Raw genomic sequence first — 57443 nt, 5'->3', positions numbered from 1 at the left:
GGCTGTCTCCAAAAGTGCCAGGGGTCAGAACGCGGCCTGGGCCGACAGGTAATAACCCGTCTGGCGCCGGCCCTGGGTCACGCCGGGAACGATGCGGCCCAGGTCCACGTAGGCCAGGGTGAGCGACAGGTGCTTGCTCGGGGCCCAGGCCACGAAGAGATCCTTCCAGTCGTCCTCGCGCAGCCCTGCACCCAGGCCGGCAGCAGCGCCCAGCGCCTGCAGGTTGTTCGGCTTGAAGCGGTATTCAGCCCCTACGGCGACGTTCTTGCTCACCAGGTACGCCACCGAAAACTCGGGCTGCAGACTGCGGCCGTTCTTTCCGGGCGCGGCAGAGCCGAAGCCCAAAAGCCCGTTCTGGTTGGCATTGGTGGAGCGCAGCGTGGCATTGACCAGCAGGCTCTGGGCCAGGAACAGCTTGGTGGCGCTCACGTACAGATCGGTGCCTCTGTCTTTCACGCCCAGGAAGTTGTAGACCGACTGGATGGAGCCGGGGCTGGCCCGCTTGTGCTCGATGCCCACCGCGATCTGCGGCATCCAGGTATCGGCGTCGAGCACGGCGTCGCCGGCAACCTTGACCTTCAGGCCCACCACGTCCATCTTGATGTGCTGGCCCGGCATGACGCCGAAGGCGGCGACCCCATTGAGCGCGAGTGCTGGCGAGGCATCGAAATCCTGCCGTGCCAGTGAGAGTTCGACCCGGTCGTACAAGCCTATCGCCACGCCGTAGCCGGTCAGCCCATAGTCCTGTGTGCCGGCGCGCGTGGCGTAGCCGCTGAAACCGACCTCGCCCTCGGTGGCGTTGCTGCCGATCACGGCCCAGGGGGTGAGGCCACCACCGGCCGAGCCGGCGATGGTGTTGACGCCACCGGTGAGCAGCAGCTTGCCGGTATCGGCATGTGCCAGCCCGGCCGCCATGGCCAAGGCCGCGAACACGGTGAAAGGACGCCTGTGGTTCATCGGGGGCTCCAGTACGAAAGCAATGTAAGAGGATGTTGCACCCTACTTACGCAAACGGGTGCGCTACGGATTCAAAAACCACAGATATTTTTTCCGCCTCCGAAAAGGGACAGGCGCGGTTTCAGAGCATGCGCTGGATCAGCTCGCCCTTGAACAGCACAGGCCCTGTGGGGCCGCCCGCGCTGGGCACGCCTCCGCGCGGCTCCAGGCTGATGGCCAGGGCCGGCACCTGGCGCACGTCGGCTTCGCCTGCCGTCAGGTTGAGCAGCTTTTCCTGACCCAGCACACCCAGCGAGCGCGGGCCACCCGCTGGCGGCAGCGCCCACAGCTGCAGCGACTTGTCCGACCCCTCCTGGAAGCCGCCCACGCGCTGCAGCACCAGTTGGTTGTTCTTGGGGTCGAAGGTCACCAGCATGGAGGCGGCGGCCTTGTCATCGGCCAGCACGGCCACGTACTGGATCTGCGGCGCGGCCTGCAGTTGCTGGCGCAGCTCGGCAATCTGGGTACCGCTGCTGGCACGCAGCCCGCCATTGACCTGCACGCCGACCACCACGGCCGCCAGCGTGGCAAGAGCCCCCGCTGCTGCGGCGCCCCGCCACAGCAAGAGGCTGCGCAGCCAGCCGCCGGGCGCAGCAGCTCCAGGCAGGGCCGGCTCCTGGCCCGCCAGGCGCGCGGCCTGCATGGCCTGGGCCTGCCGGTCGGCCTGCACCAGGTTGTCGATGCGTTTCCAGACGGCTGCATCGGGCTGGGCCAGCTCCTGCAGTTCGGCCAGGCCCGACCAATGGGTCTGCCACACCAGGGCGGCGGCACGCACCGCCGCGTGCTCGCGGGCCAGGGTTTCGAAGCGGCGGCGTGCGCCGCCGCGCAGGGTGCCGAGAGCGTAGCTGGCCGCCAGGCGGTCGAGCAGTTCGGGGTGTTGGGTAATGTTCATGGTGCCCCCTCAGATGTAACGGGACATGCACTGGCGCAACTGCTCCAGGCCACGCCGGATCCAGCTCTTCACAGTGCCCAGGGGCAGTTGCAGCTGCTCGGCCAGTTCGCTGTGGCTCTGGTCGCGCAGATAGGCCAGGCTCACCACCTCGCGCTGCTTGTGTTCGAGCTTGCCCAGGCACTGGTGCAGTGCAAAGGCTTGCTCGCTGGCCTGAGTCACGTCCATGGGGTTGGGCGAATCGCCTTCCAGGGTCTGCTCCATCTCGTCGTCGAACTCATTGGTGAGGTCGCTGCGCTCGGAGCTGCGCTTGCGCAGGGCGTCCAGGGCCCGGCTGCGCACGATCAGCCCCATCCAGGCCATGGGCGGGCTCAGCGATGCGCGGTAGTTGCCCGCCCCGCGCCAGATGCTCAAAAATGCTTCCTGCAGCACATCTTCCGCCACGTCGCGGTGGCGCACGATGCGCAACGCCAGGCCGAACAGCTTGGACGAGGTGCTCTCGTACAAGGCTTTCAGCGCGGAGTCGTCCTGCGCGGCGATGCGGTCAAGGAGGTACATCAGTTCACTGTCTGGGGTGAGGGTGCTCATGCGCCGATTGTGTGGGAAAGGCCCGAAGTCACGGAGGAAGTTCCAGGTGGTCTGCTGTGGATACGCCACAAACCGGCGTCTGGATGCACTGGCGGGCCTTTGCGCCCCCGCAAAAGCGCCACCATGCGAACAGCGCACTCTGGCTGCATCCAAAGGGAGGCCTGTTGCGTATAGAGCGGGCAAGGCAAAGGGCGGAGCCTTGCAGCCGCCGCCCCCTTCTCTCCATTCGATCCGCTTGGCCTCATGAACAACAGCATCCCACCGAACTCCCACGCCCCCATCACGCCATACCCCGGCATCTGGCAGGGACGCAGCCATGCGGCGTGATGCGAAAGGGGTGATCGCGGCTTTGGCCGCCAGCGTGCTGTGGATGGCCAGCGCCAGCGCATCCGCCCAATCGGTGGAGCGCGGGCGGGCAGTCTACAGGGAGCACTGCGCGGGCTGCCACAGCGTGGACGCGCACCGCGAGGGCCCGGCCCACCGGGGCGTGGTGGGACGCCGGGCCGGTGCCCTCAAGGACTACGAGTATTCACCCGCCCTGCAGAGCAGCAAGCTGCTGTGGACGCGGGCCACACTCAAGGCCTGGCTCACCGACCCCGAGGCCCTGATCCCGGGCCAGGCCATGGACTACAGCCTGGACGACGCGCAGGAGCGCGAAGATGTGGTGGCCTACCTCGCCACGCTCAGGCGGCTGACGGCCGCGCCTGCCCCCTGATACGGCGCCCTGCTACCACTGGGCGCAGATGCCCACCAACCCCGCCAGCACCAGGGCCAGGCCGATGCCTTCGCTGCGCGACAGGCTTTCGCGGAACATGCGGCGCGACACCAGGTAGCTGAACAGCACCTCGACGAGGCCCAGCGTGCGCACGTCCGACGCCAGGCGCATGGCGTAGGCCGTGAACCAGGCAATGGAGGCCAACGCCCCCATGGAGCCCGCCACCACCGACAACCGCCAGGCGCGCGCAATCGCCCCGGCCACGCCGGGCTGGCGCACCAGCAGCCAGCCGCCCAGCACCACGCTTTGCAGCAGCTGCGCCCAGAACACGCCCCAGGCCCCAGCCACCCAGGGTGCCACGCCCTCGCCCAGCGCCAGTGACGCCCCGCGAAAGCCCACGCTGGCGAGCGCAAAGCATGCGCCCGAGGCCAGGCCGTAGACGACCAGCTTGCTGCTGCCGCCCTCACCGGCGCGCAGCGTGCGCCAGCCGCCCGCAGGCAGCGAGAGCAGCACCACGCCCAGCGTGGCGACGGCCATGGCGCCAAAGGCCAGCGGGCCCGGCAACTCCTGCAACAGCACGGCCGAGAACAGCGCGACCTGCAGCACCTCGGTCTTGGAATAGGCTACGGCGAGCACGAAATTGCGCTCCTTCATCGCCAGCAGCAGGAAGGCCGTGGCCCCCACCTGCGTGAGCGCGCCCATGGCCAGCCAGGCTGCATAGGGCAGTGAAAAATGGGGAACCGGGTAGCCTTCGCCTACCAAGGTAAGCCCCGCCACCCAGGCCGTGGCCAGCGGCAGCCCATAGAGAAAGCGCACCAGCGTGGCGGCCAGCGTGCCCAGCTCGGCAGTGACCGAGCGCTGGGCCGCGTTGCGCGCCGTCTGCGCGAGCGCAGCCCAGAGGGTGAGGGGAATCCAGGCCCAGGCCATCCATGAAAGAGTCATCGATGGGTTATAGCGCCCTGGCGTGGTGTCCCGCCCACTTCAACCGGCAAGGCGGCCATCCAGGCAGGAGAAGGCCCGGACTGCCTGCCCAGCACCTACACGGGGTAGGTACCCGGCAGCAGGATGGACCGGTCCACGGTGTTGATGTTGGTATGGCCGCAGAAGGCCATGGTGATATCGAGCTCCTTCTGGATGATCAGCAGCGCGCGGGTCACGCCGGCCTCGCCGAAGGCACCCAGGCCGTAGAGGAAGCTGCGGCCGATCAGCGTGCCTTGCGCGCCCAGGGCGCGGGCCTTGAGCACGTCCTGCCCGCTGCGGATGCCGCCGTCCATCCAGACCTCGATGTCCTTGCCGACCGCCTGGGCGATGGCCGGCAGCGCGGCGATGGATGAAGGCGCACCGTCGAGCTGGCGCCCGCCGTGGTTGCTGACGATGAGCGCATCGGCCCCGCTGTCCACGGCCAAGCGCGCGTCCTCGGCGTCCATGATGCCCTTGAGCACCAGTTTGCCACCCCAGCGCTTCTTGATCCACTCCACGTCGCCCCAGTTGAGTTGGGGATCAAACTGCTCGGCCGTCCACGAGGACAGCGAGGACAGGTCGCCCACGCCCTTGGCATGGCCGACGATGTTGCCGAAGGTGCGCCGCTTGGTGCCCAGCATGCCCATGCACCACTGCGGCTTGGTGGCCAGGTTGATGAGGTTGCGCAGGGTTGGCTTGGGCGGGGTGGACAGTCCGTTCTTGATGTCCTTGTGGCGCTGGCCCAGGATCTGCAGGTCGAGCGTGAGCTGCAGCGCCGAGCAGTTGGCGGCCTTGGCACGATCGATCAGGCGCTCGATGAAGTCGCGGTCGCGCATCACGTAGACCTGGAACCAGAAGGGGTGGCGGCCGGTGTTCTCGGCAATGTCTTCGAGCGAGCAGATGCTCATGGTGGACAGCGTGAACGGGATGCCGAAGGCCTTGGCCGCGCGCGCACCCAGGATCTCGCCATCGGCATGCTGCATGCCCGTGAGGCCCGTGGGCGCGATGGCCACGGGCATGGCCACGTCCTGGCCGAGCAGGGTGGTGCGGGTGCTGCGCCCTTCCATGTTGACGGCCACGCGCTGGCGCAGCTTGATGCCCTGGAAGTCGGCCGTGTTGGCGCGGTAGGTGCCTTCGGTGTACGAACCTGAATCGGCATAGTCATAGAACATGCGCGGCACGCGGCGCTGGGCGACCACGCGCAGGTCTTCGATGCAGGTGATTTTGGACAGGTCAGGCACGGGGTCCCCTTGTTATGGATGCAGCGCATCGTAGCCCCGCCGCGGCCGGGGCGGCATGAAGGCTTTTGCGCGTGCATTGAAATTTTTGCATGGCGGCTCACCGCCGCGCGAGTGCCACGCCAGCAATGGCCACCACAAAGCCCACGAGCTGGATGGCCGAGAGCGTCTCGCCGAAGATGAGCCAGGCCTGCAGCGCCGACAGCGGCGGCACGGCCAGCAGCAGCGCGGTGGTGCGCGTGGCCTCGCCCCGGCGCATGAGCCAGATGAGCAGCGTGGCCCCGCCGATGGACAGCACCAGCACCGAGAACGCCAGGTAGCCCCAAAGCGCGGTCGAATTGTCCCAGTGCGGCTGGCCCACGCTGAAGGCCATGGCCAGCAGCACCGCCACGGCACCGATGTTCTGCACGGCACTGGCACTGCGCAGGTCGTCGCCCGCAGCCAGGGGTGATTTCTGTACCATGGAGCCCACGGTGAGCGAGAAGATGCTGCCCGCCGCGACCAGCGCCACGGGCAGCGACAAGGCGCTGGAGTCGGCCGCCTGCAGGCGCGGCAGCAGCACCATACCCACACCGCCAAAACCCAGCGCCAACCCGGCCCAGGTGGTGAGCGACAGGCGCTTGCCGAGCACCGCCACGGCCAGCAGCGCAGTGAACAGCGGCTGCAGCGCACCGATGAGCGACATGATGCCGGCCGCCATGCCTTGCGACATGGCCCACCAACTGGGCCCCAGATACAGCCCGCTCATGAGCGCGCCGGCCAGCAGGTGCATGGCGATACGCCGCGCCCCCTTGGGCCAGGCGGCTCGCACCCAGAGTGCCGCACCGATGAAGGCAACGGCCACACAGGCAAAGCGCAATGCCAGGAACCAGAAAGGGTCTGCATGGCTTGCCACGCCGCGCCCTGCAAGAAAGCCCGTGGACCAGATCAGGACGAACAACACCGGGGCGAGCGCATGCATGGGAGGCGAGGAAAAAGCGGACAGAACCGCCGAGCATAGACGCAGGGCGCCCGCTGCGCTGCGCAGGCCCCGGCAACGCGCGAGCGCGTCAACCCGGCTCGGACACCAGTGGCTTGATCACCCGCGGTGCGGCCCCGGGGCCCGCGTACAGCATGAACTGCAGGCGCCCGCTGCGCTTGGCGGCGTACATGGCGGCGTCGGCGTGCTGCGTGAGCTCTTCGAAAGTGTTGCCATGCGCTGGAAACACGGCGATGCCGCCACTCAGTCCGATGGACAGAGGCTCGCCTGCGAGGTCGAATGGGGTGGCCGCCGTCGCCAGGATCTTGCGCGCTACGCTGCAGGCGCCCTCCAGATCCTCCAGGCCCGGCAGCAGTACCACAAACTCATCGCCGCCTTGGCGGCATACCGTGTCCGACTCGCGCACCGCGCCTTTGAGGCGCTGGGCGAACTGGACCAGCAGCCGGTCGCCCATGTCATGCCCCAGGCGGTCGTTGACGCCCTTGAAGCCGTCGAGGTCGATGTACATCACGGCCAGGCTGCGGCCGTCGCGCCGCGCGTGCGCAATCGCCAACTGGGCCCGGTCCTGCAACAGCAGGCGGTTGGGCAGGTCGGTCAGTGCATCGTACTGCGCCAGGTGGGCCATGCGCGCCTGCATGGCCACCGCCTCGGTCACGTCCCGCAGCACGGCCACCGCACCGGTCACCGCGCCGTGGCGGTCGGTGATGGGACTGGCGGTTTCCTGCACGTCGAAACGCTGGCTCGAAGTGCGGTGGTGCACCACGCCGCGCACCGACACCTCCTGAGCCACGCCCTGGATGGCCTGGCGCAGCGGACTGGGCATGGGCATGCCGGTGGCGGGATCGTGCAGGCAGACCACGGCGTCGACCTGGCTGCCGGCGGCGTCAAAGGCCTGCCAGCCGGTGAGCCGCTCGGCCACGGGGTTCAGGTAGGTGATAGAGCCCTGCGCGTCGGTGCAGATCACTGCGTCGCCAATGGACTGCAGCGTCAGGCGGATGCGTTCCTTCTCCTCGAACAGCTGCTCCTCCATGCGCTTGCGGTCGGTGATGTCGGTGGTCTGCGAGAAAACGCCGCGCACGACGCCGCCGTCCATGTCGGGCACGTAGGAGACGATGGCATGGCGCAGCACCGCGGCCTTGTCGACCATGGTGCACTCGAAAAGCTGGCGCTCGCCGCGCAGCGCGCTGCGCAGGAAGGGTTCGCACATGGCGTACAGAGAAGGACCCAGCACCTCGCGGCAGTGCCTGCCGCGCAACTGTTCGGCGGGCATGCCGAACCAGGTGTCATAGGCGCTGTTGGCAAAGCGGTTGTTCAGGTCTGCATCCCAATAGCTCACCAGCGAGGGCAGATTATCGAGGATGGTCTGGCGGTCGCGTTCGGCCAGGCGCAGCTCGGCGCTCACGGCCTGGCGGCGCAGCAGTTCGCGCACGAAGAGCATGGCCAGCCCCACGCAGCCGGCCATCAGCAGTGCCGTGAACACCCCGATCACCCAGGCGCTGCGGTGCCATTTGGCCAGGACGGTGTCGCTCGACTGCGCCACGTTCACGATCAGCGGGTAGGCCCCTGCATGCTTCCAGGCGTGCAGCTGGCGCGTTCCGTCGGCGCCCGCCGCATCGACCGCGTCGATGCCCACCGCCGCAGCCTGCAGCCGTGCCAGGGCGGCCGTGCCAGCAATGGAGGTATTCACGTCGGCCTGGTCCGGCGGAAAACGCGAGATCAGCAGCCCATCGGTTCGGTACAGGTCCACCCGGCTGCCGGCCCCCAGGTCAAGCGAGCCGAACAACCCGTCGAAGTAGCTCAGGCGGATGGCTCCGACCACCACCCCTGCGAAGGAACCGTCTGGGCGGTGGTAGGCCCTTGTCAACGGAAGAATGTACAAGCCGGTGATGCGCGAGGGCACGGGGCGGCCCACGTGCAACCCCTGATGGCTGCCTTTGGAGAATGCGAGGAAATAGTCCCGGTCGGCAAAATTGGCCTGGCGTGGCCTCAGGGTGGAAGAGTCAAGCACCACGTCGCCCCGGTCATCGACCACCAGTACCGATCCCGAGCCCGGCACCTGCAGAGAGTTGTCGAACAGCACACCGTTGCGTATCTCCGGCGGCAGGGACATCACCTCCGAGCGCTCCAGCCCTGCCACCACGCCCTTGAGCGACTCGTCGAGCGATCTGAGAGTGCCGCCAATGCTGCGCTCCAGCGTGCTGGCCAGGTTGGCATTGGTGCGACTTGCATAGTCCCAGCCGTCTTCCCGCATGGTCGAGATCGTGCGGGCAAACAGCAGGCCGATGCCCAGGGACACCAGCAGCGCCAGCCAGATCAGCCTATGGGAGAAAAACTGGCGGGAAAAATGCATGGACAAGCGTGCGTTGCGGGGCGAGCATCATGCAGACCCGGTTATTTGCAACACAGTGTAACGTCGCCCCCCCTTTGGCAATGGCATGAAAGAGGCGGCTTTGTAGGCACTTATCTGCAGGTTCCTACCGCTGTGCCGCACGCACCCCCGCCCCGCGCACTTCGAACTGCAGTGTGTCATGCACCTTGCCCTGGGCGTCCACCAGTTCAAGCTGGTGGCGACCAGGCCAGGGCAGCCATGCCCAGACGGCACCGCGCGCCCTTTCGCGCCCGTCGATGCGCCAGCGCAGATCCCGCCCTCCGCTGGCCACAAAGCGCAGGCGCTGGCGTTCAGGCGGGATGTCGGGGTCGAGCGCGATGATGGTGCCCGGGGCAGGTGCCGTGATGCGCGCTAGGGGGGTGTCCGAAGCGGCATCCTGCATGGGCACGGGGCCTGCCTTGCGCGGCTTCGCGCCGGGCCGGCTGGCCACCGCGTCGTCGCCGGCCGCAGAATCGATGGCGAAAAGCGCCTGCTGCGTGCCCGGCACGAACCATTCCTCGCGCGCCGCCTCCAGGGGCGTGGGTACGCCAGCTGTCTGCGGCAGAGCGCCAAAGCGCACCGGCTGGTGCACCAGGCCCTTGGGCGCAGTGGGCGCGCGGCTGGGCTCGCGCGCATGCAGAAAACCCATCACCGCAGCCCAGATGGGTGCCGCGCCGCTGGTGCCGCTCACGTCGTGCATGGCTGCGCCGCTGGCGTTGCCGACCCAAACGCCCACGGTGTAGCGCTCGGACCAGCCCACGGCCCAGTTGTCGCGCATGTCCTTGCTGGTGCCGGTCTTCACGGCCGACCAGAAGCGGGTGGCAAGCACGCTGTCGGTGCCGAAGGTGCGCGAGCGCGCATTGCCATCGGACAGGATGTCGCCCACGATGAAGGCTGCGCCCGCATCGATGGCCCGCACCGGCGCCGCGCCGGGCTGAGCGGGCCAGGCGCGCACGGAGCCCCGGCTGCCGCCATTGGCCAGGGTGCGAAACGCATTGGTCAGGTGCAAGAGCGGCACCTCGGGACTGCCCAGGGCCAGGCTGTAGCCGAAGTAGTCGCCGCTTTCGCGCAGCGGCAGGCCCAGGGCGCCGAGCTGGCGGTGGAAGGCATCGGGCGTGACCATGACCAGGGTGCGCACGGCCGGCACGTTGAGCGAGGCCGCCAGCGCTGTGCGCGCCGAGACCCAGCCCTTGAACTGGCGGTCGTAGTTCTGGGGGATGTAGAGGCCACCGGCCGTGGCGATGTGGGCCGGCGAATCGTCCACTAACGACGCAGCCGTTAGCCGCCGCTCGGCAATGGCCTGGGCGTACAGGAAGGGCTTGAGCGTGGAGCCAGGCTGGCGCAGGGCCTGCACGCCATCGACCTCGCCGGCTTGGCTGAGCTGGCCCGATGAGCCCACCCACGCAAGCACCGCGCCCGTGGCGTTGTCGAGCACCAGCACCGCGCCGTCTTCGACGTTGCGGCCCTGCAGCTCGCGCAGGTGCTGCGCCAGTGTCTGCACCGCAAAGCGCTGCAGCGGCGCGCGCAGCGTGCTGGCGACCCGCTCGGGCACGGCGGCTGGTTTGTCGCCAGCGGCCTGCTGCTGGCGCAGCAGGTAGCGGGCGAAATGGGGCGCAATGCCCTCGCTGGCGTCGAAGGCCCGGCGCTGCAGGGCGGCGGTGACGAACAGGTCCAGCGCATCGCAATCCACGCGCACCGCCGCCTGGCCGGGGCGCTGCTGCAGGTCGCGCAGCACGCCGCAGGCACGCTGCGACACCAGTGCAGGCCGGGCATTGGGGGCCCGCACCAGCGCCGCCGCCAAGGCCGCCTCGCGGTCATCGAGCCCGTGGGGGGCCTTGCCGAACAGGGTGCGGCTCAGCGCATCGATGCCCACCAGCTCGCTGCGAAACGGCACCAGGTTGAGGTAGGCCTCCAGCACCTGGTCCTTGCGCCAGCGGCGGTCCAGTACCTGGGCAGCCACAGTCTGGCCGAGCTTTTGCACCACGCTGCGCCCGCCCGGCCCCTGGCGCCAGTCGCCGTCGAGCAGGCCGGCCAGCTGCATGGTGATGGTGCTGGCACCGCGCGTGCGCTGGTTCCACAGGTTGCCCCAGGCCGCCGCCGATGCCGCGCGCCAGTCCACCCCGCTGTGTTCGTAAAAACGCTTGTCCTCGCTGAGCACCAGGGCCGCGCGCAACGCAGGCGATACATCGGCCAGCGGCACCCACTGGCCGCGGCGCACCGTGGCATCGGTGCGCAGGCGCTGCACGATCTCGCCTTCCTGCGAGAGGACGAGGGTGTCGGAGGGTTTGAAGTCCTGGCGCACCTCGGTGAAGGTGGGGATGGCGTGGGCAGGCAGCGCCACTGCGGCCGCCAAGGCCAGCGCCAGACGGCGCCACCACAGGCATGCTTCACGCACCGGGATGCTCCCGCTCAAAACGCTTTTCCGCCTCGGTCAGGTGGTGCAGCAGCACGTGCGAGATGAGGTTCACGCCGATCCCCCCAAACACCACGGGGAGCACATACAGGGCAATCGAGAGTTCGGAGAGAAACACCGCATCGTCGGCCAGTGAAGGCGTATGCCGCGCCAAAGCCGCAAGGCTTTGCAGCAGGTAGACGTCGACCCCGGCGATCAGCACCAGTGCAATGCCAAAGCCCAGCACCGCCAGGCGCGAGATGGCGCGGGTGCGCAGCAGCGCTGCATAGATGCCCGCAGGCAGAACCAGCGAGAAGGCCACCAGCACCCAGAACCGCAGCTCCACGAAGACGCTGGCGTTCATGGCCCGGGCCTGCGTGGTAGCGCTGCGGTACGAAGTGTCACTTGGCTGCCTCCACCTTCACGCGGGCGTTGGGGAACTCGCCGAACATCTCGGGCGCGTACATGGCCTCCACGCGGCTCGGGGGCAGCGCGAAGTCGCCCACATTGTTCAGGCGCACCGTGTACTCCATCTTCACCGTGCCCTTGGGCAGGTACTGGTAGTAGCTGCGGAAGGACTCGAAGCTGCGCTCCTCGAACGCCGGCCAGCCGCTGCCGCTGCGCTTTTCGCCCTGCGTGGCGATCTCGGAGTCGCGGCCCAGGCCGCTGCCCAGGATGGTGGCGCCGCCGGGCACCGGGTCGGTGATGGCGACCCAGGTCATGTCGGCGCTGGCGTTGACCTCCAGCGTCACGCGCAGCACGTCGCCGCGCGTGTACTGGCCGGCGGGCAGCGACTTGTTGGCCTGCTCCACCGGGGTGATGGTCTTCTTGATGGCGTAGCCGGCGGCAAATGGGGCCTTCAATTGAATGGCCGCCACCGATTGCAGCGTGAGCCAGGGCTTGCCCGTGCCCTGGTGGGCCACGGAGAGATTCTCCTTGCCGCCCGCGGCCGCCCAGGGCAGGAACATGCCGTTGTTGCGCAGGTTGCCGGGTGCCGCCGGTGCACCGAACCAGGTGGTCTGATGCGCCGCGCCGCTGGCGTCAGCGGTCTTGATGCGCTCGACCTTGCTCCAATCCACACTGGCGCTGTTGGCACCCAGGCTGGCCTTGGTGCTGCCCGCGACCGGCGTAGCCTCGAATTTGGCCGAGAACTTCTCCAGCGCAAGGCCGCCCCAGAGGTTGGCCGTGGTGGTGTGCCAGGCACCGCCCTGCTGGCGGCTGATGAAGCCGTTGGCCAGGCGGCCCATGTCGTCCTTCCAGGCCGGGTCGTCCATCACGGCCAGCATCAGGCGGGCGGTATTCACGTCGCCGTTCTGCATCAGCCACCACCAGTAGTCGTCCTGCTCGGTGCTGAAGATCAGCTTGGTGCCCTGGAAGGACAGCCGGCTGCGCAGCACCTGCATGGCCTCGGCCAGGCGCTTGTCGCGCTCGGGCACGTCGGCCACGCGGCGCAGAACGTTGACCCAGTCGATCACCGAGTGCGTGGGCCACTGGTTGGGCGCCACGGTGATGCTGCTGACCATGCGGCCCTGGGCCTTGCCATAGCGCGACAGGGCCTCGATGGCGGCCAGCTTGCGCATGTCCAGGTCCTTGCGCGGGCTCCAGAACTCGCGCTGGATGCGGCCTTCGATGAAGGCGATCAGGCCGCGCTCCATGGGCGCGCGCGCCTCGTCGGGCAGCGCGAAGGCCGGGTCGATGCTGCTGGCCTCGTGCGTGGCCGCCAGCAGGTAGGCCGTGAGGGTGTCGCTGCCGCGGTTGGTGTCGCCGTCGCGCGGCGGGAAGTAGTTGGCCAGGCCATCGCTGTCCAGGTAGGTCGGCAGCTGGGCCACCACGGTCTGCCAAAGCTTGCCGTCGCGCATGCCCACGGCCTTGCTGGTCTTTTGCTCCAGGCAGATGAAGGGGTAGTTGGCCCACCAGTCGCGCACGCCGGGCAGGCCTTCGGCCAGCTTGGGCTGCAGCGACATCTTCAGGCCGCCGCGGCCGGGCAGCGCGTCGGCCGGCGGGTTCACGTCGAGGCTGAAGCTGCCGTCCACCTGCACCAGCGTGGCCTGCTGCACCGTGAGCGGTATGGCCGGGATGATGCGCTGGCGCGCCTTGAGCGCATCGCGCGCGCCACTCACCGTGTCCTTGGCATCGATCTCCCAGAGGATGGCCTCGAAGCGTGTCTGCGCCAGCTGCGCCGGCGCCGTCACGTTCCAGGCCACCTCGCGCGACTCGCCAGCGGGGATGTCGATGGTCTGGGGCTTCAGGTCCAGCAGCGTGGCCCGGGGCGAGACCTCGACCTTCATCGCCGCCTTGGTGGTGTTGCGCAGCGTGAGCTGGGCGCGGAACTGGTCGTCCTCGCGCACCAGCGGCGGCAGGCCGCTGATGATCTGCAGGTCCTGCGTGGCGCGGATGCTGGTGCTGCCGGTGCCGAACAGGCCCACCGAGGCGTCGGCCACGGCGACGATCTTGAAGGTGGTGAGCGCGTCGTTCAGGGGCACCGTCACCTTGGCCTGGCCATTGGCGTCGAGCTTGAGCGCGGGCTCCCACAGCAGCAGGGTCTCGAGCAGCTCGCGCGTCTGCGCACGGCCGCCGCCGCCGCCGGCGGGCACGGCCTTCTTGCCGTAGTGGCGCCGGCCGATGATCTCCATCTGCGCGGTGGAGGTCTGCACACCCCAGCTGCGCCGCTGCAGCATGGCTTCGAGCACGTTCCAGCTGCTGTTGGGCATCAGCTCCAGCAGCGCCTGGTCCACGGCGGCCAGGGCCACCTCGGCGTTGGCCGCAGGCTTGCCATTGGGCAAGGTGGCGGTGATGGTGACCTGCGCCTTGCCGCGCACAGGGTAGCTCTCCTTGTCGGCCACGACCTTCACGTCGATCTGGTGGGCCTTGGTGCCCACGCGGATCTCGGCCAGGCCCAGGCGGAAGGCGGGCTTGGACAGGTCGACCATGGCCGTGGGGGCCTGGTATTCCTTGCCCTCGTACCAGAACGAGTTCCACCACTCGCGTGGCGACTTGAAGCCCCAGGTGAAGAAGCTGTACCAGGGCACGTCGCGCAGGCGCCCGCGCAGTGCCAGCACGCTCACGTAGACATTCGGGCCCCAGCCCTCTTCGATCTTCAATTCGATGGTCGGGTCCTGCCCGTTGAGCTGCACCACGCGGGTGTCGATGATGCCTTCGCGCTCCACGGCCACCAGGGCCGTGGCAAAGCGAAACGGCATGCGCACCTGGAACTTGGCGGTGTCACCCGGCTGGTAGCTTTTCTTCTCGGGCAGCAGGTCGATGCGGTCGTGGTCTTCACCGCCGAACCACAGTTCGCCCTGGCGCGTGACCCAGACCGAGGACGCGGCCTCGCTGGTATTGCCGTCGCGGTCGCTGGCAATTGCCACCAGCTCCACCTCGCCAGCCTCGTCGAGCTTGGATTCGCACAGCAGCAGGCCGCGGCTGTCGCTCTTGCCGCTGCAGACCGTGCCCAGGTCCTTGGTCTCGGTCTGGTTGTCATAGCTGTAGAAGCCGCCCACCATGCGCTTGCGCGTGGTGGTGGTGATGCGCGCCATGGCCTTGACCTGCAGGGGCACGTCGGCCGCGGCCGACCCGTTGTGCTGCAGCGCCAGTGCCTGGAAGCGGATCTTCTGCTGGGCAGAGACCCAGCCTTCGGTCTTGATGCCGGCCACCACGCCTGCAGGCCACACGGTCTGCGTGCTGCGCAGCGTCTGCACCTCGCCATTGGGGTCGGCGTAGGTGGCCTCCATCACCAGGTCCTGCGGCTGGCGCCCCTGGGGCACGTTGTCGATGGTGACCTTGCCGGCGCCGTTGCGGTCCAGCGTCACGGGCAGCTTGTCGGCGATCACGCGGCTGTCCTGGCTGGCAGCGGCCTCTTCATCGTCGCTGTTGCCGTTGCTCGACTGGCCGCGTTTGCGCGGCGGGTTGAAGCTGAAGGCGTCGTAGTCGTTGTACTGCAGGGACTTGCCGCGCACCATGGCCGACACTCGCACCGGCAGGTTGGCTGCACCGCCGCCGGCCACGTAGTTGATCTGCACCTCGGTGGGCACGGAGCGCACGCGCACCAGGGCCTTCTTGTCGGCGGGGGCAATGCGGCCTTCCAGCACCGGCAGGCGGAATTCCTCCACCCGGAACTGGCCGGTGGAAAGGCTGCGTTCATTGCCGGCGTCGGAGCGCAACTCCACCGAGTACACGCCGAGCTTGGCGGCCGGTGGCACAGCAAAGGTGTTCTGCGCGCTCAGGCCGCCCGTGGCCGTGCTGCGCCAGACCAGTGCTTGCGTGTACTGCTGGCCGCTGCCCACATGGGTGATCACCAGCGTCTCGGGCCGGCTATCGGACACGGCAAAGCCCTTGCGCGTTTCGCTGCGCAGCAGGTGCTTCATCGACACCGTCTCGCCGGCGCGCAACAGCGTGCGGTCGAAGATGGTATGGGCGCGCTCGTTGGGGTTGGCTTCGCTGCTGGTGGGCACGTTGAAGCGCCAGGGCTCGATGCCGCGCTGCCAGTCGGTCCAGGTGAAGGCCATGTCCTCGACGTTGTCGGCGCCCTTGCTGCGCGCGCTGACGAAATAGGCGCGCTCGCCCTCCTCGCCGCACATTTCCGGCTCTGAGGACAGGCCTTCGATGCTGGCCACGCCCTGGGCGTTGGTGGTGCCGGTGGCCAGCTCACGGCCGGTGCAGTCGGACACGCGCACCGTGGCGCCCGCCACGGGCTGGCCCTTGTCCAGGCTGGTCACCCAGGCCAGCGCGTTCTCGCGGCCGAGCTTGAAGTGCACGCCCAGGTTGGTCACCAGTGCCGAGGTGCGCACGTACATCGTGCGGGCGTCGCCATGGCGCTCGTCCAGCAGCGAGGTGCCGAGCTTTTGCGAGGCGATCTCCACCACATGGAAGCCGGGCGTGAGCGGAATGCCCACCACTTCGAAGGGGCGCGGGTCGTTGCTCGCGGGCTTGGGCAGGTCCAGCGTCTTCACACCGCCCTGGCCGCCGAGCAGCGAGACCATGCGCGACTGCACGTAGTCGCGCTCGTTGTCGATCACCTTGGGCAACGGGCCCTTGGTGTCGCGGCGCGCTTCCTTGCGGTCGACATGGTAGTTGTCGTAGCGCTTGACCTTGCGGAACCAGGCAATGATGTCCGAGTCGCTGGTGGGCCGCAGGGTGCTGACCTTGCCGGCAGGGGCCGCAGGCGTGCCGCTGCCCGCCTGCAGGCCCTGCACCTTGAGGGCTGCTTCGACATTGCGCAAGGTGACTGGCAGCAATGCCGGGCCCTCGGGGCCTTCGGCAAAGCGCTCGACGATGCCGAAGGGCGCGGCCGCGAACTTGGCCAGCGGCGGCATGCCGCCCGTGGCCACCTTGAGCGGGAAGCTGTCGGCATTGCGCAGCGTGCGGCCCGAGGCATCCTTGAGGTCCTTGGGCAACTCGATGGTGAAGCCGGTGTTCTCGGCCAGCGGGGCGGCGAACTGCACGCTGTTGACCAGGGCATCGGGGTTCTTGTCCTCGTCGGCGCCGCCTTCCAGTTGGGGCTTGATGGTCTCCTTGGCCGATTTCAGGCGGATCGCGGCCGCCAGCTTGCGTGGCAGCGGGGCGTTGAACGTCAGGGACAACGGGCGGATCGGCAGGCACGCGGCCTGCGCGTTCTCGCGCTCGCAGTTGAATTCGGCCGAGAAGGGCTCGCGCACCTTGTAGTCGAAGCGCTTTTCCACCGCATTGGCAACGCCGCTCGGCGTGGCCACGCCCTTGCCAAAGACGAACTGCACGCGAGAGCCCGAGGTGAGGCGACGGTTGCAGGCCAGGCTCACATACTGCAGCGGCTGCTGCGCGGCACGCTTGTCCAGGCCCAGGGACTTGAGAATCTCGTCGCGCTGGCTGCCTTCGATGAGGCGCACGGGCACCTTCTCGCCCACCCCTTCGAGCGAGCACCAGGTGTTGGCCCTGATGCTTTCGAGGGTGGCCGGGCCATTGAGCTGCAACACGAAGGCCTGCTCTTCATCGAGCTCCTGGTAGGTGCCGGGGCGCATGTTCTGCACGAACGGCCCACCGGTGTTGAACTGGAAGCTGGTGGGCCCGGTCAGCGCCGTGCCGGAAGCCGACTTGAAGCCCGCCTTGACCGCAGCGGTGCAGCGCACGCCGGGGGGCAGGTCGTTCTCGAAGTCGAAAACCCACTCCTTCTCACCTGTCCAGCGGCCGTTGCCCTTGGTGGCGGCGGCGTCGCTGCAGCTGAGGGTCAGCGGGGCCGGGGCCTTGGGGTCGCCGAAATTCACGGCGGCCGCGTCGAACTTGGCCACCATCTGGCGCACACGGGCGACTTCACCCTGGGGGGACAGGCTCGTGATCTGCAGGGCATGGGCCGACCCCATTGCAGCCACGGTAGCCAGCAGCAGGCCGGCGGCAAACATCCAGTTCTTGGCTTTCACGCGATCCCCTCCAAAGGAACTGGCAAGCGTAACAAAACCGCATGGCATGCAGCCCTGCGTTGCAAGCACTTACGTATCCAGAGCGTGCGCCACTTCACGCAACCGCCACTTTTTGCACTGCCGACAGGAGGACGGCTCGTGGTCCTACCTCCACCTGCGGGCCCCTCGGGAAAGATGCCTTTTGATCCCAACCCCCATTTCTGGAGCATCCATGGCCAAGTCCCCAGCCATCCGCAACACTGCGGATAAGCCACGTTCGACCCCTACCACCACCCATGCCCCCGACACCCAGCGCGGCAATGGTGACGAATTGCAACAGCAAGCCGGCGGCGATCACCCGGTGATGACAACCCAGCAGGGCATTCCGATCGCCGACAACCAGAACTCGCTGCGCGACACGCCACGCGGCCCCACGCTGCTCGAAGACTTCATCCTGCGCGAGAAGATCACGCACTTCGACCACGAGCGCATTCCCGAGCGCATCGTGCATGCGCGCGGCACGGCGGCGCATGGCTACTTCGAGCTGACCGAGTCGCTGGCCGAGTTCACCACGGCCCGCGTGCTGACCGAAGTGGGCGTGCAGACGCCCGTGTTCACGCGCTTTTCCACCGTGGCCGGCGGCGCCGGATCGGTGGACACGCCGCGCGACGTGCGCGGCTTTGCCGTCAAGCTGTACACGCAGGAGGGCAACTGGGACATCGTGGGCAACAACATCCCGGTGTTCTTCATCCAGGACGCGATGAAGTTCCCCGACCTGGTGCACGCCGTGAAGATGGAGCCTGACCGCGGCTACCCGCAGGCGGGCAGCGCGCACGACACCTTCTGGGACTTCGTCTCGCTGATGCCCGAAACATTGCACATGGTGATGTGGGCCATGAGCGACCGCACCATCCCGCGCAGCCTGCGCATGATCGAGGGCTTTGGCGTGCATTCCTTCCGCCTGGTCAACGCCGAGGGCAAAAGCACCTTCGTGAAGTTCCACTGGCGACCCAAGCTCGGCATCCAGTCCACCGTGTGGGACGAGGCTGTGAAGCTGCAAGCGGCAGACAACGATTACCACCGCCGCGACCTGTTCGAAGCCATCGAAGCCGGCAACTACCCCGAGTGGGACTTTGCCGTGCAGCTGTTCACCGAGGAAGACGCGGCGAAGTTCCCGTTCGACCACCTGGACGCGACCAAGCTGATCCCCGAAGAACTGGTGCCCCTCAAGACCATCGGCCGCATGGTGCTCAACCGCTGGCCCGACAACTTCTTTGCCGAGACCGAGCAGGTGGCCTACTGCCCCGCCAACGTGCCACCGGGCGTGGATTTCTCCAACGACCCGCTGCTGCAGGGCCGGCTGTTCTCGTACCTGGACACGCAGCTGTCGCGCCTGGGCGGCCCGAATTTCGCGCAGATCCCGGTCAACGCGCCCAAGTGCCCGTTCCACAACATGCAGCGCGATGGCCACATGCAGATGCAGGTGCCCAAGGGCCGCGTGAACTACGAGCCCAGCAGCCTGCAGGGCGATACGCCGCGCGCCTCGCTGGCCCAGGGCTTCAAACACTTTGCTGAACGCCCCGCCGACGACGGTGCCAAGGGCCGGGTGCGTGCCGAGAGCTTTGCCGACCACTACAGCCAGGCGCGCATGTTCTTTCGCAGCCAGAGCGAGGTGGAGCAGGCGCACATGGCCTCGGCCATCGTGTTCGAGCTCTCCAAGGTGGCCACGGTGCATGTGCGCGAAGCGGTGGTGGGCCACCTGCAGCATGTGGACGCAGCCCTCGCCCAGCGCGTGGCCGACGGCCTGGGCATGGACGCCCTGCCGCCGGCTCCCGCCACTGCGGTGCAGCCACAGGACCTGCCGCTGTCGCCCGCGCTGCGCATCATCGACCGCATGAAGCCTACGCTGGAAGGCCGCTGCGTGGGCCTGCTGGTGGACGATGGATCCAACGCCAAATCGGTGGCCGCCTTCAAGAAGGCCGTGGAGAAGGCCGGTGCCACGGTGAAGATCGTCGCACCCAAGGTGGGCGGTGCCAAGATGGACGATGGCAGCCGCCTGCCCGCCGATGGACAACTGGCCGGCACGCCGTCCACCGTGTTCGATGCAGTGGCCTCCATCCTCTCGACCGAGATGGGCAACAAGCTTTCTCGCGAGGCTGCAGCCGTGGACTGGTTTCGCGATGCCTTCGGCCACCTCAAGGCCATCGGCGCCTGCCCAGGATCGCAGGCCATCGTGCAGGCCGCCGGCATAGAGCCCGATGCCGGCGTGGTGGACCCCAAGGACAGCAAGGCCTTCATCGCCGCCGCGCAGACACGGCAGTGGGACAGAGAGCCGAAAGTACGCACCCTCGCCTGAGCAACAACCGCCATGCCCCCCGCGCCCGCCCCGTCCCCACGCAGTTGGGAAATCGATGCAGCCCGGGGGCTGATGCTGCTGCTGATGACGGTGACGCACTTGCCCACGCGGTTTACCTCGCCGCTGGGCCAGCCCTTCGGCTTCGTTTCGGCGGCGGAGGGCTTCGTGCTGCTGTCGGCCTACATGGCCGGCATGGTTTACGGCCGGGTGGCCTGGCGCAAGAGCGTGGCCGAGATGCACCACGCCTTCTGGCGCCGGGCCCTCAAGATCTACGCCTGCCATGCGGCGCTGCTGCTGTTCCTGTTCACCGTCATTGCCTTCATCGGCATCCGCATCGAGCAGCCTGCCGTGGTGGACCTGCTGAACTTCTACATCAAGCAGCCGTTCACCGCACTGGTGGGTGGGCTGCTGCTGCTTTATGAGCCGCCGCTCCTGGATATCCTGCCCCTGTACGTGCTGTTCATGCTGGCCAGCCCCTGGGTGATGGTGCTGGCCTTTGTCTGGGGCTGGCGCCCAGTGATGGTGGTGAGCGGGCTGGTCTGGCTGGCGGCTCAGTTCGGGCTGTCGCACTGGGTGTACGACGGTATCAACGCCATCGTGCCGCTGCCCGTGCCCTTCAACGAGATGGGGGCGTTCGTGATGTGGAGCTGGCAGTTCCTGTGGATGCTGGGGCTGTGGATGGGCGCCACGCGCAATGACCCGAATGCGCCGGCGTTCACGTTTCCGCGCTGGTCAGTGCTGCTGGCCCTGGCACTGGCCATTTTCCTGATGGGCTGGCGCCATCTGGTCGGGCAAGTACCGTTCCATCCCGAGGGTCCGTACGCCGGGTTCAACCCCTGGTTCGACAAATGGGCGCTGGGGCCCATGCGCATGATCAACCTGTTTGCGCTGGTGGTTCTTGCCATCCACTACGGCCCTCGGCTGGCCGCCCGCATGCCACGCCAGCGTTGGCTGGAGACGCTGGGATCGGCCTCGCTGCCGGTGTTCTGCGCGCACCTGGTACTGGTGCTCGTGGTGCTGGCGGGGCTGGGGGCGAAGTACGACCGTCCCTGGGGAATGGACCTGGCCCTGCTGGCCGCAGCCTTCGCCGTGCTCTATGCGGTGGCACGCGCCACCTTGTGGCTGGAAAAGAAACCCGGGGAGGACACCACCCCGCCGGCGGTCCTGGCACCCGGACAGAAACGCCCACCCATGTACCCCCCTGCGTCCGCCCGCCAGAGGGCGCAGCCCAAGCCGCGCGACCCGCCGAAGGCCAAGGTCGCGCCCGGTTAAGACAGCTGCGGGGAGCTCAGCGGCCGGTGCTGACCTGGGTGGCCGCCGCGGCTGGTACGGCGACCACCGCAGCCGCAGCGGTTTCTTGGCCCGCCTTGCCACGTGCAGCCTGCAGCGCGGGCTGGCCACTGCCCACATAGTCCGCGATCACCGAGCGCCACAGCCGGTAGCCGGCATCGCTCATGTGAAGGCGGTCCGGTCCGAAGAGCTCGGCACGGGGCGCGCCCTGCGGGTCGAGCATGGGCGTGAAGATATCGATGTAATCGCTGTTGGGCAAGCTGCGCACATAGCCTGCAAGCAGGGCATTGGCCTCGCGGGCCTTGGGCATCAGCTCGGCGCGCAAGGGGCTCGGTTTGATGGAAATATAGGCAATGCGCGTCTCGGGCAGTTCGGCGCGCACGGCGGCCACGAAGCCCTCGAAGCTCTCGAGCACCTGCTGGGGCGAGCGGCCTTCGGCCAGGTCGTTGTCCCCTGCGTAGACGAACACCTGGCGCGGGCGGTACTGCAGCACCAGCTGCTTCACGAAATACTGGCAGTCGGCCATGGTGGAACCGCCGAAGCCGCGGTTGATGACCACCGGCACGTCGCGAAAATCCTGCGGCAGCTGCGTCCAGAATCGGATGGTGGAACTGCCCACGAAGAGCACGCCATCCTCGGCAGGGGCCTGGGCCTTGTCGGCCGAGGCAAACGCATCCATGCTGGCTTGCCACCGCGCATAGTGGGAGGCGGACGACGACTGCGTCGTCTTGGACCCGGGCGCCGAACCCGCGGCTCCCACGGGCGCAGGGTGCACCGCAGCAGTGCTCGACAGCAGCACCCCCGACAGCGCAAGGCGCCGGGCGAGTTTGGAAAGGCGGGGAAATCGCTTCATGGCATGGATTCCAGGAAGTGGGACATCGTTATCAGATGGGGCCATTTTCGGCAATTTCACCGCAGCCACCCCATGTTTTACAACTTCGGCTGGCCCGTCATGCCAATCCAGCCATGGGCACTGCCACAGCCATCCGGATGGATGGTTCACGGCATGGTGGAGCTGTTCTGCGGCTGCGTCGCATAGGTGTGCAGCTCGGCCGGAGCGGCCAGCGTGGCCTTGCCCTTGCCGGTGCGCTTGCTGGCATACAGCGCCTGGTCGGCCCGGTCGATCAGCGCCGGGAGAGCCTCGGCCGCGTCGCCCTGGAACACAGCCACACCGATGCTGACACCGATGCGCACATGCTCGCCGTTGTCCAGGCCGATGGGTGCCAACATGTCCAGGATGACCCGCTGGGCGATTTCCATCGCGGCCTGCGGCGAAGTCACCGCATTCAACACCAGTGCGAACTCGTCGCCCCCCAGCCGTGCAGCCGTGTCATTGCCACGGGCCAAGCCCGCCAGGCGCTGGCCTACCCGCACCAGCACCTGGTCGCCGCTGCCGTGGCCCATGCTGTCGTTGATGGCCTTGAAGCCGTCGAGGTCCACCAGCAGCAGCGCGCCGGCGCGGCGATCGCGGTAGGCGGCCAGCACGGCCTGGGACAGGCGGTCATCGAACAGGCGCCGGTTGGGCAGCCCCGTAAGGCGATCGTGGCTGGCCAGCGCCAGCACGAGCTGGTGGGCCCGCACCAGCCAGGCACTGAGCAGGCCCAGAAGCAGCGCGAAGACATACGACAGCGTCACCACAAGGGCGGGCGCGCTGCCGGCGGACTTCCAGCCACCCACCGGCACGGCACCCAGGATCCAGTTGCCCCCTCCGGGCAGGGGCACGTCGAGCGTGACCGGGTTTTCGTCAAACAGACCGGCGCGGCCCACGAACACTGCCCCCTGGGCGCCCATGGCGTCAAGACCGCGCGCAGCGACCTGAAAGCCCATCTGTTCGGTGTTGAGCCCCACGTCGGTGAACAGGGTGTCGGCATTAACGGCCAGCGACACAATGCCCCAGAAACGCGGCTCGGCCACAGAGGCGGTGCCGGGCACGCTGGACAGGTACACCGGCGTGCGGCTCACGATGCCCAGCCCGCCCTGCACCAGCGGGATCGGCCCGGCCACCACCGTGCGGCGGGTCTGGATGGCGCGCTCCACCGCGCCGCGCTGCTGCGGGTTCTCCAGGTAGCGCAGGCCCAGGGCCTTCTCGTTGCCCAGGCGCGGGTAGATGTCGCTGATGACGTTGTCCGGCGCCAGCGCCAGGTTGCGGATGTTGCGCTGGCTCTCCAGCAGCCGCCCCACCACCGAGGCGAAGATCTCGGGCGACATATGGCCCTGGGCGGCCACGAAGGCGGCCACGGTCTCGGGTACCGACAGCGTGCTCTGCAACTGGCGGTCCAGCCGGTCGCGGATCTCGAGCAGATGGGTCTGCCCGCGGGCCACGATCTCGGTGCGCGCCTTGGTGTGCGAGATGTCGATCACCACCCAGGCCAGCAGCATGGCCAATGCACAGCTGCCCAGGCCAACGATCAAGGGCAGGTAGCGGGACCGGAGCCAGTGGGCGGGCAGGCGGGCGGCAGGCATGGAGGGGTGGAGGCGGTGCCTACCTGCTCAGGCAGGACGGATTACTGGGCCACAAAGCCGGTGTCCTTGATGATCTTGGTCCAGGCGGCGGTATAGGCCTTTTCGCGCGTGGCGAACTGCGTGGGCGACATATGGCCCACGGTCAGGCCCATGGCCGTGAGGTGGTCGCGCACCTCGGGCATGGCGATCACCTTGGCCACGGCGTTGGAGAAATCCGTGACGAACTTCTGCGGCGTGCCGGTGGGGGCATAGATGCCGTAGTAGGGCAGGTCCTCGAAGCCCTTGAGGCCCAGTTCGTCGAAGGTGGGCACATCGGGCATGGCGGCCTGGCGGGCCTTGCCCAGCACGGCCACCACGCGCACCTTGCCAGCCTTGTGGTTCTCGATGAAATCGGGGATGGAGGCCACGCCGGCACCGATCTGGTTGCCCAGCATGTCGGCCATCATGGGCGCACTGCCGCGGTAGGGTGCCGACACCAGGTCGATGCCGAACTTGCCGCCCACCAGCTTCACCAGGAATTCCGGGGTAGATGCCGGGGCAGGGATACCCACGGCGCCCTTGCCGCCACCGGCGCTCTTGACCCAGCTGACGTACTCGGCAAACGACTTGGCGGGCGTGCCACCCGAGACGGCGAAGGCATTGACGAAGGTGGCGATGCCGACCACTGGGATGAAATCACGCGCGGGATCGAAGCCGGCGTTCTTCACCACCTGGGGCAGGATGGAGATGGTGTGGTCGTGGGTAAGAAACAACACCGTGCCATCCGCCGGGCCGGCCTTGAGGGTCTGGGCGGCGATCTGCCCGCCTGCGCCGGGCTTGTTCTCGACCACCACCGAGGTGCCGAGCTCGTCCTTGAGCTTTTCGGCCAGGGTGCGCGCGATGGCATCGGTACCACCGCCAGCAGGGAAACCCACCAGCAACCGGATCGGCTTGGGCTGGGCCGATGCCAGGCCTGCAGCCGCAAGGCCCAGGAGCAGCGCACCGGTGCGCAGGGTATTGACGAGAAGGCGGCGGCGAGGCGAGGTCATGCGAGGGCTCCAGCGGATAGGTAATTAGAACGTGTTTACGATCTTTATGGGGCCGCGCATGAGCCTTGCCGGGATGGGGTGCAAGGCGCGGTGCGCAGTTGATAGCTCGGCTATCAACAAGCGCCGCAAGGCAGCAGACCGCCCGGCAAGGCACTTGCCCGAAGGGTTGGGGCGAAATCGGGCGATTGGACGCTCCGGCTGCTTGCATGGGCATGAGCCCATGCGGCGCACCCGAAGCATCCACTCATCCCGATTGCGCCCCAACGCGGCCCCATAAAGATCGTAAACACGTTCTTAGATGCAACAGGCGAGGATCGTAGCCCCACGCTGCTGCGCTGTCATGCACCGCCGGTAGGCGGTTACCTCACCATGCAAGAAATACACCCAGCCAGGAGTTACGCCAGCCGTGCGCGATGGCGCGCCAACTGCGCGCGCACCTGTGCAGGCGCGGTGCCGCCCAGGGTGTTGCGCGCATTGAGCGAGCCGCGCAGGCTCAGCGCGTCGAACACGTCCTTCTCGATCTGCGGGTGAAAGCCCTGCAGCACGGCCAGCGGCAGCTCGGACAGGTCCACCTGGTGCGAGACGGCGGCCTTCACGGCATGGGCCACGGTTTCGTGGGCGTCGCGGAACGGCAGGCCCTTCTTGACCAGGTAGTCGGCCAGGTCGGTGGCGGTGGCGTAGCCCTTGAGCGCGGCCTGCTCCATCGCAGGCGCGTTGACGGTGATGCCGCCCTCTTTCTTGCCCGTGGCGGGGTTGAGTTGGCCGCCGACCATCTCGGCGAAGATGCGCAGCGTGTCCTTGAGCGTGTCCACCGTGTCGAACAGCGGCTCCTTGTCTTCCTGGTTGTCCTTGTTGTAGGCCAGGGGCTGGCCCTTCATCAGGGTGATCAGGCCCATCAGGTGGCCCACCACGCGGCCGGTCTTGCCGCGCGCCAGTTCGGGCACGTCGGGGTTCTTCTTCTGCGGCATGATGGAGCTGCCGGTGGTGAAGCGGTCGGCGATCTTGATGAAGCCGAAGTTCTGGCTCATCCAGATGATGAGCTCTTCGCTCAGGCGGCTCACGTGCACCATGCACAGGCTGGCGGCGGCGGTGAACTCGATGGCGAAGTCGCGGTCGCTCACGGCGTCCAGGCTGTTCTGGCACACGCCCTGCATGCCCAGGGTGCGCGCCACGCGCTCGCGGTCCAGCGGGTAGGTGGTGCCGGCCAGCGCGGCGGCGCCCAGGGGCAGCACGTTGACGCGGCGGCGCACGTCGGCCATGCGCTCGGCATCGCGCGCGAACATCTCCACATAGGCCAGCATGTGGTGGCCAAAGCTCACGGGCTGGGCCACCTGCAGGTGGGTGAAGCCCGGCAGGATGACTTCCACGTTCTGCTCGGCCACGTCCACCAGGGACACCTGCAGTTCCTTGAGCAGGTCGGCGATCAGGTCGATCTCGCCGCGCAGCCACAGGCGCACGTCGGTGGCCACCTGGTCGTTGCGGCTGCGGCCGGTGTGCAGGCGCTTGCCGGCATCGCCCACGAGCTGGGTCAGGCGCGCCTCGATGTTCAGGTGCACGTCTTCGAGGTCGAGCTTCCATTCGAAGCCGCCGGATTCGATTTCCGTGCTGATCTGCGCCATGCCGCGCTCTATCGATGCATGGTCCTCGGAGCTGATGATGCCCTGCGCGGCCAGCATGTCGGCATGCGCCAGGCTGCCCGCGATGTCGGCCTGCCACAGGCGCTTGTCGAAGAAGACGCTGGAGGTGTAGCGCTTGACCAGGTCGCTCATGGGCTCGGAAAACAGCGCCGACCAGGCCTGTGCCTTGGTGTCGAGCTGGTTGTGGGAGGGCGCGGACGGCGCGCTATTGGCTTGGCTGTTGGACATGGGAGGGCAATAATCCGGTAGTTCTGACACCCGGAACACCCGGATGCCGCAATGCAAAACACCCAAATTTTATCGACCCCGCCTCCCGACGCCGAATCGGACCCGTCCAGAGGCCCTTCGCGCAGTGGCCAGCCCCCTGCCGGAAGGGCGCTGGTGTTCGACGCCTGCCAGGTTGGCGTGGTGCTGCGGGCCGTGCTGTTCGTCGAGGTCGTGGTGGGCGTGGGCACCCTGTTCGGCGCCCAGAACCCGGCACAGTGGCTGGCCAGCATGGCCCTGGTTACGGGCGGCGCCCTGCCGGCCACGCTGGCCTGGCTGATCACGGCCTGCAGCTTGAAGACGGTGCTGCAGAACCTGCGCACCGGCCCGCAGTATGCGGCCGGCGTGGCCCTGGGGGCACTGGCCGGCCTGTACGCCTGCGCCATGCTCACGCTGGCCGGCGTGGCCGAGCGCTCGCCCTGGGTGGCCAGTGCCGCCACGGGGGCCCTGCTCGCGGCCCTGCTGGTTGCGGCCCTGGTCCTGCGTGCGCGCGGGCGCACCCCGGCGGCCACCACGGCACGCCTGACCGAGCTGCAGTCGCGCATTCGCCCGCACTTTCTGTTCAACACGCTCAACAGCGCGATCGCGCTGGTGCGCAAGGAGCCCGCCAAGGCCGAATCGCTGCTGGAAGACCTGAGCGACCTGTTCCGCGTGGCGCTCGTCGAGCAGGGCGAATCGACCACGCTGGCCGAGGAGATCACCCTGGCGCGCCGCTACCTGGGCATCGAGGAGGTGCGCTTTGGCAAGCGCCTGCAGGTGCAGTGGAGCCTGGACCCGCGCACCGACAGCGCCCGCCTGCCGCCCCTGCTGCTGCAGCCGCTGGTGGAGAATGCCGTCAAGCACGGCGTGGAACCCAGCCCGCGCGGCGGCAAGCTCAAGGTGATGACCGAGCTGCGCGGCAACCGCGTGGTGGTACGCATCACCAACACCCTGCCCGCCAGCGACATCCGCTACCACGACGTGCCGCGCGGCCACGGCATCGCCCTGGCCAATGTGCGCGCGCGCCTGGCCCTGCTGCATGATGTGCAGGGTGAATTCAGCGCCGGGGTGCTCGATGGCCTCTACCAGGTGCGCATCTCCCTGCCCGTGCAGGGTGCACCGGCCCGCGTATCCCGGCGCCCGAGGCGGCATGGCCGGCCCGCGACGTCCCCCTCCTCTACCCCGCCTCCTTCCGCTCCTACCCGCAATGCCGCGCCATGAACATTCTCATCGTTGACGACGAAGCCTTGGCCCGCAGCCGCCTGCGCACCCTGCTGGGCGACTGCGCCGAGACACTGCACACCACCGTGTCCGAAGCCGGTAATGCCGGCGAAGCCATGGCGTTGCTGGGGCCCACCGGGGGCAGCGCCTTCGACCTGGTGCTGCTGGACATCCACATGCCAGGACAGGACGGCCTGGGCCTGGCGCACGCCCTGCAGGCGCTGGCGCGCCCACCGGCCGTGGTGTTTGTGACCGCGCATGCCGACCATGCGGTGAATGCCTTCGAGCTCGATGCGGTGGACTACCTGACCAAGCCGGTGCGGCGCGAGCGCCTGCAGCAGGCCCTGGCCAAGGTGCAGCGCACCACCCGCCCCACGCACAGCCCGGTGGCCCCTTCGGCCGCCGATGGCGAGGCGCTGGTGATTCAGGACCGGGGCCGCACCGAACGCCTGCCGCTGGCCGAGGTGCTGTATTTCAAGGCCGAGCAGAAGTACGTGACGGTGCGCACCGCCACGCGCAGCTACATCATGGACGGCGCGCTGAGCGAGCTGGAGGCGCGCTACCCCACGCGCTTCCTGCGCATCCACCGCAATGCGCTGGTGGCCCGGCGCGCCGTGCGCGCCCTCGAAAAGCACTACGACCCCGAGGAAGGCGACGGCTGGGCCGTGCGCCTGCAGGGCATGACGGAGGTGCTCACCGTCTCGCGCCGGCAGGTGGCGGCCGTGCGCGAGGAATTGGCGCGGTAGCCCGCTCAGGCTTCTCTAATGCGCATGGGCCGCGCCGCTGACGAGGGTAACGATGACCATGCCGGCAATCAGCCAGGCGATCTGCGCCACGGTTTCGCGCGCGGACAGGCGCTTTTGCAACTGGGGAATCAGGTCGGCCAGGGCGACGTAGATGAAACTGCTCGATGCCACGGCCAGGAAGTAGGGCAGCAGGTCCTGCAACTGCCCCACGAGGTAGTAGCCGACGATGCCGCCCAGCGCTGTGACGGCGCCCGCCAGCGACACCTTGACCAGCGCCATGCGCCGGTTGGGGCTGGTCTGGCGCAGCACCACGAGGTCGCCCATGTGGTGCGGCACCTCGTGCGCGAGCACCGAGACGGCGGCGATCATGCCCAGCCGGATGTCGGCCATGAAGGCCGATGCGATCAGGATGCCGTCACCAAAACAGTGCACGCTGTCGCCCGTGAGCACGGCCCAGCCGCCCGTGCGCGGGGCGTGGTGGTGATCATGCCCATGGGCATGGTCGTGTTCTGCGTGCAGGGTCGGGTCCGGCGCCGCGTGGCTGTGCTCATGCCCGTGGTGCCAGAGCTCCGCCTTGTCCAGCAGGAAGAAGAAGACCACGCCGATCAGCAGCGTGGCGAACAGGTCATGCGCTCCGGCCTGGCTCTCGAAGGCCTCGGGCAAGAGGTGCATGAAGGCGGTGGCCAGCAGCGCGCCGGCCGCCAGGCTCAAGAGGTGCTGGGGCCCCACGCTGTCCGTGCGGCCGCCAAGGCCCATGCGCATGAGCAGCGCGGCCAGCCACACGCTGCCGATGCCGGCAGCCAGGGTGGCCAAAATGATTGCTATCAGAGTCATGGCTTTACGTGCCCGTCCATTGAGCGAGAGGGATTGATTTTTGTGTCAATCGGGTGGCACCACGGGCTCAAAAAAAGCCGCCCCTTGAATGCAGGGGCGGCTGATTGTAGGAGAGCGGCCGGTCAGACGACGCCGTTCGCCTTGAACCAGGCCAGCGCACGCTTCCAGCCATCATCGGCCGCTTCCTTGCGGTAGCTGGGGCGGTAGTCGGCGTGGAAGGCATGCGGCGCGTCAGGGTACACCACGAATTCCGAAGCCTTGGCGGCGGCAGTGCCACCTGCCAAGGCGGCTTTCATCTTATCAATCGTGTCAAGGGGGATGCCGGTGTCTTTTTCACCGTACAGGCCGAGCACCGGCGCCTTGAGGATGGGCGCGATCTCCACGGGGTGCTTGGGCGTGAGGTCGCTGGCCTGGCCCACCAGGCGTCCGTACCATGCCACCCCGGCCTTGACCGGGCCATGCGCTGCATACAGCCAGGTGATGCGGCCACCCCAGCAAAAGCCGGTGATGCCGATGCGTGCAGCGTCGCCGCCGTTGGCGGTGGCCCAGGCAACGGCACCGTCAAGGTCGGCCATCACCTGCGCATCGGGCACCTTGGAGACAATCTCGGCCATGAGCTTGGCAGCCTCGGTGTACTTGGAGGCATCGCCCTGGCGCGCATAGAGCTGTGGAGCGATGGCCAGGTAGCCGGCCTTGGCGAAGCGGCGGCAGGTGTCGGCGATGTACTCGTGCACGCCGAAGATCTCCTGGATCACCAGCACCACGGGCAGGCCGGTCTTGCCCGCAGGCGCCGCGCGGTAGGCGGGCACCTTGAAGCCGCCCACGGTGAAGCTGACCTCACCCGCCGTCAGGCCGTCGGCAGGGGTGGCGATGGCTGTCTGCGCCATCAGCGGCGCGGCGGCGGCGGCATAGCCCAGGCCGATGGCCGTCTGCAGGGCCAGGCGGCGCGTGGCGCCGGCTTCGGTGGTACGGCCGGGCAGCAGGGCCTCGGTATCCTGTCGGTGGTCGTCGCTCAGCATCGTTGATCTCCAATGGGTAAATGGGACAAGGCGAGCGCGCAGTCTAGGCGGTTTGCGCGGCGGCTGCCACCGCCCAGGCCTACTGGGGGACGTAGTCGGTCGGGTACTTGAGCGAATCCACGAGCAGGTGCGGCATGCGCATGCCCAGGTTGATGCCGCGCGGCGGGATGGGCGCGGTGAACCATTTGCCGTAGAGGCGGTGCAGCTCCCGCGTCTGGATGAGGCGTCGCAGTTCCGCATCCACCACCGCCTTGAGCTCGGGGTTGTTCTTCTCGAAGGCAATGGCATAGGGCTCGATGGTCATGGGCTTGCCGATCACCTTGAGGTCCTCGGGCCGGCCGTGGCTGGCGCGCAGGCCGAACAGCAGCACGTCGTCCATGGCAAAGGCTTGCACCTTGCCTTGCACCACCCAGGCAAAGCCCTGCGCGTGGTCCGCTGCCGGCTCGATGCGGATGCGCACGGACTTGGCCAACGCCTCCTTCGCCAGCGAGTCGATGTTGGTGGTGCCGGTGGTCGACGCCACGACCTTGCCATCCAGGTCCTCGATGCGCTCATAGGGTTGGCTGCTGAGCACCACCATGCGCGAGGACGCGACAAAGTGCGGGATGGTGAAGGCCACGCGCTGGCGGCGTGCCGCAGTGTTGGTGGTGGAGCCGCATTCGAGATCGACCTCGCCCCTTTCGATGGCGTCGAAGCGGGTGCTGGACGTGACCTGGCGGTAATCCACCCGGGTCTCGCGCAAGTGGAGATGCCGGCCCAGTGCCTGCGCAATGCTGCGGCAGACATCGACGCTGTAGCCCATGGGCACGCCGTCTGCCACATAGGACAGGGGCACGGACGATTCGCGGTGCCCGATGACCACGCTGCCGCGCGCCTGGATGCGTTGCAGGGCGCCAGCGGGCGGCTTGGCGGTGGCAGGGAGCGGGATCTGCGCCAGCACGCTTCCTGCCGATGCGGCCAGCAGGTACAGGGCCGATGCCGCAGGCAGGCGGACACGCCGGCGGCTCCACAAGGACTGGGATGCAGAAGTCATGTCGCGATCACCTTGAAAAATACAGCCGGCCTGCGAAGCGCGGGCTTGCGAGTGCAACGGCAGCCGCACTGCCGAGGGAGGGAAGGCTCGGTATCAGGCGGCGGTCGGCACCGTGTCCACCAGGTAGGCCTGGCGCGCCAGCGCAGCCGCCAGCACGGCCGAGGGATTGACCAGCGACAAGCCTGGCAGCGCCGGGCTTTCCTCCAGTGCCAGCGGTATCTCCGTGCAACCCATGACGAGGGTGCCGATGCCATGGCGCTGCTGCAGCGCCAGGGCCACCGACCCGAAGCGCTCACGCGCCAGGGCATAGTCGCCCGCCTTCACCCCGTCGTAGATGCCCTGCATGAGCTCTTCGCGTTCGGCCAGGGTGGGCAGGCAGCAGGCGATGCCCGCCCGCTCCAGCTCGCCCTGGTACAGCCCGGCGTCATAGGCGCCGCGCGTGGCCAGCAGGCCCACGCCGCGCACCTGGCGCGCCGCCAGGCCGGCCACCACCTCCTGCACGCCATGCAGCACCACCAGCTGCGGAAAGCGCTGCTGCAGCAAACCATGCCAGGCATGAGCGGTGTTGCAGGCAATGGCCACCGCGCGCGCGCCCAGCGCAGCCAGCCGGCCGGTGGCCTGCAGCATGGGCTCGGCGGGCTGGTGCGCGCCCTGGCGCGTATCCCCCAGGGCATTCGTGCGGTCGGGGATGGGCACCTGCGCCAGCCAGTGCTCGGGGTAGGCCTGGTCGTGCACGGGAATGCCCAGCTGCGCCATGCGCTCCCCGCAGGCCTGCACGAACAGGCGCGCGAAATCAGCGCCCGCTGCCGGCCCCATGCCGCCCAGGATGCCCACCGTCTGCGTGGCGGGGCGATGGCTTGCCAACATGCTCGGGGGCTCCTTCAGATGGCCGGCTTGTCGCTCTGGGTCGTGAGGTTGTCGCGCAGCTCCTTGCCCATGGGCAGCTTGAGGTTCTGGCCGCGCGGCGCGATCGGCGACATGAACCACTTGGTGTAGAGCTTCTCGAACTCGCCGGACTTCATCAGGCCGCCGATGACGCCGTTGACCAGGGTCTGGAACTGCGGGTCGTCCTTGCGCAGCATGCAGGCATAGGGCTCGACCTGCAGCGCGTCGCCCACCACGTCCCACTCGGCCGGGTTGCGCGCATTGGCCATCAGGCCGTAGAGCAGGATGTCGTCCATGGCAAAGGCTTCGGAGCGGCCGGTGTCCACCAGCAGCAGCGAATCCTCGTGGTCCTTGCCCATCAGCACTTCCATGTCGAGCTTGTTGTCGCGGTCGTACTTACGCACCACCTGGGCATTGGTGGTGCCCGAGGTGGTGGAGATCTTGCGCTTGGCCAGGTCGCCGAAGCCCTTGATGCCCGAGCTCTTCTTGGTCAGCAGGCGCGTGCCAGTGTAGAAATAGTTGGTGGCGAACTGCACGTCCTTGCCGCGCACGCTGTTGTTGGTGGTGGAGCCGCACTCCAGATCCACCGTGCCGTTCTGCACCAAGGGGATGCGGTTGAGCGAGGTGACGGGCTGCAGCTCGACCTTGATGGCCGGATTGTTCAGGCGCTTCTTCACGGCGTCGGCCACGGCATTGGAGATGTCCACCGCAAAGCCCACGGGCTGGCCAGGGCCTGCCAGGTAGCTGAAGGGCACGGACGACTCGCGGTAGGCCAGCGTGATCTTGCCGGTGTCGGCGATCTTCTTGAGCGTGTCGGCACTGGCGATGGAACAGGCCAGGAGGCCGGTGGCCAGCAGGGCGGCACGGGTGACGGCGGACAGTCGCATGGAATTCCCTTCGTGAGGTGGTGGATGAGGAGAAAGAAAAAGGCAAGGCGTGAACGCACTGTAGGAACTTGCCCGCGCTTTGAACAATTCATTTCACCGGGGAGGCCATGCCGGAAAGTTATGCCTGGGGCATACCCACCCCATAACCTGCCGTCATGGCCCCCGTGCACAACGGCATTGTTCAAACCCGGCGCCGGCTTCTACAGTGGCCGCCAGAGCAACCAACCAAAGCAAAGAGCATGCAGGTATGTGTATTGGGCGCGGGCATCGTGGGGCTGGCCACCGCGTATGCGCTGCGCCAGCGCGGCATGGAGGTCACCGTGATCGACCGAGGCGCACCCGGCGAAGGGGCCAGTGGCGGCAATGGCGCGCAGCTGAGCTACAGCTATGTGCAACCCCTGGCCGACGCCGGCATCTGGCGGCAATTGCCCAGCCTGCTGTTCTCAGCCGACTCCCCCCTTTCCGTGCGCCCGCAGTGGGATCTGCACCAGTGGCGCTGGGGCCTGCAGTTCCTCGCGGCCTGCAACCGCACCACCTCGGCGCGCAGCACGGCCGAGCTGCTGGACCTGGCTGCGCTGAGCCGCGAGCGCTTCGACGCCATGCTGCAGGCCGAGCGGCTGGCATGCGATTTCTCGGCCACCGGCAAGCTGGTGCTCTACGGCACAGCCGATGCGTTTGGCGCAGCGCGGCGGCAGATGGAACTGCAGCGCGCCTTCGGCAGCCTGCAGGAAGCCGTGGATGCCGAGCGCTGCGTGGCACTGGAGCCGGCGCTGGCCCACTACCAGGGCCGGATCGCGGGCGCCATTTACACCCAGAGCGAATGCGCGGCCGATTGCCTGCAGGTATGCCAGGGCCTGCACACCCTGCTGGCCGCGCGCGGCGTGCGCTTTTTGCTGGGAACCGATATCCAGGGCTTTGCCACCGGGCAGGGCCGCATCCAGGCGGTGCGCACCCGCCTGGGGAATGTGGAGGCCGACCACTTCGTTCTGGCCCTGGGCAGCGCCAGCCATGGCATGGCGCGCACGCTGGGCGTGCACCTGCCGGTGTACCCGCTCAAGGGCTACAGCATCACGCTCGATGCCAGCGATGCCCCGGGGGCGGCACCGCACGTGAGCGTGACCGACGCGGCGCGCAAAGTGGTGTTTGCGCGCATCGGCCAGCGCCTGCGCGTGGCGGGCATGGCCGAGCTGGTAGGGCACGACACACGCATACCCCCCGAGCGCATAGCGAGCCTGTGCGCAGCCGCACGCGCGCTGTTCCCGCACTGCAGCGATTTTGAAGCGACCCGGCCCTGGACCGGCATGCGCCCCGCCACGCCCACCGGCCTGCCGGTGGTGGGGCGCCACGCAGGCGCACCGGCCAACCTGGTGCTCAACACCGGGCACGGGGCGCTGGGCTTCACCCTGGCCTTCGGCACGGCGGCACGGGTGGCTGAACTGCTCGCGGGCTGACCCCCCTCAGGGCGCGGGGCTCTGCGGGGCAGACGCCATGGTCTCGGCCACGGCCTGGCGCATGCAGGCGGTCATGGCGCTGGCCAGCAGCGAGGCCGGGCGGTTGACGGTGCGCAGCGACTGGATGGGCACGGGGATGTGCGGCGCCAGCGCCAGCACGTCCACCTGGCTGCAGTCGGCCGAGGCGGCAGTGCAGGCATCCACCAGCGCCACCGCATGGCCATGGCGCGCCAGGGCCAGCGCGGCGTGGTAGGTCTGCACCGTGATGGCCGTGCGCAGGCCCACGCCGGCTTCGCGGCAGGCATGGCTGACCACGGTGCCGATGGGGTCGCGCACGTCCAGGCGCACCACCGGCGTGTCGGCCAGGTCGGTGAGGTGCACGGTGCCCGAGTGCACCAGCGCGGGGTCCAGCATGCCCTTGGGCGCCACGCAGACCATGTAGCCGTCGGCAATGTGCTCCTGGCTCAGCGAGGGGTGGGCGATGGAGCTGAAGACGAAGCCCACGTCCGCCTCCTGCAGCACCAGGGCCGAGACGATCTGCGGCGAGTGCAGCGCCTCGATGGTGATGCCCACGTCCGGGTGCAGCGCGCGAAAGCTGCGCAGCGCGCGCGGCAGCACCTCGTAGCTCAGTGCCAGCACGCTCAGGATGTGCAGCTCGCCCTCGCGCCCGTCGCCCTTGAGGCTGGCGGCCAGGCGCTGCACGTCGTCGAGCTGGGTGAACAGGCGCTCGATGTGCGGGTACAGGGTCTGCGCCTCGGTGGTGGGCACCAGGCGGCCCTTGAGCCGGTGGAACAGCGCGAACCCGAGCTGCAGCTCTGCATGCGCGAGGATGCGGCTCACCGCCGGCTGGGTGACGTTGATGAGCCGTGCGGCAGCGCTCACGCTGCCGGTGAGCATCACGGCGTTGAAGACTTCAATGTGGCGAAGGCGCATGCCTTTTTACCTTGCAATGAACGCGCCAGCGCTGCGGCTTTTCAATGCGCCTTGTCCCAGTTGGGGCCCACGCCCACCTCGGCCAGCAGCGGCACCTTGAGCGCGGCGACCTCGGCCATCAGGCGCGGGATGTGGCTGCGCACCCAGTCCACCTCGCCCTCGGGCAGCTCGAACACCAGTTCATCGTGCACCTGCATGATCATCTTGATGCCGGGCTTGTGCGCGTCGAGTTCCTTCTGCACGGCCACCATGGCCAGCTTGATCAGGTCGGCCGCCGTGCCCTGCATGGGGGCGTTGATGGCGGCGCGCTCGGCACCGCTGCGGCGTGGGCCGTTGGGCGAGTTGATCTCGGGCAGGTACAGGCGCCGGCCGAACACCGTCTCCACATAGCCCATGGACTTGGCGGCGGCCTTGGTCTCGTCCATGTACTGCTTGACGCCGGGGTAGCGCTGGAAGTACTTGTCGATGTAGGCGGCTGCAGCCTTGGTCTCGATACCCAGGTTCTTGGCCAGGCCGAAGCTGCTCATCCCGTAGATGAGCCCGAAGTTGATGACCTTGGCGTAGCGGCGCTGCTCGCTGGTGACCTGGTCCACCTCCACGCCGAACACCTCGGCAGCAGTGGCGCGGTGCACGTCCAGGCCCGCGTGGAAGGCATGCAACAGCGAGTGGTCGCCGCTGATGTGGGCCATGATGCGCAGCTCGATCTGCGAATAGTCGGCGCTGGCGATCACGCTGCCTGCGGGCGCCACGAAGGCCTCGCGCACGCGCCGGCCTTCGGGCGTGCGGATGGGAATATTCTGCAGGTTGGGGTCGTTGCTCGACAGCCGCCCGGTGACGGCCACGGCCTGCGCATAGTGCGTGTGCACCCGCCCCGTGCGCGGCAACGCCAGCTGGGCCAGCTTGTCGGTGTAGGTGCCCTTGAGCTTGACCAGGCCGCGGTGCTCCAGCAGCTTGGCGGGCAGGGGGTAGTCCTCGGCCAGCTTTTCGAGCACCTCTTCGTCGGTGCTGCGCGCGCCGGTGGCGGTCTTCTTGACGACGGGCATGCCCAGCTTGTCGAAAAAGATCTCGCCCAGCTGCTTGGGGCTGCTCAGGTTGAAGGGCTGGCCCGCGATCTCGTAGGCTTCGGTCTCCAGCTGCACGATGCGCTGTCCCAGCTCGTGGCTCTGGTTGGCCAGCGTGGGCGCGTCGATCAGCACGCCGTTGCGCTCGATGCGGTACAGGGCCTCGCTGCTGGCCATCTCTAGTTCGTAGATGAAGCGCAGCTTGTCATTGGCTTCGAGCAGCGGCCACAGGGCCTTGTGCACGTCCAGGGTCTGGTCGGAGTCTTCGCACGAGTATTCGGCGGCCTTGGCCACGTCCACCTGGGCGAAGGGGATCTGGTGCACGCCCTTGCCGCACAGGTCTTCATAGCTGATGCCGCTGCGCCCCAGGTGCCGGTCGGCCAGGCTGGCCAGGCCATGGGGCTTGTGCACTTCGAGCACATAGCTTTGCAGCATGGTGTCGTGCGCGTAGCCCTGCACCTCGATGCCGTGGTTGGCGAACACATGGCGGTCGTATTTGATGTGCTGGCCCAGCTTCAGGTGGCGCGGGTCCTGCAGCCAGGGCCTGAGGCGTGCCAGCACCTCGTCGAAGGGCAGTTGCGCCGGCGCATCGGGCCCCTCGTGGCGCAGCGGGATGTAGGCCGCCGCGCCCGGCTCCACGCTGAAGCTGATGCCCACGATCTCGGCGCGCATCTCGTCGAGCGAGGTGGTCTCGGTGTCCAGCGCCGTCAGGGGCGCCACGTGCAGGGTGGCCAGCCAACGGTCGAACTGGTCCCAGGTCAGGATGGTCTCGTAGCGCTCATTGCGGGGCGGCTTTTCGGCAGCAACCTGTGCACCATCTACACCACCCTCTGCAGGCTCGGCGAACAGGTCGGCGGTGTCGGTATCGCCGGCCTTCTTGCGCGCGGCGGGAGCGGTTTGTTCAGCAGGCGGCTCGGCCGGTGAACCCAGGGCCCGCGCCAGGCCCTTGAAGCCGTATTTTTCGTAGAACTCGCGCAGCCCATCGACCTGCTGCTCGCCGATCACGATGGCGTCGAGCGCGGGCAGGCCCACGATGTGCTCGACCAAATCGCAATCGGTCCGGATGGTCACCAGCTTGCGCCCGGTGGGCAGCCAGTCGAGCGTGTTGCGCAGGTTCTCGCCGGCCACGCCCTTGATCTCGTGGGCGCGCGCCACCAGTTCGGCCAGCGAACCGTATTCCATGAGCCACTTGGCAGCGGTCTTGGGGCCCACCTTGGGCACGCCGGGCACGTTGTCCACGGTATCGCCCACCAGGGTCTGGAAGTCCACCATCAGGTGGGGGGGCACGCCGAACTCGGCGGTCACGCCGGCCACGTCGCGGCGCTTGCCGTTCATGGTGTCGATGATGGTGATGTGCTCGTCAACCAGCTGCGACAGGTCCTTGTCGCCGCTGGAGACCACCACGTCGATGCCCTGGCTGGCAGCGGTCACGGCCAGGGTGCCGATCACGTCGTCGGCCTCCACGCCCGGAATCGCCAGCACCGTCCAGCCCAGCATGCGCACCACCTCGTGGATGGGGTCGATCTGCGAGCGCAGGTCGTCGGGCATGGGCGCGCGCTGCGCCTTGTACTCGGGGTAGATCTCGTCGCGAAAGGTGGGACCGCTGGCGTCGAAGATGCAGGCGGCATAGTCTGCATGCACCTCCTTGCGCAGGGCCTGCATCATGTTGATCATGCCGCGGATGGCGCCCGTGGCCGCGCTCGTGGAGTCGCCCGGCACGGCACGCAGGTCGGGCATGGCATGGTAGGCACGGTACAGGTAGCTGGAGCCGTCCACCAGCACCAGGGTCTTTTTATTGCTCATGGGGGCAATTGTGCACGGCCAAAGGCCGCGCACCACCGCCGCCCGGCGCGCTCTACAATGGGTGCATGCGCGCTGTTAACCTCTCCCTGCTGCTGGCCCTTGCCTGCGGCCCCGTACTGGCCCAGACCGGCGGCCAGAATGCCCCTGCGGGCGCCCCCAGGCAAGGCGAGGCGCTTACCACGCCCGAGTCCCTGTCCGGGCGCAACAACCAGCGCACCGAACGCATCCAGATCGAGGACGCGGGCAGCCGCGTCGACGAAGTGCGTGTGGGCGGCCAGACGCAGAGCATCAACGTGCAGCCCAAGACCGGCAACATGCCCAGCTACGAAGTGCAGTCGCCCGACGGCGCGCGCGGCCGCACCGGCGCCCTCAACGGCGCCGAGACCAACACCGGCCCCCGGGTCTGGAACGTCCTGAAGTTCTGATGCCTGGCTGGGGGTGCTGCGCCCCCTGCTCCCGCTTTTTCCTCCGGATTTTCCGCATTCCCCCTGCTGAGCGATGGCCGTTTTTACCGAAGTCTCCAATGATGAGGCGCGCGAGTTGCTGCGCCGTTTGCACCTGGGTGAGCTGGTCGCGCTGCGCGGCATCGAAGGCGGCATCGAGAACACCAACTACTTTCTCACCAGCGACCAGGGCGAGTTCGTACTGACGCTGTTCGAGCGCCTGACGGCCGAGCAGCTGCCGTTCTACCTGCACCTGATGAAGCACCTGGCGCATGGCGGCGTGCCCGTGCCCGACCCGCGCGGTGACGCTAATGGCGACATCCTGCACAGCGTGTGCGGCAAGCCGGCCGCCGTGGTCAGCAAGCTGCGCGGCAAGAGCCAGCTGGCCCCCGGCCCGGTGCACTGCGCCGCCGTGGGCGCCATGCTGGCGCGCATGCACCTGGCGGGCCGTGGCTACGACCGCCACCAGCCCAACCTGCGCGGCCTGCCGTGGTGGAACGAGACCGTGCCGGTGGTGCTGCCGCACCTCGATGCCAGCCAGGCGGCCCTGCTGCGCTCGGAGCTGGCCTACCAGAACCACGTGGCAGCCTCCTCGGCCTACACCGCCCTGCCCACCGGGCCGGTGCATGCCGACCTGTTCCGCGACAACGTGATGTTCGACGGCGAGGAGCTCACGGGGTTTTTCGACTTCTACTTTGCCGGCGTCGACACCTGGCTGTTCGACCTGGCCGTGTGCCTGAACGACTGGTGCATTGACCTGCCCACGGGCCAGCACGACCCCGAGCGCGCCCGGCGCATGCTCGACGCCTACCAGGCCGTGCGCCCCCTCACGGCGGCCGAGCGTGAGCTGCTGCCGGCTCTGCTGCGTGCCGGCGCCCTGCGCTTCTGGATCTCGCGGCTGTGGGATTTTTACCTGCCGCGCGAGGCCTCCATGCTGACCCCGCACGACCCGACCCACTTCGAGCGCGTGCTGCGCGGGCGCATCGCGCAGCCCGTGCACGCTGGCTGAGCCACCCCGGAAAACTGCACCTGAACCGGTATTCCGCGAGGAATGTCACGCCCTGGAGCACTTTCGCATGCCCCCATGCGGCCCCTGCCATGGTGCGCTGGGGTAAATTAGGCACTGTCTCCCCGCCCATTCGCCAGGCCCGACCGCACGGGCCGCTTTCCTGAGCCGCCCTCCGTTCCCATGAAACTCAACATCGTCCCCGCCCGCACCGGCATCGCCTGGGTCAAGCTTGGCATCCGGTCGTTCTGGCGCCAACCCATGGCACTGGCGGCGTTGTTCTTCATGACCATGGCCGCCATGTCGCTGGCCAGCCTGGTCCCGCTGGTGGGCCCGGCGATTGCGCTGGCCCTGCTGCCCTCGGCCACGCTGGCCATGATGGTGGCAGCGGCCGAAACCACCATGGGGCGCTTTCCGACGCCCGCCGTGCTGCTGGTGGCCTTTCGCACCGGCCAGCAGCGCCTGCGCGACATGCTGGTGCTGGGCGCCCTTTACGCCGTGGGCTTCCTGTCCATCATGGGCTTGTCGGCGCTGATCGACGGCGGCCAGTTCGCCAGCGTCTACCTGGGCGGCACGCCGCTCAAGCGCGAGGTGGCCGAAAGCGCATCGTTCCAGGGCGCCATGTGGCTGTCGATGCTGCTGTACCTGCCATTGTCGCTGACCTTCTGGCATGCACCCGGGCTGGTGCATTGGCATGGAGTGCCGCCCGTGAAGGCCCTGTTCTTCAGCCTGGTGGCCTGTGTGCGCAACTTCGGCGCCTTCTTCGTCTTCGGTCTGGGCTGGATGGGCATCTTCCTCATGGCTGGCGTGGTGGTGGCCCTTGCGTCGGGCCTCATTGCCCTGGCCGGGCTGGGCACAGCTGCCAGTGGCATCATGGTCGGCACGGCCATGATGCTGGCGGCGATGTTCTTCACCTCCATCGTGTTCACGTTCCGCGACTGCTTCGAACCGCCCGCCAAACCCTCGCCGGAGGAATCCCATGACGAACAGCCAGCACCCACACCAACTCCAGGGCCGCACTGAGGACGAAGTCGTCTGGTACCAAAGGCGCAGCCTGCTGCAGGCGGCCGCTGCCTGGACGGCCGCTGGCGGGTTCACAGTGGCGCACGCACAGCAGGGCCGCAACGTGGTGGAAATGCGCGGCGATGTACGCCGCAACGGCCAGGCACTGGCGGCAGGCGAAGGCATCGCCCCCGGTGACCGGATCGAGACCGGGCCGGGCTCCACCGTGGTCTTCACCGTCGGCAAGGACGCCTTCATGGTGCGCCAGAACACCCGCATTGCGCTCGAGGGCGATACCCCTATGACCGTGAAGGTACTGCGCCTGCTGACGGGCGCGGTGGCCAGCGTCTGGGGACGCGGCAGCGAGCGCCAGGTGGTCATGCCCACGGCCACGGCCGGAATCCGCGGCACGGGGGTGTATGCCGAGGTGTTCCCCGAACAGGACTTTCGCAGCTATTTCTGCAACTGCTACGGCACGGTGGACATTGCGGCCGGGGGCGAATCCGTCGTCAGCCAGGCGTCCTACCACCAGGCCTTCTGGGCCGAGGTGGCGCCGCGCAACGGCCGCATGCTGACGCCGGCCGGCGCCATCAACCACACGGACGAGGAACTGGAGTTCCTGGCCCGCCTCGTGGACCAGCGCACGGCCTGGCAAATCGCCGGGCACAAGGGCAGCAAGGATGGCACCGGGCAGATCACCTACCCCGCAGCACCTGCCGGCAGCAATCCCGCATCGCCCGCCCCAGCCGTGCCCGTGCCAGCCCCGGCACGCCCGCCCATGTCGCGTGCGCGCCCTGCCTCACCCTACGGCTCCGACTACTGATGCCTTGTGGCCGCTGCGCTGCAGCGACCCACGCCAATACCGGAGTCCTTCTGGGCGGACATGGTGGCACAGTCATCGAAGGCTTGGCCGCCCGGCCTATGACGCGCGCTGCCTGCCCGATCCTGGGCCCAGGAACACGCCACTGCCCAGAAGCTCCTGGAGAAAGAAAGCCGCCTGGTGTCCCCTTACGGAGACAGCCAGGCGGCTGCAGGAAAGGGGTTTCGCGACCCCTTCCCGTCTTGCGCTGAAGCGCTTCAGCTGCCGATCACGCCGCCGTCGTTCTTGGTGATCACGATGGTGGCCGAGCGGGGGCGCTTACCGGCGCCATAGCCGGCATTGGAAGGCCACTGGCTCTGGTACTTGGTCGGATCCGCGACATTGGCCATGCCGGTCGACTCACCGGGGTGCTGGATGTTCACGAAGATGGTCTTGCCATCCGGGGTTTCAGCCAGGCCCGTGATCTCGCAGCCCTTGGGGCCCACGAGGAAGCGCTTGAGCGTCTCGGGGGTGGGCGTCTTGCCCACATAGGTGGACACATCCACCTTGCTGCCGTCGGCCTTGGTGTAGGCCAGGGTCTTCTTGCCGCCATCGCCCACCTGGCCTGGCACTGCCGCCAGCATCATGCAGTTGGTCACGTCCGTGTAGGCACCGTCGTCGGTCTGGATCCAGCAGATGCCGGTGGACTTGCTGAAAGCCAGGCCGTCGGGGCTGGAGAAGTCCTGGTCGTCAGTGAGCGACGACAGGTTGACGGTCGCTTTGTCCGCACCGGCTTCGGCGCCAAACAGGTAGACGTCCCACGAGAAGCCAGACGTACCGTCCTTCATGCGCACCACGTGGCCATGCGAGTTGCCGTCTTGTCGCGTCGTGCCCTTCATGTCGGTGTAGGCGCGGGGGTTGGCTGCGTCCAGGCCCATCTGCGAGCTGCCCGAGGGTTCGAGGCGGCGGTTGCTGTTGTTGGTCAGCGTGAAGTAGATTTCACCGTTGACGGGGTTCACGGCATTCCACTCGGGGCGGTCCATCTTGGTCGCACCCACGGCATCGGCGGCCAGGCGGGTATGGACGGCGATTTCTGCAGCGTTGGTGAAACGGAAGGCGGAGTAGTTGGCAATGGCGCTGTTGGCCACCGTCAGTTCAACCCACTGGCCCGTGCCATCGCTGTTGAACTTGGCCACGTACAGCTTGCCGCTGTCCAGGTACTTGTCGCCCACGGCCAGACGGTCAGCGGCGTTGGCATCGGCCGCATTCCACAGCGCGGTGGACACGAACTTGTAGATGTACTCCCCACGCGAGTCGTCACCCATATAAACCGTCAGCGGCTGGCCTGCCGTCACCTGGCCGAACGCAGCGCTCTCGTGCGCGAAACGGCCAAGGCCGGTGCGCTTCTTGGCCATGCGGGACTTGTCATAGGCGTCGATCTCGACGATGTAGCCCATGCCATTCATCTCATTGCGATAGTCGTCGCTGCCATTGGCGGAGCTGCCGGTCTTGCTGTTGTTCCAGCGCTGGTACTGGTCGGCCGAGCCACCCGTTTCCCAGCCATGGCGCGACGCAGCGCCTTGCGTGCGGCCATAACGGTTGAGGGATGCAACGCTCTTGTCACTACTGCGTGCGGCATCGTCGGCAGCACCGCGCGTGAAGTAGCCAAACCAGTTCTCCTCACCGGTCAGGAAGGTGCCCCAAGGGGTTTTTCCCGTGCCGCAGTTGTTCAACGTGCCACGGGTCAAGGTTCCGGTCGGCGAGTACTTGGTGACCAGATCGGCGCTGCCACGGGCAGGGCCGGAGATTTCCATCGCGCTCAATGGCGTCAGGCGGAAGTTGAGTGCCGAATTGGTCGAATATGCCCACTTGCCGGCCATGCGCGCCACTTCAATCACGGCGATACCGTGCAGGGCCACTTCCTTGTCCACTTCGGACGCAGGGCGCGGCAGGGTGGACGTGCCCCCATTGGCGTGGATGAAGTACGAGGACAGCCGCTCGTCCGTCGTGGCTTCGTGGTTGATCGCCAGCAGGCCGCGATCGGTGGAGTTGTCCGAGCGCTTGCCGTCAGCGCTCAGGCCAAACCATTCCATGCCGTCGTGGTGATCGCCGCCGCGCTTGTCGAAATCGGTGTCGGTTCCATCGTTCTTATATGCAGAGGCACCGGCGAGGATAGGGTCGCCCAGGGCATACAGCACGCTGGCGGTGTAGCCTGCGGGAACGCTGACCACGTCGGCCAGGCTCTTGGACACAGCGCCAAAGCCCAGCTTGGCGGGCTCATCATCACTGCCACCACAAGCCGTCACACCAAAGCTGCCCAGCACCGTGGCACCCACGGTGCCCACGCTGCCACGCAGCATGCCGCGGCGGCTCAGGCGTGCGCTGAGCACTGCCTCAAAGGTGGGGTTGGCGGAAGTATTGGAGTCTTCGTTGTTGAAATCGACGGCCGCCTGTGGCGCGTCTGCACGTTGTGTCATGACAGTCCTTGGTTTGTCTGTGGGGAAACCCGTGCAGCGTACGAAGCACAAATGACACTACCGTGACGGTCTGAAGGCATATTCATGACCTGCGCAAACCGCATCGAGATCGCCAAGGCCACGCGCATCTCCCTCTGTCCCATCAGGCTTCAAAGTAATGCAAATCAATCTTATTTATATAATCCTCCCGCCAAGCATCTGGGGCAGTTGGACAAGGAACTGGTAGCCGAACCAGGGCCGTCTGTTTGCCGTGCCCCTGCCCCCATCCGGGGCGCCCAGATTCCCACCCGTTGTCTGCGCTGCAGGCCATTGCCTGCGGCGGCCAGCCGCCCCGTCATCGTCGTCGTTTGTTTCTGGAGAAAAAGCGCATGAAAACCACGCTACTGCACACCACCACCCTGGCTGCGGCCCTGATCGCCGCCAGCCCCCTGGGCTTCATGGGGGTGGCACAGGCACAGGGCACGTCCGGCCAGGCCCAGCAGGCGGTGTCAGCCGCCTCGGTGGCAGCGCAGTACGCCACGCTGGTGCATGCCAACTACGAAGACACGCTGGCTGGCGCCAAAGCCATGCAGGCGGCGATCAAGGCCTTCACGGCCCAGCCGTCGGCTGAGAGCCTGGCCGAGGCCCGCAAGACCTGGCTGGCCGCGCGCGAGTTCTACGGCCAGACGGAGGCCTTTCGCTTCTACGGCGGCCCCATCGACGACGACAAGGGCCCCGAAGGCCAGATCAACGCCTGGCCCATGGACGAATCGTACGTGGACAGCGTCGAAGGCAAGCCCAAGGCCGGCCTCGTAAACAACCGCAAGATCGCCATCACCAAGAAGGCGCTGGCGGCGCAGAACGAGCGCGGCGGCGAGGAGAACATCGCCACCGGCTGGCACGCCATAGAGTTCCTGCTGTGGGGCCAGGACCTGTCCGAAACCGGCCCCGGCAACCGCAATTTCGAGGACTTCGTGGACGGCAAGAAGCCCAATGCCGACCGCCGCCGCCAGTACCTCACGGTGGTGACCGAACTGCTGGTCGACGACCTGGGCTTCCTCGTGAAGTCCTGGGCACCCGATGCCAAGGCCAACTACCGCGCAAAGTTCGCCAAGGGCAACATGGAGTCGGTGCGCAAGATGCTGGTGGGCCTGGGCTCGCTGTCGCGCGGCGAACTGGCGGGCGAGCGCCTGGAAGTGGCGCTGAACAGCCAGGACCAGGAGGACGAGCACTCGTGCTTCTCGGACAACACGCACCGCGACGCCGTGACGAATGCCAGGGGCATCCAGAACGTCTGGCTGGGCGAATACAAGCGCGCCGATGCCAGCACGGTCAAGGGCGCATCGCTGCGCGACCTGGTCGCCGCCAAGAACCCGGCCCTGGCCGACAAGACCACCCAGCAGATCGCCGCCTCGGTGGCGGCGGCCGAGGCCATCCAGGCACCTTTCGACCGTGAGATCATCGGCGGCAAGGATGCACCGGGCCGCCAGCGCATCCAGAAGACCATCGACAGCCTGACCCAGCAAAGCAAGGATCTTGTGGAAGCCGCCAACGCCATCGGCATCACCAAGCTCACGCTGGTCCAACCCTGAGGCTCCCCGCCTGCGCTTTCCTTTCGTTCCATGTCCCTTTTGCAAGCCCCTTACCGCCGGCGCGCCACGCGCCTGGCGGTTGCCAGCATCGGCCTTGCGGCCTTGGGCGGCCTCATGGCCGACACCCCCGCCGACCCGCTCGGCGAGAAGGTCGGCGGCAACACCACGGTGTTCGCCACGGGCCGCAATGCCTTTTCCTTCCCGGCCGCCAACCTCGATGACGCAGAGCGCACGCGCTTCGTGATCGGCAATTCGTTCTTTCGCCGCAACTGGGTCGAGGCACCGGCCTCCACCAAGGCGCGCGACGGCCTGGGGCCGCACTTCATCGCGCGCTCGTGCGGCGGCTGCCACGTGCAGGACGGCCGGGGCGAGCCGCCGGCCATCTTCAACCGCCTGGGCGACACCAAGGACCCCACGGTGGCGCTGCTGATCCGCCTGTCCATTCCCGGCGCGGACGCGCATGGCGGGCCCAAGCACGACCCGGTGTACGGCGACCAGTTCAACAACGCGGGCGTCCAGGGCGTCAAGCCCGAGGGCCGCGTGACCCTGCGCTACAAGACCATCAAGGGTAAATTCGCCGACGGCACGCGCTATGAGTTGCTCGACCCGAGCTACGGCTTTGCCGACCTGGGCTACGGCCCCATGCACCCCGAGATCATGGCCAGCCCGCGCATTGCGCCCCAGATCATCGGCGTGGGCCTGCTCGAAGCCATTGCCGAGGCCGACATCCTGGCCAACGCGGCCGACCAGGCCGCAGCAGGCGGCCCGATCAAGGGCGTGCCCAACCGGGTGTGGGATGCGCCCTCGGGCCAGATGATGCTGGGCCGCTTCGGCTGGAAGGGCAACGTTGCGACCGTCGCGCACCAGACCGGCGGCGCCTTCCAGGGCGACATGGGCATCACCTCGAAGCACTTTGCCAACGAGACCTGCACCCCCACGCAAAAGGACTGCCTGGCCGCACCGAGCGGCAAGAGCGCCGCGGCGCAGGGCCAGCCGGGCGTGGAGATCGACGACAAGACCTTCGACGACGTGGTGTTCTACCAGGCCACGCTGGCGCCACCCGCACGCCGCAACCCCAAGGACGCGCAGGTGCTGCGCGGCCAGGCGCTGTTCGCCAATGCCCAGTGCGCCACCTGCCACCGGCCGAGCTACGTCACCAAGGAAGGCCCCTTCCCGCACCTGACGAGCAAGGCCCTGTCGGGCCAGCGCATCTGGCCCTATACCGACATGCTGCTGCACGACATGGGCGAACGCCTGGCCGACAACCGGCCCGACTTCGCCGCCAATGGCCGGCAGTGGAAGACCCCGCCGCTGTGGGGCACGGGCCTGATCAAGGACGTGAACGGCCATACCCGGCTGCTGCACGATGGCCGCGCCCGCGGCGTGCTTGAGGCCGTGCTGTGGCACGGTGGCGAGGCCGAAGCCGCCAAGGACCAGGTACTGAAGATGAACAAGGCCGAGCGCGATGCGCTGGTCAAGTTCGTGGAGTCGCTATGAAACACCCCTCCCTTCGCGCGGCAGCCGCCGCCCTGGCCCTGGGCGCGCTGCTGCTGCCAGCCCAGGCCCAGACCGGCTGGAAGCGCAACGCCGTGCCCTTCTACGACACCACGCACGCGCTGCAAAGCCTGTACGGCCACTGGGGCAAGCCGCGCGCGCAGGAGCTGGCCACGGCCACACAGGCGCTGGCACCGGCCGTGCGTGCGCTGTGCGAGGCCCCGGCCGGCCAGTCGGCCAGCGCCCTCACCGGTGCCCGCAGCGCCTGGCAGCGCAGCACGATGGCCTGGGAGACGCTGGGCGCCGTGGCCGTGGGCCCGGTGATCGCGCGCCGCACCCAGCGGCAGATGGACTTTGCGCCCACGCGCCCGGCACTGATCGAGCGCGCCATCAAGACCCAGCCCCAGGGTGCCCAGGCCTTCGAGCGCATAGGCACGCCCGCCAAGGGACTGCCGGCGCTGGAATGGCTTCTGTGGACGCAGCCCGTGGCCCCTGGGTCGGCCGCCTGCAGCTATGCGGTGGAGGTGGCGCTGGACATCGAGCGCGAGGCCGTGGCCGTGGCCAGTGCTTTCGACACCGCTGCCGGCACCGACTGGGCGGCCGAGGACGAGCAGGAGCGCTCCACCGCAGCCATGGGCGAGTTCATCAACCAGTGGGTGGGCGGCATCGAGCGCCTGCGCTGGGCGCACATGGAAAAGCCGCTGCGTGCAGCGCAGGGCACGCGCACGCCCGAGTACCCCCGCGCCGCCAGCGGCCAGGCCTCTGCCGCCTGGATGGCCGAGTGGAATGCCCTGCGCACCCTGGCCGTGCTGCCCGAAAGTGCCCCGACCCCCATGCCCGGCGAGGCCCTGGTACCGCTGGAAACCTACCTGCGCGGCCGCGGCCTGAACCCGCTGGCCGACCAGTTGCTGGCCACCACGCAGCGCGTGGACAAGGCGCTGCAGGCCCTCGACCAGTCCGGCGCCACCGGAAAGGCCGGCGGCGAGCGGGTGCTGCAGGCGTCCAGGGAACTCGCGGCACTCAAGCGCCTGGCAGAGGCCGAAATCGCGCCCGCGCTGCAGGTGAGCATCGGCTTTTCGGACGCCGATGGGGATTGAGGTGAACGCCATGCTGAGCCGCCGCCAGGCCCTGTGGCTGATGGGCGGTCTGGCGGCGATGCCGCTGGCAACCCACGCAGCCCCCGCCGCTGCGGCAGCCATGCAACTGCTGGCTGCCTGGCAGCAGGCCAATGGCAGCTACCGCATTGGCGTGCTGGCGGCCCAGGCCGGGGGCCCTTCGCCGCTGCGCGTACGCCACGTGCTGGAGGTACCCACACGCGCCCACGGCCTCAGCCAGTTGCCCGATGGCAGCATGGTCGCCAGCGCGCGCCGCCCCGGTGACTGGCTGGTGCGCTGGCATCCGGGCCAGCCCGCCGGCAAGGCGCAATGGCACTGGGTGGATGCGATGCGCTCCTTCAACGGCCATGTGATCGGTAGCGCCGAAGGCCGTTATCTCTACACCACCGAGACCGACGTGGACACGGGCGCCAGCCTGGTCGCCCGGCGCGACGCGCGCAGCCTGGAAACCGTGGACGAGTGGGCCACGCAGGGCATCGATGCGCACGAGCTGATCTGGGCGCCCACGGCCAAGGGCGGCCCACCGGCGCTGATCGTGGCCAACGGCGGCGTGCCCACGGCCCCCGAGACGGGCCGCACCAAGCGCGACCTGCACACCATGGATTCGAGCATCGTGCGGCTGCATGGCGACAGCGGCGAACTGCAGGGCCAGTGGCGCCTGCCCGATGCACGCCTGAGCCTGCGCCACCTGGCCTGGAATGCCGAGCGCACGGTGCTGGGCATCGCCCTGCAGGCCGAGCATGGCGAGGCGGCCGACAAGGCGGCCGCACCCATCCTCGCGCTGTTCGACGGCAAGGCCTTGCGCCTGTGCCCCGCCGGCCAGTCGATGGCCGGCTACGGCGGCAGCATCGCCAGCACCGCCGAGGGCTGGGCCGTGAGCTGCCCGCGCAGCCAGGGCGTGGCCACCTTCACGCCCGATGGGCAGTGGCGCGGCCTGGTGGGCCTGGAGGAAGTGTGCGCACTGGCGGTGGGCAGCGGCCGGCTGTGGGCCGCCGGTGTCTCGCATTCCCTGGAAGACGCACGCTCTCCGACCCCGCTAACGCATGCGCACGCCAAGGAGCTCACGGGCGCGCGCATGGACAACCACTGGGTAAGGTTCGCCTGACACCCGCCAGGGGTTGGCATTTCAAGACGCCCGGCCTGCGCGCTGGGCCACGTCCTTGAGGCTGCTGCGCAGCGCCAGCTTGCGCACGATGGCCGAGAACGCGCGCGTGGGTGCCGATTCACGCGCCATGGGCGACCACAGCATGCCCGGGGTGCGCACGGGCGTGGGGCTTTCGAGCCGCACCACCACCAGCCCCGAATGCGGAGACACTACATTGGCCGCAACGATGGACGCCAGCTGCGTCTTGCCCACCAGGTCCATCATCGGCGCAAGCGTGTTGATCTCGGCCACCACCTGCGGCTCGGCGCCGCAGGAGCGAAAGCACTCGTCCAGCATCTGCCGCGTCGCAAAGCTCACGGGCAGCAGCACCATGGGCATGCGGTGCAGCTCGACCATGCGCACGCGCTTGCGCCGGGCGAGCGCATGGCCCTTGGCCACCACCAGCACCATCTCTTCGTTGTACAGCGGCTCGAACTGCAGCGGCCCCGGCACTGCCGGCCGGTAGGCGATGCCCAGGTCCAGCGTGCCCTGCTGCAGGCGCGCGGCGATGTGGTCGGCCGACAGTTCTTCGACCACCACCTTCACGCGCGGGTGGCGCTCGTGGAAGGCGGCGATGCAGCCCGGGATGAAGCCCAGGTTGAAGGTGTGCGTGGAGCCGATGTGCAGCTCGCCCGCCACCTCCGAGCCGTTCTGGCGCAGGGCGCCCAGGCCCAGGTCGATCTCGTGCAGGGCCTTGGTGCAGTAGTGCAGAAACTCGTCGCCCGCCCCGGTCAGCGCCACGCGCTTGCCCGCGCGGTCGAACAGCGCCGCACCGATCTCCTGTTCGAGCTGCTTGATCTGGTGCGACAGCGTCGATTGCGTGACATGCAGCCGCTCGGCCGCGCGCGTGAAGTTGAGCGAGCCGGCCAGGGCGATGAAGTAGCGCAGGTGCCTCAGTTCCATGGCGGTGCCACCGGTAGTTGATCGATGCCATCAATGGTAACGATGAAAAACAATCATTTCCAGGAATTCGGTGCGCCGCCTACAGTCGCCTCCAACCCACAAGGCCGGCATTGAAGAGCGGGCGGCCCAAGACCCAGAACAGGAGACAACGAGGTGCACAAAGTCCTCAGCGGTATCAAGGTGCTGGAACAAGGCACATTCATCACGGGCCCGGCGGCAGGCATGTTCCTGGCCGACCTGGGGGCCGAGGTCATCAAGATCGAGCAGCCCGGTGCGGGCGATCCGTTCCGCGCGTTCCGCGGCGGCCTGTACAGCCCGCACTTCCAGACCTACAACCGCAACAAGCGCAGCATCACGCTCAACCCCAAGCTGCCCGAGGACGCAGCCGTGTTCGATGAGCTGGTCAAGGATGCGGACGTGTACATCCAGAACTTTCGCCCCGGCGCAGCCGACCGGCTGGGCGCGGGCGAGGCCCGGCTGCGCGGCCTGAACCCGCGCCTGGTGTACTGCGCGATCAGCGGTTTCGGCCAGACCGGCCCGGCCGCGGGCCGCCCGGCCTACGACACCGTGGCCCAGGCCGCCAGCGCCTTTCTCAAGCTGCTGGTGAACCCTGCCAACCCGCGCGTGGTGGGCCCGGCGCTGGCCGATGCGATGACCGGCTTCTATGCCGCCTACGGCGTGCTGGGTGCCATCGTCGAGCGCGGCCGCACGGGCGTGGGCCGCAAGGTCGAGGTGTCCATGCTCGAGGCCATGTGCCACTTCAACCTCGATGCGTTCACGCACTACTTTTCCGAGGACGAAGTCATGGGCCCCTACAGCCGGCCCAGCGTCTCGCAGTCCTACGTGCTCGAATGCGCCGACGGCCTGTGGATCGCGCTGCACATGTCCTCGCCCGAGAAGTTCTGGCAAGGGCTGGCCAACGCCATCGAGCGCCCGCGCCTGTTCGACGACCTGCGCTTTGCCACGCGCGAGGCGCGCATTGCCCACCAGGAGGACTTGATTGACCTGCTCGGCGGCCTGTTCCGCGAACAGACGCGCGCCACCTGGTGTGCCCGGCTCGAAACCCAGGATGTGCCCCATGCCCCCATGTACGACACCCGCGAGGCCATGGAAGACCCCCAGGCCCGCCACCTGCAACTCGAAGTGAGCGCCCCCCACCCCGAGGGCGGCCAGTGGCGCACCATCCGCTCGCCGGTGAGCTTCGACGGCGAGCGCGCATTGGAAGTCACCGCGCCGCCCACGCTGGGGGCCGACAACGCGGCCATCGTCGGGCCGATACGCCAGCGGCTCGGGCAGGCGCTCTGACCCGCCAGCCGACCCCAAGAAAAGACAAGGAGACAAGAACCCATGACCCCATCGAATGAAAACGAGCTGACCCAGGCCGTGCTGCAGCGCCTGGAGGGTGCCAGCGACCCGCGCTTCGCGCAGATCATGGAATCGCTGGTCACGCACCTGCATGCCTTCATCCGCGAGGTGGACCTGAAGCCCGAGGAATGGATGCAGGGCATCGAGTTCCTCACCGCCGTGGGCAAGGCCTGCACCGGCCAGCGCCAGGAGTTCATCCTGCTGTCGGACACGCTGGGCGCCTCGATGATGGTGGTGATGCTCGACCAGTTGCGCGCCACCGCCCACGCCAAGGGTAGCCAGCGCATGACCGAAGCCACCGAGGCCACGGTGCAGGGCCCCTACTACTGGGAGGGCGCACCCGAGCTGCCGCTGGGCGCCAACCTGTCCGAGGGCGTCAAGGGCGAACCTACCTTCTACAGTGGCCGCGTGACCGACACGCATGGGCAGCCCCTGGCGGGCGCACTGCTCGACATCTGGTCGGGCGATGGCGAGGGCGTGTACGACATGCAGGTGGAGGGCTCGGGCATGGCCGCGCGCGCCCGCGTCCGCACCGACGACCAGGGCCGCTACTGGTTCTGGTCCATCCGCCCGAGTTTCTACCCCGTGCCGGTGGATGGGCCCGTGGGCCGCATGCTCGACGGCATGGGCCGCCACCCCAACCGGCCTGGCCACATCCACATGATGGTCTCGGCGCCAGCGCATGCACCGGTCACCACCCACCTCTTCGTGGCGGGCAGCCCCTACATCGAGTCGGACGCGGTGTTCGGCGTGCGCCCCAGCCTGGTCGTCGATTTCGAGCAGCACCCCGCCGGCCAGGCGCCCGACGGCAGCGCGCAGGCCGCGCCCTGGTGGTCGGCGCACTACGACTTCCGTCTCGAACCGCAACACGCCTGAAGGCCGCTCCATGAAAATCGGAAAATCCACCGTCCCGCGCACCGCCATCTGCACCTCCAACGAGCACACCATCGTCGTGCGCGGCGAGGACCTGTGCCAGGACCTGATCGGCCACATCTCGTTCGCCGACTACTTCTTTTTGCTGCTCACCGGCCGCCGGCCCGATGCAGCCTGCAGCGCGGTGCTCAACGCCACCCTGGTGGCGATCGCCGAGCACGGCCTGGTGCCCAGCGTGCAGGCCAGCCGCATGACCTTCGCCGCAGCGCCGGATGCTTTGCAGGGTGCGGTGGCCGCCGGCATCCTGGGCTGCGGCTCGGTGATCCTGGGCGCATCGGAAACGGCGGGCCGCATGTTCGCCGACGTGGCGGCGCGGATGGATGCCGGCGCCACGCTCGACGATGCGGCCACGGCCGTGGTCACCGAGCTCAAGGCCGCACGCCGCTCCATTCCGGGCTACGGCCACCCGCTGCACAAGGAGGTCGACCCGCGCGTGGGCCGGCTCATCGCCGTGGCGACCGAGGCCGGCGCCGACCTGCGCTACGTGCAGATCGCCCAGGCGCTGGAGAAGGTGATCCCCGGCATCGTCGGCAAGGAGCTGCGCCTGAACGTCTCGGCCGCCATCCCGGCGGTGCTGATGGGTGTGGGCTTTCCGGTGGCGTCGCTGCGCGGCGTGCCCATCCTGGCGCGCACAGCGGGCCTCATCGCCCACCTGGCCGAAGAGGCAGAGACGCCGAGCGGCTTTGCCTTGTCCTACCAGGCCACGCGCGAGCTGCAGTACGAGGGCAGCCTGCCCGATGGCTTTGGGGAGGCGCCATGAAGCGCCGGCAGATCCTCGCCGCCACCACCCTGGCGCTGCTGGCAGCCGGTGCCAGCGCCCAGGGCAGCGGTCGCCCCCTCAAGCTGGTGGTGCCTTTTGCCGCCGGCACCTCGACCGACATCGTGGGCCGGGTGCTGGCCGAGGCCCTGGGCCGCCAGCTCGGGCAGACGGTGATCGTGGAGAACAAACCCGGTGCGGGTGGCACCATCGGCAGCGAGATGGTGGCCCGTGCAGGCGCCGATGCCAACACCCTGCTCATGGGCACCGTGGGCACGCATGCCATCAACCCCACGCTGTACAAGAAGCTGCCCTACCAGCCGCTGCGCGACTTCGTGCCGCTGGGCTTTGCAGGCGCCACACCCACCCTGCTCGTGGTGCCGGCCAGCGCGCCATGGAAGGGCGTGGCCGACCTGCGCCAGGCCAGCGGCAAATCGGTGAGCTTTGCCTCGGCGGGCAACGGCACCTCGGGCCACCTGGCGGGCGAGACGCTGAACATCCGCCTGGGGAAGGACTTCGTGCACGTGCCCTACCGCGATGGCGCGCAGGCGCTCACCGAGCTGATGGGCGGCAACGTGCAGTTCATGTTCTACCACCCGGCCGCCGTGCTGCCACACATCCGCGCGGGCAAGCTGCGCGCCCTGGGCGCGTCGAGCGCCAGGCGCAGCACGGCCGCGCCCGACGTGCCCACACTGGCCGAGCAGGGGGTGCCCGATTTCGACCTGGTCGCGTGGTTCATGCTGTATGCGCCCGCCTCGATGCCGGCCGCGCAGCGCGACGCCTTGCGCGATGCCACGCAGACCGTGCTGGCCCAGCCCGAGGTGCGCGAGAAGCTCGCCGCGCAGGGCATCGAGTCTGCCGCGATGAATGCCGCGGAGATGGCCACCTTCGGCACGGCCGAGGTCGCCAAGTGGGGCGAAGCGGTGCGGCGCTCCGGTGCCCAGGTGGACTGATAGCGACCCACAGGCCACGCATGGCCCCTCCCACAGCCCGCCCACCGGAATCGGCGGCTCTGGCGCAGCCATGCCCGGCACGAAAGGAGTGATGCCATCGATTGACGGACAGACCCACACGGTGCGGTGCACGCCATGGCGGCGTTGCGCGGCAAACGAGCGAAGCGAACAGACCACACAAGCGGGCATGAACCCGTAACAGGAGACAAGAATGCGCAGAACAATGGTGATGAAGACGATGCTGGTGCTGGCCGCCGGTGCGCTGCTGGCCGGCAAGGCCCTGGCCCAGGGGGCCGAATGGCCGAACAAGCCCATCAAGATCGTGGTGGGCTTTGCGCCCGGCACGCCGCCCGACATCTTCGCCCGCATGTACGGCGACTACGCGGGCAAGAAGCTCGGCGTGCCGGTGGTGATCGACAACCGGCCTGGCACGGCCGGCAACCTGGCTTCGGACGCAGTGGCCAAGTCGCCTGCGGACGGCTACACCTTTGTGTACAACCTGTCCACGGCGTTCACGATCAACCCCTTCATCTACAGCAAGCTGCCCTTCGACCCCGACAAGGACCTGGTGCCCGTGGCCACCACCATGCGCCAGGGCCTGGTGCTGATCGCCACCAACAAGTTCCCGGCCAAGACCGTCAAGGACCTGGTGGCCGCCGCCAAGGCCAAACCGGGTACCTACTCGCACGCCTCGTACGGCGCGGGCAGCCCCTCGCAGCTGATCGTGGAGTCGCTCAAGGACGAGGTCGGCATCGACATGCTGCACGTGCCCTACCGCGCCAGCCCCATCGCCGACCTGGTGGGCGGCCAGGTGGACACGCTGATGGAGCCCATTGCCACCGGCTACCAGCTCATCAGCAGCGGCAAGGTGCAGGCACTCGCCTACTCGGGCCCCACGCGCCACCCCGCCCTGCCCGACGTGCCCACGCTGTCGGAGGTGATGCCCGGCTTCTCCATGATGTCCTGGCACGGCATCTGGGCACCGGCGGCCACGCCGCAGCCCATCTTGACGCGCTTCAACGCGCTGCTGGTGGAGGCGAGCAAGGACGCCGACCTGTCGCGCCGCATCAGGGAGTTGCACAGCGAGCCCCTGGGCGTGACACGCACCGAGATGGCCGCCATGGTGCGCCGCGACGCGGAGATCTACAGCCGCGTGGTGAAGGCGCGCAACATCAAGGTGGACTGATTCACTGGTGCTATTGGGATGGCGCGGGGACGGGAGCGGCGGGTACTGGCGCCTCCTGGGCCTTGGGCTTGGGCACCCGGTCGCAGCCGGACAGGGCCAGCGCCAGCACACAGGCGCCAGCCAGAGCGGCTCGGGACAGGGGGGATGATGGATGGCGGAGCATGGGCGGGTCCTCCTGGCCGTCGGAACGCAGGGCCTGCGCCGGACGGCGCGGGCGCAGGCAGTTGGGAAACCCATTGTTCAGGCCAACGCCCGCGCTGTCTGTAAGAGAAGGGCGCCAACAGCGGGCCCGCAAGGCCCCAGTCTCTTCAATCGACGATGGTCAACTTGGCCACTGACAACGCCAGCCACTTGGTGCCGTGGCGCGGAAAGCTCACCTGGGCCCGCGCGTCATCACCCGTGCCCTCCAGCGCCAGCACCTTGCCCTCGCCGAACTTGGTGTGGAACACCGCCAGGCCCACGCGCAGACCATGCGATGGCGCAGCCTTTTGCACGGGCACCGGGGGGCTGGCGAACTGCTCCGTGCGGCCCATGCCAAAGCTGCTCCGGTCGCGCTGGCCGAATGGGTTGCTGCCTGCGTTGGGCGCATAGGTGCCAAAGCCCTGCTGCTTGGGCGTGATCCATTTGAGCGCAGCCTCGGGCAGCTCGTCGAAGAAGCGGCTCTTGATGTTGTAGCGCGTCTGGCCGTGCAGCATGCGCGTCTGCGAATGGCTCAGGTACAGGCGCTTACGCGCGCGGGTGATGGCCACGTACATCAGGCGGCGCTCCTCCTCCAGGCCCTCGCGCTCGCTGGCCGAGTTCTCGTGCGGAAACAGGCCCTCCTCCATGCCGCCGATGAAGACGCCATCGAACTCCAGGCCCTTGCTGGCATGCACGGTCATCAGCTGCACTGCGTCCTGCCCGGCCTGGGCCTGGTTGTCGCCGGCTTCGAGCGCCGCATGGGTCAGGAAAGCGGCCAAGGGCGACAGCGTTTCGCCGGTGTCGATGTCCACGATGCCGGCCACGGCGGGCAGGGGCTCGTCCACCACCGGCGCATCGGGATCCAGGCCCTGGCTGGCCGGGCTCTGGCCGAGGCGGTCGTTGCGCAATTCATCCACCGGCAGGGCCACGGCGTCGCGGCCAAAGCCCTCCTGCGTGACGAAGCTCTCGGCCGCGTTGACCAGTTCCTCCAGGTTCTCGATGCGGTCGGCGCCTTCCTTCTCGGCGCGGAAATGCTCCACCAGGCCCGAGGACTGCAGCATCTGCTCGATGATCTTGCGCAGGTTCATGCCCTCGGTCTGCTCGCGCAGTACATCAATCATGGCGACGAAGGCCGACAGGTTGGCCCCGGCCTTGCCAGGCACGGCACTCACGCCGTCGTGCAGCGAGCAGCCGGCGGCGCGCGCCGCGTCCTGCAGCACCTCGATGCTGCGCGCGCCAATGCCGCGCGGCGGGAAGTTGACCACGCGCAGAAAACTCGTGTCGTCGTGCGGGTTCTCCAACAGGCGCAGGTAGGCCAGCGCGTGCTTGATTTCCGCGCGCTCGAAAAAGCGCAGGCCGCCGTACACGCGGTAGGGCACGCTGGCATTGAACAGCGCCGATTCGATCACCCGGCTCTGCGCATTGCTGCGGTAGAGCACGGCGATCTCCTTGCGCTCGAAGCTGTCGCTCTTCACCAGTTGCCGGATCTCGTCCACCATCCACTGCGCTTCGGCCAGGTCGGTGGTGGCCTCGTACACGCGCACCGGCTCGCCGGGGCCCTGCGTGGTGCGCAGGTTCTTGCCCAGGCGGCGGCTGTTGTGGCTGATCAGGGCGTTGGCCGAGTCGAGGATGTTGCTGTAGCTGCGGTAGTTCTGCTCGAGCTTGATCTGTTGCTGCACATCGAACTCGCGCACGAAGTCGGCCATGTTGCCCACGCGCGCCCCGCGAAAGG

Annotated in this window: 44 protein-coding genes (1 of these 44 only partly in view); 19 read left to right on the top strand and 25 right to left on the bottom strand. The window is 68.1% G+C overall.

The window, feature by feature from the left end; genetic code table 11:
• Nucleotides 1-24 precede the first annotated feature (24 nt).
• From QYL93_RS02775 to QYL93_RS02765, 3 genes are all read right to left on the bottom strand, one after another.
• The gene (locus QYL93_RS02775) at nt 25-957 is read right to left on the bottom strand and encodes a DUF3034 family protein (RefSeq protein WP_305742214.1); all 933 of its coding nucleotides are present in this window, start codon (nt 955-957) and stop codon (nt 25-27) included.
• Between the two features lie 121 nt (nt 958-1078).
• On the bottom strand, nt 1079-1888 hold the full coding sequence (locus QYL93_RS02770; protein WP_305742213.1) for an anti-sigma factor domain-containing protein: 810 nt from the start codon (nt 1886-1888) through the stop codon (nt 1079-1081).
• A 9-nt stretch (nt 1889-1897) separates the two neighbouring features.
• On the bottom strand, nt 1898-2473 hold the full coding sequence (locus QYL93_RS02765; RefSeq protein WP_305742212.1) for an RNA polymerase sigma factor: 576 nt from the start codon (nt 2471-2473) through the stop codon (nt 1898-1900).
• Nucleotides 2474-2789: 316 nt separating this feature from the next.
• On the opposite strand from QYL93_RS02765, the gene QYL93_RS02760 reads away from it, so the two are divergent.
• On the top strand, nt 2790-3188 hold the full coding sequence (locus QYL93_RS02760; protein ID WP_305742211.1) for a cytochrome c family protein: 399 nt from the start codon (nt 2790-2792) through the stop codon (nt 3186-3188).
• Nucleotides 3189-3200: 12 nt separating this feature from the next.
• Here the strand turns inward: QYL93_RS02760 and QYL93_RS02755 are convergent, their stop codons facing one another.
• The 7 genes from QYL93_RS02755 to QYL93_RS02725 form a co-directional block, all read right to left on the bottom strand.
• A complete protein-coding gene (locus QYL93_RS02755) occupies nt 3201-4130 on the bottom strand; it encodes a DMT family transporter (protein ID WP_305742210.1) in 930 nt (309 codons plus the stop codon).
• Between the two features lie 95 nt (nt 4131-4225).
• Nucleotides 4226-5389, bottom strand: coding sequence for an alpha-hydroxy acid oxidase (locus tag QYL93_RS02750; protein ID WP_305742209.1), 1164 nt, complete (start codon nt 5387-5389; stop codon nt 4226-4228).
• Between the two features lie 97 nt (nt 5390-5486).
• Nucleotides 5487-6347: a DMT family transporter gene (locus tag QYL93_RS02745; RefSeq protein WP_305742208.1), complete on the bottom strand. Its 861-nt coding sequence runs from the start codon at nt 6345-6347 to the stop codon at nt 5487-5489.
• Between the two features lie 88 nt (nt 6348-6435).
• Nucleotides 6436-8715 carry a diguanylate cyclase domain-containing protein gene (locus QYL93_RS02740; RefSeq protein ID WP_305742207.1) on the bottom strand — a complete coding sequence of 760 codons (2280 nt, stop codon included), beginning with the start codon at nt 8713-8715 and terminating at the stop codon, nt 6436-6438.
• A 124-nt stretch (nt 8716-8839) separates the two neighbouring features.
• Nucleotides 8840-11128 carry a penicillin-binding protein 1C gene (pbpC, locus tag QYL93_RS02735; protein WP_305742206.1) on the bottom strand — a complete coding sequence of 763 codons (2289 nt, stop codon included), beginning with the start codon at nt 11126-11128 and terminating at the stop codon, nt 8840-8842.
• Nucleotides 11121-11489 carry a hypothetical protein gene (locus QYL93_RS02730; RefSeq protein ID WP_305742205.1) on the bottom strand — a complete coding sequence of 123 codons (369 nt, stop codon included), beginning with the start codon at nt 11487-11489 and terminating at the stop codon, nt 11121-11123. The genes pbpC and QYL93_RS02730 overlap by 8 nt, the downstream gene beginning before the upstream one ends.
• Before the next feature lie 37 nt (nt 11490-11526).
• Nucleotides 11527-17496, bottom strand: coding sequence for an MG2 domain-containing protein (locus QYL93_RS02725; protein ID WP_305742307.1), 5970 nt, complete (start codon nt 17494-17496; stop codon nt 11527-11529).
• A gap of 229 nt (nt 17497-17725) precedes the next feature.
• On the opposite strand from QYL93_RS02725, the gene QYL93_RS02720 reads away from it, so the two are divergent.
• Nucleotides 17726-19849 (top strand): catalase, encoded by a 2124-nt coding sequence (locus QYL93_RS02720; protein ID WP_305742204.1) that lies wholly within the window; start codon nt 17726-17728, stop codon nt 19847-19849.
• Between the two features lie 12 nt (nt 19850-19861).
• Nucleotides 19862-21121 carry an OpgC domain-containing protein gene (gene opgC / locus QYL93_RS02715; protein WP_305742203.1) on the top strand — a complete coding sequence of 420 codons (1260 nt, stop codon included), beginning with the start codon at nt 19862-19864 and terminating at the stop codon, nt 21119-21121.
• Nucleotides 21122-21137: 16 nt separating this feature from the next.
• On the opposite strand, the gene QYL93_RS02710 is transcribed toward opgC, so the two are convergent.
• The 4 genes from QYL93_RS02710 to argH form a co-directional block, all read right to left on the bottom strand.
• Nucleotides 21138-21992, bottom strand: coding sequence for an SGNH/GDSL hydrolase family protein (locus QYL93_RS02710; protein ID WP_305742202.1), 855 nt, complete (start codon nt 21990-21992; stop codon nt 21138-21140).
• A 146-nt stretch (nt 21993-22138) separates the two neighbouring features.
• Nucleotides 22139-23602: a diguanylate cyclase domain-containing protein gene (locus QYL93_RS02705; RefSeq protein ID WP_305742201.1), complete on the bottom strand. Its 1464-nt coding sequence runs from the start codon at nt 23600-23602 to the stop codon at nt 22139-22141.
• A gap of 41 nt (nt 23603-23643) precedes the next feature.
• Nucleotides 23644-24630, bottom strand: a complete 987-nt coding sequence (locus tag QYL93_RS02700) for a Bug family tripartite tricarboxylate transporter substrate binding protein (RefSeq protein WP_305742200.1) — start codon at nt 24628-24630, stop codon at nt 23644-23646.
• A gap of 395 nt (nt 24631-25025) precedes the next feature.
• Nucleotides 25026-26495, bottom strand: coding sequence for an argininosuccinate lyase (gene argH, locus QYL93_RS02695; RefSeq protein ID WP_305742199.1), 1470 nt, complete (start codon nt 26493-26495; stop codon nt 25026-25028).
• A 51-nt stretch (nt 26496-26546) separates the two neighbouring features.
• Between argH and QYL93_RS02690 the strand changes: the two genes are divergently transcribed.
• Nucleotides 26547-27731 carry a sensor histidine kinase gene (locus tag QYL93_RS02690; protein WP_305742198.1) on the top strand — a complete coding sequence of 395 codons (1185 nt, stop codon included), beginning with the start codon at nt 26547-26549 and terminating at the stop codon, nt 27729-27731.
• A complete protein-coding gene (locus tag QYL93_RS02685; protein WP_305742197.1) occupies nt 27728-28477 on the top strand; it encodes a LytTR family DNA-binding domain-containing protein in 750 nt (249 codons plus the stop codon). The genes QYL93_RS02690 and QYL93_RS02685 overlap by 4 nt, the downstream gene beginning before the upstream one ends.
• Before the next feature lie 15 nt (nt 28478-28492).
• Here QYL93_RS02685 and QYL93_RS02680 read toward each other — a convergent pair whose 3' ends face one another.
• From QYL93_RS02680 to QYL93_RS02660, 5 genes are all read right to left on the bottom strand, one after another.
• Nucleotides 28493-29311 carry a ZIP family metal transporter gene (locus QYL93_RS02680; protein ID WP_305742196.1) on the bottom strand — a complete coding sequence of 273 codons (819 nt, stop codon included), beginning with the start codon at nt 29309-29311 and terminating at the stop codon, nt 28493-28495.
• 122 nt (nt 29312-29433) lie between these two features.
• Nucleotides 29434-30330, bottom strand: coding sequence for a dienelactone hydrolase family protein (locus QYL93_RS02675; RefSeq protein WP_305742195.1), 897 nt, complete (start codon nt 30328-30330; stop codon nt 29434-29436).
• A gap of 79 nt (nt 30331-30409) precedes the next feature.
• Complete coding sequence (locus tag QYL93_RS02670) at nt 30410-31363, bottom strand: amino acid ABC transporter substrate-binding protein (RefSeq protein ID WP_305742194.1); 954 nt, start codon at nt 31361-31363, stop codon at nt 30410-30412.
• Between the two features lie 93 nt (nt 31364-31456).
• Entirely contained in the window at nt 31457-32230 is a 774-nt protein-coding gene (locus QYL93_RS02665; protein WP_305742193.1) for an aspartate/glutamate racemase family protein, read from the bottom strand.
• Between the two features lie 14 nt (nt 32231-32244).
• Nucleotides 32245-33135, bottom strand: coding sequence for an amino acid ABC transporter substrate-binding protein (locus tag QYL93_RS02660; RefSeq protein ID WP_305742192.1), 891 nt, complete (start codon nt 33133-33135; stop codon nt 32245-32247).
• A 239-nt stretch (nt 33136-33374) separates the two neighbouring features.
• Between QYL93_RS02660 and QYL93_RS02655 the strand changes: the two genes are divergently transcribed.
• Nucleotides 33375-34586 carry a D-amino acid dehydrogenase gene (locus tag QYL93_RS02655; protein WP_305742191.1) on the top strand — a complete coding sequence of 404 codons (1212 nt, stop codon included), beginning with the start codon at nt 33375-33377 and terminating at the stop codon, nt 34584-34586.
• A gap of 6 nt (nt 34587-34592) precedes the next feature.
• On the opposite strand, the gene QYL93_RS02650 is transcribed toward QYL93_RS02655, so the two are convergent.
• Nucleotides 34593-35519 carry a LysR substrate-binding domain-containing protein gene (locus QYL93_RS02650; RefSeq protein ID WP_305742190.1) on the bottom strand — a complete coding sequence of 309 codons (927 nt, stop codon included), beginning with the start codon at nt 35517-35519 and terminating at the stop codon, nt 34593-34595.
• 41 nt (nt 35520-35560) lie between these two features.
• A complete protein-coding gene (gene polA / locus QYL93_RS02645; RefSeq protein ID WP_305742189.1) occupies nt 35561-38383 on the bottom strand; it encodes a DNA polymerase I in 2823 nt (940 codons plus the stop codon).
• A gap of 65 nt (nt 38384-38448) precedes the next feature.
• Between polA and QYL93_RS02640 the strand changes: the two genes are divergently transcribed.
• The 4 genes from QYL93_RS02640 (at nt 38449) to QYL93_RS02625 (ending at nt 41657) form a co-directional block, all read left to right on the top strand.
• Nucleotides 38449-38808, top strand: coding sequence for a hypothetical protein (locus QYL93_RS02640; RefSeq protein WP_305742188.1), 360 nt, complete (start codon nt 38449-38451; stop codon nt 38806-38808).
• A gap of 73 nt (nt 38809-38881) precedes the next feature.
• Nucleotides 38882-39835, top strand: coding sequence for a homoserine kinase (locus QYL93_RS02635; protein ID WP_305742187.1), 954 nt, complete (start codon nt 38882-38884; stop codon nt 39833-39835).
• Nucleotides 39836-40015: 180 nt separating this feature from the next.
• Nucleotides 40016-40855: a BPSS1780 family membrane protein gene (locus tag QYL93_RS02630; protein ID WP_305742186.1), complete on the top strand. Its 840-nt coding sequence runs from the start codon at nt 40016-40018 to the stop codon at nt 40853-40855.
• Nucleotides 40812-41657: an iron dicitrate transport regulator FecR gene (locus tag QYL93_RS02625; protein ID WP_305742185.1), complete on the top strand. Its 846-nt coding sequence runs from the start codon at nt 40812-40814 to the stop codon at nt 41655-41657. Before QYL93_RS02630 ends, QYL93_RS02625 begins: the two co-directional genes overlap by 44 nt.
• A gap of 254 nt (nt 41658-41911) precedes the next feature.
• Here the strand turns inward: QYL93_RS02625 and QYL93_RS02620 are convergent, their stop codons facing one another.
• The gene (locus QYL93_RS02620) at nt 41912-44110 is read right to left on the bottom strand and encodes a PhoX family phosphatase (protein WP_305742184.1); all 2199 of its coding nucleotides are present in this window, start codon (nt 44108-44110) and stop codon (nt 41912-41914) included.
• 368 nt (nt 44111-44478) lie between these two features.
• Here QYL93_RS02620 and QYL93_RS02615 point away from each other — a divergent pair, with 368 nt between their 5' ends.
• The 4 genes from QYL93_RS02615 to QYL93_RS02600 are packed head-to-tail and all read left to right on the top strand — an operon-like array spanning nt 44479 to nt 49395.
• Complete coding sequence (locus QYL93_RS02615; protein WP_305742183.1) at nt 44479-45681, top strand: imelysin family protein; 1203 nt, start codon at nt 44479-44481, stop codon at nt 45679-45681.
• A gap of 30 nt (nt 45682-45711) precedes the next feature.
• Nucleotides 45712-47178, top strand: a complete 1467-nt coding sequence (locus QYL93_RS02610; RefSeq protein WP_305742182.1) for a di-heme oxidoredictase family protein — start codon at nt 45712-45714, stop codon at nt 47176-47178.
• Nucleotides 47175-48272: an imelysin family protein gene (locus tag QYL93_RS02605; protein ID WP_305742181.1), complete on the top strand. Its 1098-nt coding sequence runs from the start codon at nt 47175-47177 to the stop codon at nt 48270-48272. The genes QYL93_RS02610 and QYL93_RS02605 overlap by 4 nt, the downstream gene beginning before the upstream one ends.
• A gap of 10 nt (nt 48273-48282) precedes the next feature.
• Entirely contained in the window at nt 48283-49395 is a 1113-nt protein-coding gene (locus QYL93_RS02600; protein WP_305742180.1) for a DUF1513 domain-containing protein, read from the top strand.
• A gap of 21 nt (nt 49396-49416) precedes the next feature.
• Here QYL93_RS02600 and QYL93_RS02595 read toward each other — a convergent pair whose 3' ends face one another.
• Nucleotides 49417-50337 carry a LysR substrate-binding domain-containing protein gene (locus QYL93_RS02595; protein WP_305742179.1) on the bottom strand — a complete coding sequence of 307 codons (921 nt, stop codon included), beginning with the start codon at nt 50335-50337 and terminating at the stop codon, nt 49417-49419.
• A gap of 153 nt (nt 50338-50490) precedes the next feature.
• Between QYL93_RS02595 and QYL93_RS02590 the strand changes: the two genes are divergently transcribed.
• The 5 genes from QYL93_RS02590 to QYL93_RS02570 all read left to right on the top strand — a co-directional run bounded on the left by QYL93_RS02590 (nt 50491) and on the right by QYL93_RS02570 (nt 55531).
• Nucleotides 50491-51642 (top strand): CaiB/BaiF CoA-transferase family protein, encoded by a 1152-nt coding sequence (locus tag QYL93_RS02590; protein ID WP_305742178.1) that lies wholly within the window; start codon nt 50491-50493, stop codon nt 51640-51642.
• Nucleotides 51643-51684: 42 nt separating this feature from the next.
• Entirely contained in the window at nt 51685-52578 is an 894-nt protein-coding gene (locus QYL93_RS02585; protein WP_305742177.1) for a dioxygenase, read from the top strand.
• Nucleotides 52579-52588: 10 nt separating this feature from the next.
• The gene (locus QYL93_RS02580; protein ID WP_305742176.1) at nt 52589-53395 is read left to right on the top strand and encodes a citryl-CoA lyase; all 807 of its coding nucleotides are present in this window, start codon (nt 52589-52591) and stop codon (nt 53393-53395) included.
• Nucleotides 53392-54345 (top strand): tripartite tricarboxylate transporter substrate binding protein, encoded by a 954-nt coding sequence (locus QYL93_RS02575; RefSeq protein ID WP_305742175.1) that lies wholly within the window; start codon nt 53392-53394, stop codon nt 54343-54345. Before QYL93_RS02580 ends, QYL93_RS02575 begins: the two co-directional genes overlap by 4 nt.
• Before the next feature lie 211 nt (nt 54346-54556).
• Entirely contained in the window at nt 54557-55531 is a 975-nt protein-coding gene (locus QYL93_RS02570) for a tripartite tricarboxylate transporter substrate binding protein (RefSeq protein WP_305742174.1), read from the top strand.
• Nucleotides 55532-55541: 10 nt separating this feature from the next.
• On the opposite strand, the gene QYL93_RS02565 is transcribed toward QYL93_RS02570, so the two are convergent.
• On the bottom strand, nt 55542-55694 hold the full coding sequence (locus QYL93_RS02565) for a hypothetical protein (RefSeq protein WP_305742173.1): 153 nt from the start codon (nt 55692-55694) through the stop codon (nt 55542-55544).
• A 145-nt stretch (nt 55695-55839) separates the two neighbouring features.
• On the bottom strand, nt 55840-57443 hold the 3' portion of the coding sequence (locus QYL93_RS02560; protein WP_305742172.1) for a UvrD-helicase domain-containing protein. 850 nt of this gene lie beyond the right edge of the window; the window shows 1604 of its 2454 coding nt (coding positions 851-2454); the start codon falls outside the window, past its right edge; its stop codon occupies nt 55840-55842.

The sequence above is a fragment of the Acidovorax sp. A1169 genome, from assembly GCF_030704685.1.
Taxonomy (GTDB): domain Bacteria; phylum Pseudomonadota; class Gammaproteobacteria; order Burkholderiales; family Burkholderiaceae_C; genus Acidovorax.
Note: the sequence above shows the minus strand (reverse complement) of the source record. Positions and strands in the feature narration are given on the sequence as shown.

Bases quoted from the DNA above. Each gene is read 5' to 3' on its own strand.
- QYL93_RS02775 (WP_305742214.1), bottom strand. From the start codon at position 957: ATGAACCACAGGCGTCCTTTCACCGTGTTCGCGGCCTTGGCCATGGCG.
- QYL93_RS02770 (WP_305742213.1), bottom strand. From the start codon at position 1,888: ATGAACATTACCCAACACCCCGAACTGCTCGACCGCCTGGCGGCCAGC.
- QYL93_RS02765 (WP_305742212.1), bottom strand. From the start codon at position 2,473: ATGAGCACCCTCACCCCAGACAGTGAACTGATGTACCTCCTTGACCGC.
- QYL93_RS02760 (WP_305742211.1), top strand. From the start codon at position 2,790: ATGCGGCGTGATGCGAAAGGGGTGATCGCGGCTTTGGCCGCCAGCGTG.
- QYL93_RS02755 (WP_305742210.1), bottom strand. From the start codon at position 4,130: ATGACTCTTTCATGGATGGCCTGGGCCTGGATTCCCCTCACCCTCTGG.
- QYL93_RS02745 (WP_305742208.1), bottom strand. From the start codon at position 6,347: ATGCATGCGCTCGCCCCGGTGTTGTTCGTCCTGATCTGGTCCACGGGC.
- QYL93_RS02740 (WP_305742207.1), bottom strand. From the start codon at position 8,715: ATGCATTTTTCCCGCCAGTTTTTCTCCCATAGGCTGATCTGGCTGGCG.
- QYL93_RS02730 (WP_305742205.1), bottom strand. From the start codon at position 11,489: ATGAACGCCAGCGTCTTCGTGGAGCTGCGGTTCTGGGTGCTGGTGGCC.
- QYL93_RS02725 (WP_305742307.1), bottom strand. From the start codon at position 17,496: ATGTTTGCCGCCGGCCTGCTGCTGGCTACCGTGGCTGCAATGGGGTCG.
- QYL93_RS02720 (WP_305742204.1), top strand. From the start codon at position 17,726: ATGGCCAAGTCCCCAGCCATCCGCAACACTGCGGATAAGCCACGTTCG.
- opgC (WP_305742203.1), top strand. From the start codon at position 19,862: ATGCCCCCCGCGCCCGCCCCGTCCCCACGCAGTTGGGAAATCGATGCA.
- QYL93_RS02710 (WP_305742202.1), bottom strand. From the start codon at position 21,992: ATGAAGCGATTTCCCCGCCTTTCCAAACTCGCCCGGCGCCTTGCGCTG.
- QYL93_RS02705 (WP_305742201.1), bottom strand. From the start codon at position 23,602: ATGCCTGCCGCCCGCCTGCCCGCCCACTGGCTCCGGTCCCGCTACCTG.
- QYL93_RS02700 (WP_305742200.1), bottom strand. From the start codon at position 24,630: ATGACCTCGCCTCGCCGCCGCCTTCTCGTCAATACCCTGCGCACCGGT.
- argH (WP_305742199.1), bottom strand. From the start codon at position 26,495: ATGTCCAACAGCCAAGCCAATAGCGCGCCGTCCGCGCCCTCCCACAAC.
- QYL93_RS02690 (WP_305742198.1), top strand. From the start codon at position 26,547: ATGCAAAACACCCAAATTTTATCGACCCCGCCTCCCGACGCCGAATCG.
- QYL93_RS02685 (WP_305742197.1), top strand. From the start codon at position 27,728: ATGAACATTCTCATCGTTGACGACGAAGCCTTGGCCCGCAGCCGCCTG.
- QYL93_RS02680 (WP_305742196.1), bottom strand. From the start codon at position 29,311: ATGACTCTGATAGCAATCATTTTGGCCACCCTGGCTGCCGGCATCGGC.
- QYL93_RS02675 (WP_305742195.1), bottom strand. From the start codon at position 30,330: ATGCTGAGCGACGACCACCGACAGGATACCGAGGCCCTGCTGCCCGGC.
- QYL93_RS02670 (WP_305742194.1), bottom strand. From the start codon at position 31,363: ATGACTTCTGCATCCCAGTCCTTGTGGAGCCGCCGGCGTGTCCGCCTG.
- QYL93_RS02665 (WP_305742193.1), bottom strand. From the start codon at position 32,230: ATGTTGGCAAGCCATCGCCCCGCCACGCAGACGGTGGGCATCCTGGGC.
- QYL93_RS02660 (WP_305742192.1), bottom strand. From the start codon at position 33,135: ATGCGACTGTCCGCCGTCACCCGTGCCGCCCTGCTGGCCACCGGCCTC.
- QYL93_RS02655 (WP_305742191.1), top strand. From the start codon at position 33,375: ATGCAGGTATGTGTATTGGGCGCGGGCATCGTGGGGCTGGCCACCGCG.
- QYL93_RS02650 (WP_305742190.1), bottom strand. From the start codon at position 35,519: ATGCGCCTTCGCCACATTGAAGTCTTCAACGCCGTGATGCTCACCGGC.
- polA (WP_305742189.1), bottom strand. From the start codon at position 38,383: ATGAGCAATAAAAAGACCCTGGTGCTGGTGGACGGCTCCAGCTACCTG.
- QYL93_RS02640 (WP_305742188.1), top strand. From the start codon at position 38,449: ATGCGCGCTGTTAACCTCTCCCTGCTGCTGGCCCTTGCCTGCGGCCCC.
- QYL93_RS02635 (WP_305742187.1), top strand. From the start codon at position 38,882: ATGGCCGTTTTTACCGAAGTCTCCAATGATGAGGCGCGCGAGTTGCTG.
- QYL93_RS02630 (WP_305742186.1), top strand. From the start codon at position 40,016: ATGAAACTCAACATCGTCCCCGCCCGCACCGGCATCGCCTGGGTCAAG.
- QYL93_RS02625 (WP_305742185.1), top strand. From the start codon at position 40,812: ATGACGAACAGCCAGCACCCACACCAACTCCAGGGCCGCACTGAGGAC.
- QYL93_RS02620 (WP_305742184.1), bottom strand. From the start codon at position 44,110: ATGACACAACGTGCAGACGCGCCACAGGCGGCCGTCGATTTCAACAAC.
- QYL93_RS02615 (WP_305742183.1), top strand. From the start codon at position 44,479: ATGAAAACCACGCTACTGCACACCACCACCCTGGCTGCGGCCCTGATC.
- QYL93_RS02610 (WP_305742182.1), top strand. From the start codon at position 45,712: ATGTCCCTTTTGCAAGCCCCTTACCGCCGGCGCGCCACGCGCCTGGCG.
- QYL93_RS02605 (WP_305742181.1), top strand. From the start codon at position 47,175: ATGAAACACCCCTCCCTTCGCGCGGCAGCCGCCGCCCTGGCCCTGGGC.
- QYL93_RS02600 (WP_305742180.1), top strand. From the start codon at position 48,283: ATGCTGAGCCGCCGCCAGGCCCTGTGGCTGATGGGCGGTCTGGCGGCG.
- QYL93_RS02595 (WP_305742179.1), bottom strand. From the start codon at position 50,337: ATGGAACTGAGGCACCTGCGCTACTTCATCGCCCTGGCCGGCTCGCTC.
- QYL93_RS02585 (WP_305742177.1), top strand. From the start codon at position 51,685: ATGACCCCATCGAATGAAAACGAGCTGACCCAGGCCGTGCTGCAGCGC.
- QYL93_RS02580 (WP_305742176.1), top strand. From the start codon at position 52,589: ATGAAAATCGGAAAATCCACCGTCCCGCGCACCGCCATCTGCACCTCC.
- QYL93_RS02575 (WP_305742175.1), top strand. From the start codon at position 53,392: ATGAAGCGCCGGCAGATCCTCGCCGCCACCACCCTGGCGCTGCTGGCA.
- QYL93_RS02570 (WP_305742174.1), top strand. From the start codon at position 54,557: ATGCGCAGAACAATGGTGATGAAGACGATGCTGGTGCTGGCCGCCGGT.
- QYL93_RS02565 (WP_305742173.1), bottom strand. From the start codon at position 55,694: ATGCTCCGCCATCCATCATCCCCCCTGTCCCGAGCCGCTCTGGCTGGC.